Below are 57,671 nucleotides of genomic sequence, written 5' to 3'. Positions count from 1 at the left end.
CCAATCATAGTTTATATGAAACAGAAAAAGAAGCCAATAAAATTTTAATCAGTCTGGATGATTTTTGGAATTATTTCCAAAAGAACAAACTGAAATTAAAAAATATTATTACAGAGGAAAACCATTTTTTTGAGATAGATTACACGAAAAAGAAGAATAATTTTAAACTTTTAAAATTATTTTATCATAATAATTTCTTATGGATTAGCTCTAACGCTGGTCTGTTTAAAGCAAATTTAAAGGGAGATATTTTACAATATTTACCCATTCATACTTATCAGTTTACATTCTTTAAAAATCAATTAATAGAAGTTCATCCATTTAGAGGAATAAAGGTATATCATAATCTAGAAAATTTGGAACATGATTATTTCTCTGAATTTGATTCTGAAACGCCGATGAATATTGTTTCTATGAGTCAGAATTCCAATTCTATTTATGTGGCATCTGCTTTAGATGGATTATTTAAGTACCAAGATGGGAAATTTATTTCTTATGCTAAAGAAGGAATTTTTGATGAATTAAAAATTAAAATTGTAAAATGTATTGGCGAGGACAAACTCTTAGTAGCAACTGAATTTGGCGATGTATACTATTTTAAACTAGAAAATAAATCCCTTAAACTAATACGTAAAATATCATCTAAAAGAATTAATTCCGTCAACATTAGTTTTATAGATGAGGTGAATGGTAAAATTATTATAGGTTCGTTCTTTAGTATAATGATTGTAGATGGAGAAAAATATTATTATTTAAATAAAGATCAGGGTATTGATTATAAATCGTTAAGTTCTCCGTGGGTTAAAGGCAATAAGATTTTTGTAGGAAGTGATAATGGGTACTATTCAATAGATGTAGAGAAATATATTAAGGAGAAAAATAATCTTCCAAAAATAATTATTTCAAGTGTCAAAATCAATAATCAAAATTTTAAAAGAGATAAATTTTTATGGTTTGATTTAGTGGATAAAAATCTAAAATTAAAAAATCAGGAAAATAATATTTTTATTGAATTTGCTCTCATCAATACCAAATATCCTAATAAATATAAATATAGATACAGGTTGCATAAAAAAGATAAATGGAGCGAATATTTTACGGAAGAGTTTATCCATTTTAATGCATTAAAGTATGGAAATTATGATATTGATTTAGAAATTACTGATCTAAATGGCTCTAATAAGCAAATTATTTATTTATTAAGTCTATCCATAGATCCGCCTTTTTATCTCAATGTATATTTCATTTTAGGTAATATATTATGTTTAATTATATTATTATTTAAACTTTATAAGGATAAAATCAAGAATATAAATAAAATAAATACACTTAAAATTAAGCAAATTGAAGAAATTAATGAAGCCGAAAACAAAAGAATCTCTTTAGAAAAGAAAATGTCGGAGGTTAGATTAATGGCTTTACAAGGACAAATGAATCCTCATTTTATCTTTAATATTCTTAATTCAATTCAGTTTTATATTATTGATAATGATATTGATAATGCCTTAGATTGTCTTAATCAGTTTGCAAAATTAATTAGAAAAATGCTTGATTTATCAAGTGAAAATGAAATTACTTTAATGGATGAAATCACATTCTTAAAATTATATATATCTATAGAAAATAAAAGATTTACTAATAAAGTAGAGTTCGAAACAAAAATTGATGAAAGTATTAATTTACATACCGTAAAAATTCCACCAATGCTTTTACAACCAATTATAGAAAATGCTTTTGTACATGGATATAATCCAAAGCAATTAAATAATAAAATTGTATTAAAAATTGAAAAAGGCGACAAATTCCTTCTTATAAATATTGCAGATAATGGAAATGGAATACAAAACGTAAGACAAAATAATTTGCATGTATCAAAAGGGCTTAAAATTATACGCGATCGATTAATGATTTTTAATGGTAAAGAGAAAGATTATTTAAGATTTTATCCAAATAATCCAGGCACAAGGATTACATTAAAGCTAAAATTGAATAGAAATATTGCTGATTTGAATAATTTCACCCATTAATATATCTATTTTACCTGAATAAAACTGTAGTTTACGAAAAGCACCTTATGTAATAACTATTTATAAAAAGAAGTTTATAGATTTGTAAAACAAGAAACGAACTAAACAACAACAACAATATCGCCTGATTACTAACCATTTTTTGGCTACTATAAACTTACTATGATGTGATGCTTACTACATTACAAAAAACAACAAAAGAAGCTTCAAAAATTTTTTGGAGCTTCTTTTATTATTTAATATTTCTTCAACTTGACAAATCGTCTTTAAAATTGTATAAAACCTTAATTATTTCCTAAAAAAATTATTCTTCATAGAATATATTGTGGTTAAAATAATCATAATTACTTAGGTTTTATTTAAACAAAATGTAATTATATTTATTTAATCTTGACAAATTTGCATTAATTTCAGTTTTTAATCCATCTTTTTGATTTAAAATTAAGTTAAATATTGAAATATTTTTAATTTGCACCCGCATTAGTCGAAGAGAATTTTCTTCGTGGAAAATATAAATATGGAAAAAAAGAAATTTGGTAATATTCTAACATTAGGATTTGCATTGTTTGCGATGTTTTTTGGGGCAGGTAATTTACTTTTACCTCCACTTATCGGCGTTCAGGTAGGTTCTAATTTTTTAATTGCAATGATAGCTTTTGGAATTTCAGGAATACTTTTACCATTTACTGGAATTTTATCAATTATACAATCTGGTGACAATTTTAATGATTTAGGTAATCGTGTCAATAAATTTATCGCACCTGTATTAGGAACAATTATCATGATTTGTATTGGTCCTTTGATTGCTATTCCTAGAACTGCTGCAACAACTTTCGAGGTAGGTATTAAACCTTTTTTTCCGGATATGCATGTTGCTTGGGGATCATTAATTTTTTTCGTCATAACACTGCTTTTAGCAATTCGCCCTTCTAAAGTTGTAGACGTTATCGGAAATTATTTAACACCAGTTCTGTTAATTTTATTGGCCTTACTAATAGCTATAGGTATAATAAATCCAACTGCTGCTTTTGAGCCAACTAAACACTCTATGATTGACTCGTTTTCTAAAGGTTTTTTAGAAGGATATCAAACATTAGATGTATTGGCTTCTGTAATATTTGCTGGGATTATTATTTCTGCAGCAAAAGCTAAGGGATACACAGACAAAAAAAGCAAAATGCAAGTTACCATAGTATCTGGTGCGTTATCTTCTCTATGCTTATTATTTGTATATGGAGGTTTAATATATTTAGGAGCTACATCTGGCATTACATCTACAGAAGTTAAAAGATCAGAATTGTTAATTAATATTTCATCAAATATACTAGGCCAATATGGTTTAATTGCAATTGCGGTTTGTATGGCATTTGCTTGTTTAACAACTGCAATATCTTTAACAGCTGCTGTAGGGTCTTTTTTTAGCGAATTATTTAAAAATAAAATAGGATATACACCTATTGTTATTCTTTGTTCTCTGGTCTCATTTGGATTATCAATAAAAGGTGTAGACCAAATTATAAATTTTGCTTATCCACCGTTAGCTTTTATATACCCAATCGTTATTACACTTGTATTATATGTAGTGATATTTGGTAAAATTATAAAGGACAAAGTTCCATATGTAGGAGCATTAATAGCCTCAGCTATTATTGGATTACTAGGATTATTTAAAATTTTAGGAATGCTAAGCGTAGGAATAATAGAAAAACTAAATTACATTCCATTTTTTGAAAATGATATGGGATGGATTGTTCCTTCTATACTTGGATTTTCAATCGGTTATTTCTTACGAAGAAATAAAAATTAGAGATTATTCATAAGAAAGATTTTATAAATATGTAAGCTCTTTTTTTTGAAATAAAGATAGATAATGTATAAAGCTCTATATATTTAAATATAGTAAAGCAAAACATATTTATTATAAAGAGTTTTATATACATAAAAAAAAATGGTTTGTAAACAAACCATTTTTTATAAACCAACCTAAAAATACTATGAATATAAAGGAATTTTCCTTTTTATTAGTACACAAATTTAGGTATATTATTTCTATAATTAATAAATTAAAAACTTTTTTATCTATAAAGCTAAAGTTTTTATTTATAATGATTTAATTCTCTTAAAAAAGAGTAATTATTCAAATTTTATATAGAGTAGAATTCATTAATTTTATCTCTTAATGAAATAGCCTTTTCAGTTTCATTTGTTTCTTCTAAAGCATTTGCATAATCAATTAAGAAAGATTTAATCTCCGAATCTTCAGGCGAAGTAAAATTTTCTAAATATTGAGTAAATCCAATAGGTTCTATAATATTATTTGCAACTTCTACAACCTTTTTCATATTACCTAATTTATAATATAATGTAGCAATAGTATGGTTGATATAGAAACTATTTATAGAAGCTTGTTCTAGATTTTCTTCTGCTTCAAAATAGGGATGATTTAAATATCGTTGATAATAAACAATTGCATTTTCATAATCTTCTAATGCTTCATAACATCTCCCGATGAAAAATTTAATTTCATGGAACTCATTGGCATCAAGTTTATTGAAAAATGTAATTGATTCATTCGGATTTACGTAAAATTTTCGGTAACCAATAATAAAATCTTCTACAAAATCTACATCAGTTTGTTCTAATGCAAATTCTAATAATTTAGAAGATTGTTCTTCCGTTAATTGACCTATAAATGCCTCCCAATAGTTAACTAACGTGTTAAAATCGTAGGCTAAATCTTCTACGAATATTTGTGCAGCAGTACGTAAGAAAGAACTTTGTAATTGATCGATAATATCATGATCTTCATCTGATAATTCAGACGGATTATATAATAAAGATTCAATAAATTCAGAAGCAGTTTCTTCTGTATAATCGTTTTTTAATGATTTTAAAGCTGAGGATACATCAAATTCTGACATAAGATATGTTTTTATATGGAATGCAAATATACATTTCTAAAGTTGAAACTATAGTGAGATTTGTTTTTCTTATTTTAAATGACATGTTTTGGCGTAAGTGAGCTGTAATTTTGTAATCTATTGAGTAAGCTTTATGAGTAAATCAAAAAAATATGCAATTGTTGATATTGAAACGACAGGTAGTTTTGCTGCAAAAAATAGAATAACAGAAATTGCTATAATTATTCACAACGGTGAAGATGTTTTGGATGAATTTCAAACTTTAATTAATCCATTACAAACTATACCAAGTAAAATTCAGTATCTAACGGGAATTACTAATGAAATGGTTGCTGACGCGCCTATATTTTCTGATGTTGCTGACGAAATATATTCATATCTAAAGGATTGTGTGTTTGTAGCACATAATGTTAATTTTGATTATTCATTTATAGCTAATCAATTTCAAGAAGTTGGGATTAATTTTTCTCCTAATAAACTATGTACTGTAAGATTATCTCGCAAAATTTTTCCTGGCTACCATTCGTATAGTTTAGGAAATATTTGTAGTGATTTAAATATATCGATTCATGATCGACATCGTGCATATGGAGATGCATTAGCTACTGCAAAACTTTTCTCACTTTTGTATAAAAACGATACAAATAACTTAATTATTGATTTTGCTAAAAAAACTTCTTCTACTCAGCGCTTGCCAATCCATTTAGATCATAAATCTTATGAAAATTTACCTCAAACTACAGGAATATATTTTTTTAAAGATAAGTACAATAAAATAATATATGTAGGTAAGGCCATAAATATAAAAAAGAGAGTATATCAACATTTTAATGGAAAAAATACTTCAATTAAAAGGCAAGAATTTTTGAAAGAAATTTTTTACATCGATTTTTATGAAACAGGTAATGAGCTGATGGCTTTACTATATGAGTATAAATTCATTAAAAAACATTGGCCAAAATATAATCGAGCATTAAAAAAATATGATCCTAAATTTTGTCTTATAGAGTACCAAGATCAAGAAAAATATATGCATTTAGCGCTGGTAAAACATCATAAAAACATTCATTCTATGAAGAATTTTGAGCGAATACAAGATGCTACAGAATGCTTATTAAACTTGATGAAAGAATACGAAATTAATCCCTTAAAATGTCATTTCTATAATCAAGAGAAATTTGATGAATTTGAAGTAGAAAAGTTAAAATTAAAATTTAAAAGTGAGTCTATAAGGAGCCATAATGATAAAGTATATAAAGCTTTAGATACACTTATTGGAGAATCTAAAACGTATTATGTTTTAGGAAATGGGCGAGATTGTGAAGAATATTCATATATATATATTAAAAATAATAATTTATACAGTTTTGGTTTTTTTCAGAAGAATATTGAATTTAATTCTATTGAAGATGCTATAAATGTTAAAGACCTTACAGAAAGCAGTTATTATATGTTACAATTAATAGAAAATTTTAAAAACTCTTTTAATCAAAAAGTTATACATCTATAATATTTTTAAGCAAAATATAATTCTAAAAAAAGGCGTTATTGTAGAAATAATTTTGTTAAAACGTTAACTTTAATTTAATATTTAAGATTAAATTAATAATTATAAATAGTTTTACTTTTGTCGGACATTTTAAAACTAATAAAGAGTTAAAGTTTCTCCTCATCTGTCTTTCAGAAATGAAATCTTTAGCTCTTTTTTTATGCACTATATTTTCGTTTCTTCATCAGAAACATTTTATAAATTTGTAAAAAAAAAATGGGTGTAGCAGAATTATTACTTAAACGTAAGCAAGAGTTAGCTGAGAAGAATAAAACAGAAGGCGCAGCTTTTAGAGAAGAATATGCAAAAAATGAAAACGTTATGCAAACTGAAAGTGGTTTGTTATACGAAATTTTATCTTTAGGAGATGGTGTTAAACCAACTATGAGCGATACAGTTTTATGTCATTATCATGGAGTAAATATATATGGCGAAGTTTTCGATAGTTCTGTGCTTAGAAAAAAACCAGCAGCTTTTCCTTTGGAAAATGTTATTAAAGGTTGGTCAGAAGGTGTTCTATTAATGCCTGTAGGCAGTAAATTTAAATTCGTTATAAAACCTGAATTAGGTTACAAAAACCGAGAAATTTCTAAAGAGTTAGGACCCCAGTCTACGATGGTATTTGAAATAGAATTAATGGGAATATTATAATATTAAAAAGCCTAGATATATGTCTAGGCTTTTTACATTTTTAATTATTAAATCCTGCTCCAAAAGAGATACTTGTTTTGTACTTATTATGGTTGCTTTTCATTTTTACTTTTATATCAAATACAATTGATTTAGTGGGTACATCTTCTTTATCAGTTGGTGCTAAACTAATTTTTATAGCTTTTTTTAGCCCTTTTGTTATTTCTCCAAACACAGTATATTCGTTATCTAAACGAGGTAAACCGCCATTTTTAAGATATTCTTCACGCTGTAAAGGAGTATATTTTATTCCTTTTTTTTCTTCTAAAGTATCTAATTCTTCCGCTGTAACTTTTTTACCGACAACAAAATATATTTGTGTTAAATATGAAGCTTTATCAACATTTCCTTCATGTCCTGCTCCTAGAGCACCTATTTTATGAAATGCTTTTGAATGAAACTCTGAAGTTAAACGTATTGGTTTTTGCGAAAGATTTTTTTTTTCTCTCTTTAGAATTGTTTCATCTAGTTCTCCTCCTTGTATCACAAAATTCTTAATAACTCTATTAAATTCCGCATTTTTGTATGTCCCTTTTTTAATTTCATTTAAAATTAAATCTCTATGAAAAGTGGTGAAATCGTACAACATAACTTCAAAATTACCCTTATTAGTTTTAAACTTTAAAGTATATGTTTGTGCTTGCAGTTGAACTGTGAATAAGATAAATAGTAAGTAGAATATAATTTTTTTCATCATTCGTGAATTATTTAACGTATAGAAAGATAGAGATAAAATGGCAAAATGTTCCTAATAAAACAAATACATGAAAAATAGCATGATTAAATGGAATTTGTTTTATACTATATAATATTGCACCTATTGTATATGCAATTCCTCCTGCAACTAACCATTCTATGCCATTGGCCGATAAATTGTGTTGTAGATCTGAAAATGAAAAAACAATCATCCAACCCATAAATACATACAATAAAGTAGATAATAATTTAAATTTCCCTGTATATAATAGTTTTAAAAGTATTCCCAGAATGGCAAAAATCCATACAATGCTAAAGATTGTAAAACCATGAGCATATTTTAATGAAACAAGTGTATAAGGTGTATATGTTCCGGCAATTAAAACATAAATAGAAACATGGTCTAAAATTTTTAATATTGAACGTTTATAAGGATCTTTTGCAGAATGATATAATGTAGATGCTAAGTACAATAAAATCATTGAAATTCCGAAAATTACAAAACTAAAAATGATATTAAATTGCCCTGTATTTACCGATTTTATTGTTAAATAAAATAGAGCAATAATACTCAGTATAAATCCTAAACAATGCGTATATATGTTGAATTTCTCCTCTAACGGAGAATAGTTATTTAAAGGTTCCTTATTCATAGCGCAAAAATAGCTAACCTTTGTTATGAAATAAATTTATTGAATAGTTTATAATCAGTTAAATTAATTATTAGCATCTATATAATAAGCTAAATCAAATAAATAATCAAAATTTTCAGCTGTTGTATAAGGATAATAATATATTCTTCCGTGTGAAGTTGATTCGTATTCTGTCAACTTTACAAATATTGCTAAAGCATCGTAATATTTACCTTCTATTTTTACCCTTGTGCGATATCCAATACAAAAACTTCTACATTGATTATCTTTTATGAGATTTAATCCATTTATTTTAAGATTGTTGATTAATGTATTGAAGTTTGGTAATTCAGATAAATTCTCTGGTTCTATAACTGTAGTTTCTCCATTTTTTATATAAAATGAAAACGGGAAGAATTCTTCATATTTTGCTATACATTTTGAACAAAAATCCAAGGAGAAGTTAATGTATTCTTCGATAATATCTTTTTCAGTATACATAAATTGTAATTTTGAATAACAAATACAAGATATAAAATAATATTGTTAAATAAATTCAATAATTAATACATTAAGTGGAATGTATTGATACTGAACTTTTAATTTGTAATAGAGATATTGACTTTTACTAAAAATATAATTAATAATCTTTCTCTAAAATAAAGTAATTCATACCAACTAATTTTAAATCTTGTGAGCCATTTTATTGATAACTTGGCTTATTTTATTCTCATCATGGTAACTAAAGATGTAGATACATGAGTTTCTTTATTTTGTTTTTCATTCATTGTATAAATCTCAGTTCTTATAACACTAATTTTTTTTCCACCTTTTATAACATAAGATTTTGATAATAAGTAATCTCCGATAGCAGGTCTTAAGTAGTTTACTTTTAATTCTACAGTTACAACGTAGCAATCATCGTCATAATGACTTACTGCAGCAAAACCAGAAGAAATATCAACTAAAGAAGCAATCGTGGCACCATTAAACATTCCATGCTTTCTAGTCATTAAAGATTGTTTAGGAATTTTTATAGAGATAAAATCTATCTGAACTTCTTCTAGAGAAGCATTATAGAATTTTAATGTTTCAGATTTATTAAAACTAGTGGTAATAAGGTTATATTTTTCTGTCGTCATTTAATAAATTTCTTTTGTATTTAAAAATAGTAATTAAATATATATTTGAATAGAATTTTACACATTTATATTGAATTACACTAGTATTTTGCCCATATTATGTTATTTTTATCCCTATATTAATTTATCTATGAAATTTCTTTCTGCTATAGAAGCGGTAAAAGTTGTAAAATCTGGTGATAGAGTTTTTGTTCACTCAGCCTCAGCTACACCTACAATTTTAACGGATGCTTTAACTTTAAGAGCTCCAGAATTATCCAATGTTGAGATTTGCCACATTCATACGAATGGTGTTGCAAAATATGCAGACATTAAGTATAAAGATTCGTTTTTTGTAAATTCCTTGTTCGTTGGTGCAAATGTAAGACATACAATTGCACAAGGAAATGGAACTTATACGCCAATATTTTTAAGCGAAATGGGAAAATTAATGGCAAATGGAGATTTAAAAATTGATGTAGTATTTATTCAAGTATCAGCTCCCGATTCGCATGGTAATTATTCCTTAGGCTCTTCAGTCGAAAATATAAAAGAAGCAATAAAAAATGCGCGTGTAGTAATTGCTGTAGTTAATAAATTTGTACCTAGAACATTTGGTGATTCTTTAATTGCAGCTAAATGTATAGATATTTTTGTACAAAATGATGCACCTCTTTATTCATTACCAGTGGGTAACATTACAGATGAAGAAAAAATAATAGGAAACTATATTGCCGAATTAATAGAAGATAAAAGTTGCTTGCAAATGGGAATAGGTTCAATCCCAAATGCAGTTTTAGCTAACCTTAATAACCATAAAGGTTTAGGAATTCATACAGAAATGTTTTCTGATGGTATTATGCCATTAGTAAAATCTGGCGTTATCACTGGAGAATATAAAGGAATTATCAAAAATAAAATCGTTTCAACATTTGCAGATGGATCTCAAGAATTATACGATTTTATCCATGATAATCCTATAGTTGAAATGAAATCTGCCGCATTTACAAATGATCCGCAACAAATTAGAAAAAACAAAAGAATGATTGCTATTAATTCTGCTATAGAAGTAGACTTAACGGGACAAGTATGTGCAGATTCCATAGGTCCAAACATTTATTCTGGGGTTGGAGGACAAATAGATTTTATTACCGGAGCAGCGTTGAGCGAAGGTGGAAAATCTATAGTAGCATTAACATCTATTACTAATAAGGGAATGAATAAAATTGTTCCACATCTAAGGAAAGGAGCAGGAGTTGTAACATCTAGAGCTCAGATAGATTATATAGTAACAGAATACGGAGTAGCAAAATTAAAAGGTAAGAGCATACGTGATCGTGTAGAAGCATTGACTAAAATTGCCCATCCTAATTTTAGAGAAACCATTGCAAAAGAATATTACGATTCGATATAAAAAAAAACCTCTGAATGTTTTCAGAGGTTTTTTTATCAATAATATAATCTAAATCCCATTTTAAGACACAGATCAGCATATTTTTCAAAAAGTTCTTCAACTAACTCTATAACGTCATCTATTTCTCGATATATATCAAATAAATGTTGATCTAAAATTGTGCTTAGAATTGGAACTGAATGTACATATCCAGATAATGCTTTAGCCCCAGTTACATCTAAAAAGTATTGAAAAGTATCGTCTTCTAAATTTAATGATTTTGTATTTGCAAAATGAATAATTTTATCAGTTAATTTCCCTTGAAATAACTCTGCAATTTCTTCTAACGAATAGAAATATCCATCAATTTCTATATTTTCATCTTGTCCATTAAATACAAGATAAATAATTTTATAATCTTTAAAATTCCTATCAGAATATAAAAGATTGGATATACTTTCTTCAAAACCTTCAAAGCTATCACAAGATTTGTACATATTTGTGATTCCTTTATTTAGAGCTAAATGTTCAAAAAAAGGAAATAAATCTGAATTTGAATTTTCATCGATATCTTTTACACCTTCCAGACAAAATATTTTGTAATCATCTTCTTCATTACGATATGTAGATACATCCATTTACTTTAAAATTTCATCAAAGATATGAATTGAAAATTTTATTGGATTTTATTTTAGGAATGAATATTAGGAAGATGTATTATATTTATATTAATTAACAATAATAATATGAAGAAAATAAATTTACTGATTTTATCCATTTTTTGGATGTATAATTTGCAAGCGCAAGGTTGTTTAGAAGCTCCAAATGGACAATATCCTGACAATGTTTTTAAACCTACATGTTCAGATAGAATAGAAATTATAACTGATGCGGGATTTTCAGGAGAATATTCAGTCGTTGAAGTTAAAGCTGGCGCTAGTTACCAATTCTTTGGGTCTTTAACATCAGATTATATCACAATAAGTAACGATGATGGTACGGAAATATTAACCTCAGGATACCATAATATGGAATGGATTGCCGATAAAGATAGGATTGTTAGATTCTATGTTCATACAAATGAGAATTGTGGTAGCGATTACGATTCTCTAAAAATAAGAGCTATAAAATGTAATGGTGTTAATTTAGATGCTTATTGTGAACCAATTTTGAATTGTATGGATGGAGCGACAATTTTAGATGTCAATTTTGGAGAAATATCAAATCAATCAGAATGTGGACTGAATGGGTATAATGATTTTACGGCACAGAAAACCGCTATAACTAAAGGAATTGAAAATAATATTTCGATGAAAATTGGATATGGATGGGTAAATCAATCTGTAACAATGTGGATAGATTATAATCGCAATTTTATATTTGATGAAGATGAATATTTCTATATAGGAAGTGGAACTAATGAAATAATTAATGGGAAAATAACGATTCCGGTTGATATTCCGAATGGCGAATACCAAATGCGATTAAGAGTAGCTACTGTAGATTCTAATTTAGCGACATGGGATAAAGGTTGTGATTCAAGTCAATATTATGGAGAAACTGAAGATTATTCGATTATAATATCTGAAGATTTATCTGTTTCAGATAATAATCAACACAGTACTTTGATTTATCCAAATCCTGTTAATAATATTTTTAAAATTGATAGAATAGAAGGAATTGTAGGAGTTGCATTATATAATATACAGGGACAAAGATTGAAAGATTTATCGGTGAGCTCATCATATAATATTTCAGATTTACCTGCGGGCTTATATATTTTAAAAATTAAATTTGATGATAATAGGTTTGAAACTTTAAAGCTTTTAAAAAAGTAGGTTTGAATTTTTTCCCAATTATTAAATTCTAGTTTTCAAAAATATTTTTGATATTAAAACATAATAAAATTTCTGAAAACTTAAATTATTGCTATATTTTTACAACCAATTTAAATACTATATGGCTACAGGAATATTTGCTATTTTGGATGATATTGCAGCATTAATGGATGATGTCGCAGTTACAAGTAAAGTTGCAGCAAGTAAAACCGCTGGAATACTCGGAGACGATTTGGCAGTAAATGCAGAAAAAGCAACCGGGTTTGTTTCTTCAAGAGAAATTCCCGTTTTATGGGCAATAACTAAGGGGTCATTACTAAATAAATTAATTATTGTTCCTATAGCATTGTTACTAAATGCTTTTTTACCAGATGTTATAAAATATGTTCTAATTTTAGGCGGATTTTATTTAGCATACGAAGGTGTAGAAAAAATTATAGAGTTTATCATTCAACGTTCTAAGAAGAATAAAAATTCTTCTTTAGTACAAGCTTTAGAAGATACTAATGATAGTGAGATAGAGGAGAAGAAAAAAATTAATTCTGCCATCAAAACAGATTTTATTTTATCTATTGAAATTGTTATTATTGCGTTAGGTACTGTACTAAAAGAGTCTATATTAGTACAAAGTATTTCTGTTGCTTTTGTTGCATTGCTTGCATCTTTTGGTGTATATGGTATTGTAGCTTTGATTGTAAGAATGGATGACGCCGGGTTTAAATTAATTGATAAGTCAAATAATAAAGGTATAATTTCTAAGATAGGTCATCTTCTTGTAAAGGCTTTACCAATTATTATTAAAGCAATGGGAGTTATCGGAACGGTCGCTCTAATATTAGTTTCGGGAGGAATTTTTGATCATAATATTGAATATTTTCATCATCTTTTTCCACAATTACCTGAAATGATTAAACAAATAATTCTTGGATTAGTAGCAGGATTTTTAGTATTCCTTTTAATAGAGTTTTTTAATAAATTTAAGCATTTAGTAAAAGCTTAATCAAATAAGACAAATTAAAAAAGCCCGTCGTTTTCGACGGGCTTTTTTAGTTATTTTTTATTGAATTTAGAAATTACCCAAAAAATAACCGCTAGAACGATAAATACTAAAAAGAATGCCCACCACATTCCAGCTTTAAAAATCCCTTCTATAGCAGAACAACTAGTTAGTAATAACATCAATGAAAACATGATTGGTAAATAAATTTTATTATTCATATAATTTATGTTTTAAGGTTATGGTGTTTAAGTTATGAATTTAAAATGAATTATTTATGAATTGAAAAATTATATCATCATAAAATAGAAACAAAAAACTAATCACTATAAATAACTAAAAATTTAATTAATAAACAATAAGGTTAAATATGAAATTTTATATTAAATTAATATCGTCAATTTGATTAGCATTTTAAATGCTTATTACCAACCAATTTTAAATTTTGGATCATGAGAAATCTGAAAATAATTTTATCTCTACTACTATTAATTATAGGTATCAGATTTTCTCTCGCGAATACCATAGATGAAATTAATATAAAAGTTTCAAGGTATAATGATGCAGGCCAGTTTGAAGAAAGTATTAAACTTTTAGAGCAAACAATTAATGATAAATCTTCTACAAAATATCAAATTTACAACGCTTATTTGCAAAAATATATAATATATAAGCGACTTTTTAACTATTCGGAAGCAGTTAATAATTTAAATAAAGCTGAAAAATTTGGGTTATTAAGTGATAAAAAAAATGAAGTAAAAACTAGAATTCAAATAGAAAGATTATTTATAGAGTTTGATCATTTAAAATTTGATCAAGTTGTACAATTATTACCTACAATTAATGAAAATGACTTGATATATGTAGATGATATTACAAAGGGATTTTATTTATCTGTGGTAGGTACGATGTATGAAAAAGAATATGATTATGAAAATGCAGAACTTTATTATGAGAAAGCAATAGATGTAATGAAAGTGCATAATCCTAAGCATCTTCCGAATATTTATAGAAAAAAAATCAGTTTATATACACAATTAAGGGACGATAAAAAAGCTTTAGATGCTTTTAATATTGGTTTAAAATATGCTACTTTTCATAAAATGGATATTTATATTTTAAACTTGTACGAACAAATTACCGATTTTTATTATCAAATTGGAAATTATAAAAAGGCGTACGAACATAGAATAATAGTAAATGAATTAGCTACTAAATATGATGCGTTAAATATAAGTGGAAATTTACTTCTGTTAGAAAAGGAATTAATTCATGAAAGAAAGGATTCAGAAATAATTTATGAAAGGAAAATTGTAATTCTTTTTATCATTATTAGTATAATTTTAGTTGGATTGTTAATCTCTCTATTTTTTGTATTTTCTTTAAATAAGAAAAATAAGAAATTAGTGGAAATTGAAAATATCAATTTAAGAAACGAATTAAAATCTCTATCATTATTAAATAATGAAAATCTAAATAGTAATTTGGAAATTAACTTAGAAAAGTTAACTGCCAGGCAGAAACAAATTATTTACCTCGTAGAGCAGGGTAGGACCAATAAAGAAATTGGAAATGAACTATTTATTTCTGAAAATACAGTTAAATACCATCTAAAAATCATCTACAATCTATTAGGTATAGATAATCGAAATTCTTTAATCAAATAAATTTTTAAATCATTATTTTCTAAATATTTAAGATTCTTTTGAATACAATATTTAGAAAATATGCTATTACTTCCGTTACCTCCACATTATAAAATCCCTGTTTTTAACTATTTTTAAATCTTTAATGAATCAGTAGATTTATAAAATAATTGAACTTAAAAATATGGCAAGAATATATTTGTCTACTTTATTATTAATGTTAAGTGTTTTAGGACTTTCTCAGAATAAAGTATTGAAAGTTAAAATATTGCAAAATGGAGAAGAAGTTCTTCCGTCAAACAATGTATATAACTTAAAAAGGGAAGAATTTACTATAAATTTTACATCAAATAATATAGAAGGATTTTTGGTGGGAGCAACACTAGATCCAAATATATATAAGTCTGCCTTAGAGAATATAAATGCTGAAATCTCTTGGTTTTCGAATACTGGAGTTGCTGATGGGTTATATAATCCTGATAAGAGCATGTTTATTTTGGATGATGCGCCAAGTTACTGGTATTATAGTAGTAAAAAAGATCATCGTTTTGACAAAAATCCTAAAGGAACTCCAACTAATTATATAAGTAATAGAACTATTTCTAGTTTTGAAAATCTAAATACAAATCAAATAATTAATCTTAAAACAATTGGTCAGCCCGTTTATCTATATTTTTATAATGTAGATAGAGATGATAATTACAATATAATTAACGTTGAAAATTATTTTCATGGTCAATTAAACTTTCACTAACCTTTAGAACCGCAATTATATAATTGCGGTTTTATTTTAGGATTATATCTTATTGTGAAATTAATCCGTATTCAATTCCTAATTTTATAGCAGAACTTAGATTAGATGTTTGAAATTTAACGATAAGATTTTTACGATGACTTTCTACAGTATGCGGACTTATAAATAGTTTTTCCGCTATTTGATTTGTAGTTAATCCAGTAGCTGCTTCTAATAATATTTCTTTTTCTCTACGAGTCAGTTTTGGAATAGAATTTATATTATTTCCTTTGTTTTTATCAATAATAATTTGTGATTGTTGGCACAAATATTTGTTACCATTATTTACACTTATTATTCCATTTGTAATCTCTTCTATGGAAGCATTTTTTTGGATGTAACCTGCTGCACCTTCCATTAAACAACTGTTGATCACAGCGAATTCATTATGCACACTTAGCATTATAATTTCTAAGTCTGGATATAATTTTTTGATAGGTTGTATAAGCTCAATAGAATTTGTATCAGATAGATTAATATCTAATAATATAACATCATATGGATTAGAGGCTAGACCTTCCATCATCTCTTTAACAGTTTTAAAACAAGAAACCATTTCTATCTGAGATTCATTTCCTAAAATATTTTTTAATCCTTCTAAAAGCAAAGGATGATCATCTGTTATAGCTATTTTTATCATAATATTATTGTATTGGCAATTGTATTTCTATACTTGTTCCTATATTCTCTTCTGATTGAATGTTAATTTTACCTTTTAAAAATTCTACTCTAGATTGAATGTTAATAAAACCTGCTGATTTTTTGATGTTTATATTTTTGATATTAAACCCTTTCCCGTCATCTTCTACAGTTAAAAAAATCATATTATCGGTTTCTGTTAATTGGATAATAATAAGAGAGGCTGACGAATGTTTAATTGCATTATTTACTAATTCTTGTATAATTCGATAAATTATTAATTCTTGATCTTGCGTTAATGAATTATTATAGTTAAAAAATTGAACATCAATATCTAATAAATCATTTGACATCCGATTTGAGAATTCTTTTAAAGCAACTTCTAAACCATATTTTATTAATAAATCTGGCATTAAATTATGTGCAACACGTCGCAATTCGTCCACAGCGCCATCAATTTGACTTATTGAATTGTTAATTGAGTTCTTATAATTAACATCTGAATTATTATTTAGATGAGTAAGATGTAGCTTTGTGCTAGATAATAAACCTCCAAGACCATCATGTAAATCTCTAGCCAATCTGCTGCGCTCCTTTTCTTGTCCTTCTAACAAAGCAGTTAGAGTTGAAATCTTAGTATTTTGTTTTTCTTTTTCCAATTCCAATGCATGCAATTCGTTAGTTTGTTTTAAAGATTTTATTCTTTGCTTATAGGCATATAACAATAGTCCTAATAATAGGATAAAAACAAATATGGAAGTAATATAGTATCTGTTAATTTTTTCTTTGTAAGCTAATATTCGTTTAAAATTTATAATATCATTATTTTTTTGTTGCATTTCTAAGCGCGAATACTTTAATTGTTGTGCACTTTTCTCTGACTTTAACTCTGAAAATCTTAATTTTTCGCGTTGATATTCTTCTTGTAATTTTAAATTTTTTAGTCGTTCCTCTTGTTGAATGCCTAAAGCTTGCATTAAATCAATTTTCTGTGCTTTTTTATCAGATTCTAACTGTAATGTAAGAATATGTTGCTTTTGTATTTCCTTTTCAAACTGAGATTCTAAGCGTTTAGAAATTTCTAACTTTTCTTGATCGTATAAAGCTTTAAATAGGATTACATATTCTTTATAATATTTTACCGCATCTTGATAATTACCTTTATTTTCAAAAATTTGAGCTAATGATTCATATATATTTAGCTCAATGTTTCGATTAACGACGGATGATTTTTGTAACGCATCTAATGCTGCAAATAAATAAACGATAGCTTGATTCGAATTATTTTTGGACAATTCTATTTCAGATAATAAACCATATGTTGATGCAATTTGATCGGCCTGTCCATATTTTATAGCAATTTCATTAGCCAATTTTGCATAATGCAATCCTTTGTCATGATAATTCTCTGGATAAGAATATAAATATAGGCTTGCAAGATTATTTGCAGCATATGACAAATCCGTAGGAGCAGACATGAGTGATTCATTTTTTCTGAAAATCTCAATGGATTTAAGAAAGTATTTTTCGGCTAAATTTCTGTTTTGTATTAAAGAAGCATTTTTATCAAATAATTTATTATAAAGATTGCCCATTTTCATGTAGGCTGTGAATAGAACTTGAGGTTCATTTAATTGTTCTGCAAAACTTAGTGCAATTTTTGAATATTTTTCATCCAATTCATCTTCTCCTAAATCAGCATATATTACACTTAATTCGTTGTAAGCAGATGATTTACGTTTTAATATACTTGTTGATTTAGGTGATTTATCATACAATTTTATTGCATCTAAAATATATTTTACAGCTTTACTTTGCTCTCCATCTCTACTATATATCCAACCTTGGCTATATGCTACAAATCCTTTTGCTTCAGAATCATTAATATAATCACTATATTTTATAGCTTGTTGTATACTTTTTTTAGATTCAGTTGTGTTCTCTAAAATCCGATTACTCATTGCTTCGATACAATACAATATTGTTACACTTTTGTAATCGCCTCTTTCTTTGCGTTGAGCTATATTATCATTTAAAATTTCTTTTGCCTTATCAAATTTTTTTGCAGAAAATAAAGAAAAAATATAGGCCGTTGTAGCTGTAATTTTTTCAGGATGATCATAATTTTTTGATTCATATTGTTTTTTAAAATTTTCGACTACATTTTGAGCAAATATGATGTTAGCAAACAAAAAAACAATTAAAATCAAAATTGATTTTAGTGGAAAAAAAGTTTTATATAATATATAGAATTTGAATTTCAAGGATGAGTTTTTGATGTATTAGTATAATATTTAATAAAGTATTTAAATATAATGATTTGAAAAGTTTATTTAATTAAAATTTAACATTGATAAATATATAGATTTACTGTTTAATAAAAATCGCTGTTTATAACTATTTTAATAAAATCAACCTGCTTATATAGTAATTTGTTTTATTTGAAATAGATGATTTAATGAAGTGGCAAGATGTTTAATATTAAATTGTTATGTATTAAATATCTATGTTGATAATTTTGTAAAATTGAAATAATTACTAAAAATTTTACTATGGAATTAATTATAGGAAGCATTGCAGGATTGTTAACTTCTGTTGCTGCACTTCCACAAGTTATAAAAGTATTTAAAGAAAAGAAAGTTGAAAACTTATCGTTATTAATGATTTCTATAACTACACTTGGTGTATTTCTTTGGGTTATTTATGGTATGATGAAAAATGAAACACCAATTATTATTTCTAATGGGGTATCTACTTTTTTTAATACAGTATTATTAATATTATATTTTAAATATAAAAATCAAAAAGCTAACTAAAGACCTCTACGTGGTTGATCGCTAATATGTAAAACGTCTTGAGAATGAAGGAAATGTACAGCTTTTGCAGATTCTTTTACTTTAATAGTAGTCCGATCAAACATTTCTTTTTCAAAATTATTTAAAATTATATCTCTAATATTCTCTTCTTTCCAATTAGTAGTTTTGCATTTTATATAAATAGTTCGTGCCAAAGATAATGCGTCTAATAAAGCTTGATTTGCTCCTTGACCTTTGAATGGACTCATAGGATGAGCAGCATCACCAATAAGTGTTATAGGTAAATTACTTTCTTTTAATTCGTTATTTAATATATCTCGATCATAAACTGGATACCCAGTGATTAATGATTCTTCAGTGTGTCGTAATATATCTGGTATTGGAGAATGCCAATTAATACGTTTTATAGCTTCTTTTTTTAACGAATTAGGTCCATTTTTACTTAACTGTATAGCCTCTTTTTCAGACATAGGGAAACTTAATTGCCACATTATTTTGTTTTCTGAATAAGGCATGACATATATACGCTCGATTCCATTTGCTGTTTGAAAAACAGTTGCAAGATCGAGTAAAGGTGAATTTATATCCTCTAATTTATCTAATGAACATATTCCCAATATTACAATACAACCTAAATAACGCAATGGTTTAAGTTCTATTTGAAATAATTGCTGACGAACTCTACTTCGTATTCCGTCTGCACCTACGATAAGATCTGTTTTCAACTGTTTAAATTTCCCATCGATAGAGAAACTTATCCTCATTCTATTTGCTTCATCTTGGTTATATGATATAAATTTATGATTCCAGCAGATTAATTTTTTATCTTCAAGTTGATCAATTAAATGTTGCCTTAAAGATTGTCTAGCGATATGGATATTAGAACGTTTTTCTTTAATATTTTTTTCTTCTGGTAACCATTTTCTTAGTCCCCATTCTCCTAGTATTTCACCAGCAACATTATGTACAACATGGCGAGTAGATATGATTCCATTATCTAATTCTACAATTCCTAATGCTTTTAATGCTTTACTAGCTTGCTGTAACGTAAGCCCATAGCCTTGCGAGCGAGAAGCAAAACTTGAATCTTTTTCAAAAATTGTAAATGGAATTCCTCTATGCAAACATGCAACTGCAAGTGCTATCCCGCCAATTCCTAGCCCAATTATGGATACGTGGGGAAATTGTGAATTATTTGCAGTGAGATAGGTTGAGGTTTTTATAATTCCTGAACCATCACATGCTGGACAAGGATATTGCGAAGGAGTGGGAGTAATAGGTATATTATTTTCAATTGGATTTTGTAAATATGTTGCATAAGCAAACTCAAAATTAGATCTTGCTTTTTTACTTATTTTACGGTTTTTTTTACCTCTTCCTAAACAACTTTCACAAACACTCCAGCTCACCTCTACTATTTATTTTTATTAAAAAACACTCTGTTCAGAGTAACAATAATTCTACTTCCCAAAGTTAAAATAAAAGATATATCTGAACCTAAATATATATGATATAGATTTTGAACTATTAATATTTATGTTATTATTTCGATTTAACAATTAATAGAATGTGTATTTTAATGTATTTTTGGGAAGTAATTGATTGATGGAAAAAATAATTCCTCTTTCAATCCGTAAATTAGTAAATCGATGAATGATCAACATACATTTAAAATTAGTTTAAACTGGTGTTCAAAAGATGAGAGTGGAAATCCGAAGTTAAGAGGTAAAACTAAAAATCATTCTATAAAAGTAGATGGGAAGCAAGAATTACAAATTTCTGCTGCGAAAGCCTTTAAAGGAGATCACTCCTTGTATAATCCAGAAGAACTATTATTGTCAAGTTTATCATCTTGTCACATGATGTCATACTTATATTGCTGTAGCATTCATCATATTGAAGTTATTTCTTACATAGACAATGCTGAAGCTATCCTGGAGCTCAATTCGAATGGTAGTGGCGAAATTTCTAAAGTAATTTTAAATCCACAAGTTGTAATAAAGGATGAGACCATGAAACAACTCGCGATAGATTTACATAAAAAAGCAAATGATTTATGTTTTATTGCAAATTCTTGCAAATTCCCAGTGAAACATACACCTGTTGTTACCGTATACAATTGAAAAATTAATTTAACTATAAACTTAAAATATAAACTATGAAAAAAGTATTCTATCTCTTATTGTCTTTTATCGTTCTACAATCTTGTGTTGTAAGTACTGCTGCTAATGCTGTAAAAACTGTAGCAAAAGTTAGCTATGGAGTTGTTAAAGGTACGGTAAAGGCCGTAAGTTGGACTGTAAGTAAGGCGAAAGGTAAAATCAGTGAAGATAAACTAAACGGTTCTTGGAAATTAGTCGGAATTTACAACGGTAGTTTTAAAGATTATAATAATGATAAACAAGCCAATGTAGCTTATAATTCTAATTGTAATGAAGAAATTGATGTAATGGAGTTTAAATCTAAAAAATCAAAATTTAAAACTATACATTGTGATTCTCAAAAAGTAAATTGGGAAAAATATAAATTAGAATTTGGGAAAAATCCTCTTACAAAAGAAAAAGAAAATTATATTTCATATGGTTCTAAAAAGTATATTTCTGTGATTGATGTAACAAACAAAACAATGGCATTGGAAGGTAATAATTTATACTCTTACAATACATCAGGTACTCAATTGTATTTGTTCGAGAAGAAATAGGATTTTATTTACAAACCTTTAAATTTAGTTTTTAGATATCCTTTGAATTAAAACAATAATTAAATAAATAAAAATATGTTAGCACACCATGTACTTTTTTGGTTAAAAGATGACGCTACAGCAGAAGAAGAGCAGAAATTTCACCAAGCTTTATTGGATTTAGAATCAATCGCACCTTCAGCATTTTTTCATGTTGGAACACCAGCTGCTATTGAAAGAGATGTAATCGATGCATCGTATTCTTTCTCTTTGTTTGCAGCTTTCGAAACAATGGAACAATTTGAAACTTACCAAAAGCATCCAGAACATATTGCGTTCTTAAATGGACCAAACAAATTAGCAAAACGCGTCTTAATTTACGATGCAGATTAAATATACAAACTCCGTCAATTTTACGGAGTTTTTTATGTTCTTAATTTTTTAAATTTTTCCCAATCTTCTCGTTTATCTAAACCTAAAATATCAACGCAATTTAGATAATCCATGATCCCAATTTTATAATAATGTTCTATCAATTTTTGGTTCAATAAAAAGCTAATTTCCGGAATATATTCAAATTGATATTTTTTGATTATTCCATTGTTTAATACCATTATAATAAAGTTTTCAGTTCCGTTGGATAATCCATTTTCATAATAAAATTTAGACGTAGAATATCCATCATACTGTCCTTTTATTGATCTGATATTAATATCTATGTTTTTTATATCACGTATTTTAATCTGTTCTTTTACTGAAGTTCTCACTATTATTTCTTCAAAATCCAGAGAAATTTGTCCTATAAAATTACCTTGAGGTTGTTTGATTTCTTTTAAATTGTTAAGTCTAAATAGAGATCCAATTATAGTTAGTGCAGCACAAACTAAAAATAATATAAAATACATGTATGAATGTTTACTCTCTAATACAAAAACATCAAACCAAATACAAGATATTAATAATAAACAGATGTAATTGATTTTGCGAGTTCTAGAAAAAGTAAATTTCGGTTTAAATAGGCGTAGTGTTATCAAATCTGAGTTTAAGAATTTAAATAATTCCTTAAAATTAAACATTTTATTAATTCAAAATTTTAGAACTATAGATAAAGATAATATTTATAAGTGTTTTGTAAAGTACTTTATCCTAAGATCATTTATTCTTATTTAAATTAATAGTATTTCCGTAGAATTCGCCGTAAATTTGCCCTCGATTTCAGATGAAATCAAAATTAGTAAGCAATGATTATAGAAACGGAGGAAGAGTTAATTGGAATGAAAGCAGTGAGTGAAGCTGTTGCCATTACTCTTAAAGAGATGAAAGATTATGTGAAACCAGGAATGTCTACATTAGAGCTAGACCAATTCGGTGCAACAATTATGGCAAAATTTGGTTGTAAATCTGCGCCATTTGAGACTTACAAATTCCCTGGATATACTTGCTTAAGTGTTAACGAAGAAATTTGTCATGGTATTCCTAGAGCAGACAAAATTTTGTTAGAAGGTGATGTAATTAATATTGATGTTTCGGGTGAGTTAAACGGTTTTTGGGCAGATAATGGAGGTTCTATTGTTGTGGGAGAAGACGTTAATGGATACCAAAAAATTGTTAATGCATCTATTTCAGCTTTACAAAAAGCAATTGCGGCTGTAAAATCAGGAGTGAAAATTGCTGATATTGGTGGAATAATCGAAAAAGAAGCTAAAAAACATCGTTATAGTGTTATTGAAAATTTAACTGGTCACGGCGTGGGAAGATCATTGCATGAAGAACCGTTAGATTTATTAAATTTTAGAGATCCAGACGATAAACGACGTTTTCGTAAGAACTCTGTTATAGCCTTAGAAACATTTATTTCTGAAAATTCGTACGAAGCAGTAGAACAAGCGGATGGATGGACTATGATTGGGAACGAACCCGGAGTTTTTGCACAACATGAGCATACAATTCTTGTAACTTCTGAGGGACCTATGATTCTTACATTAATGAATGGTAACTGGTAAATTTTATATGAAAAAAACAAATACATACGAACCTATCGATCGTGAAATCGTAAAACAAATGAGTATTGATATTCAAGCTTATTTAGTAGAAAATAACTTAGAACGAGTTAAAACGAAGGATTTAATGCCTTTTTTAATTGAAAAAGGATATTTTCCACATGATCGTAAGAAAGGTTATCCTTTAAGACAAATTCTAAATGATTTAGAAAGATCAGAAGAATTGTCTTTGTTACCTCAAGCTTCTCCGGAAAAGCTTGAAGTGGAAAGAGAAAAAGATAAATCTAAGAAGATTTCAACATATTGGTATTTTAATCCAGTAAAATAAAATTTAAAGCACTCTATTTAAAATAGAGTGCTTTTTTTATTGATTGATATTCAATTATTTTTGGAATATAAATTGATTATTGAATTATCTAATTTCAATTGTAACAAAAAATATTTCATTTCTTATCTTATATCAAGATAAAGTGAAAAATTAAAAAATACATTTGTCCAATCAATATTTAATCAATAAAACAATATATATGAAAAAATTAGTATTATCTGCAATGTTACTAGTTGCATCTGTTTCTACATTTGCACAAAATTATACAAATGATAAAGCACATTCAAAATTAGGCTTCTCTGTTCCACATATGACAATTTCAGATGTTGAAGGTGAATTTAAGAATTTTGATGTTCATTTAAACTTTACAAAGGTTGATTTAACAGATGCTAAATTCCATGTGGTTGCTGATGTTAATTCTATAAATACAGGAATTGAAGCACGTGATAATCATTTAAAATCTGCAGATTTTTTTAACGCTTCTAAAAATTCTAAATTAGAGTTTACTTCAAAAACTATTTCAAAAGTTAAAGGAAATAATTATAAATTAATGGGAGATTTATCTTTAAATGGTGTAACAAAACCTGTGGCATTAAATTTAATTTATAATGGAAGCGTAGATAATCAAGGTGTAAAAACTTATGGATTTACAATTAAAGGAAAAATTAAAAGAAGTGATTTTAATATAGGAACAACTTTTCCAGAAGCAGTTGTTGGAGATGTAGTTACATTAACATCAAATTTAGAATTTGCTACACCTAAAAAATAATCTTAATATATTCACATTAAATAAAATACATGCTTTTAATTGAAGTGAATATTTAATAATATAAACAACCTTAAACATATAAAAAAATGGCAAAATGGAATTTAGACGCTTCTCATTCAGAAGTACAATTCAAAGTAAAACACATGGTAATTTCTACTGTAACGGGTAGTTTTGATACTTTTAACGCTTATATTGAAAATGGTTCTGATAACTTTGAAGGTGCTCAATTCGGGTTTACTGCTGATGTAGATTCAATAAACACAAAAAATGCTGATCGTGATGGTCATTTAAAATCAGATGATTTTTTCTCTGCAGATCAATATCCAAAAATATCTTTTGTTTCCTCAGCCGGATTATCAAATGGTAAAATTGTTGGAGATTTAGAAATTAAAGGTATTAAACAACAAATAGAACTTGATGTAGATTTTGGTGGTGTTATAACAGATCCATGGGGAAATCAGCGCGCTGGCTTTGAATTTGAAGGCGTATTAAATCGTAAAGATTTCGGTTTATCATGGTCTAGCACTACAGAAGCTGGTGGGTTAGTGGTTGCTGATAAAATCAAATTATTGATAAATTTAGAATTTATTCAAGCACCATAATTGTTCAATACAAAGAAAGCTTAATTTTTATAAATTAATTAAACCATAGAATTTATTTTATAAAAATAAAAAAAGGAACTTCAGTTGAAGTTCCTTTTTTTTAAACTTTTTATTTTTCCCAAAAATCAGCATTTTTAATGCCTAATTCTTTTGAATTAAATGTTGGATTTTTAATCCCAGCTTTACGTTTCGTTTTATAATCCTTCCAAACTTTAATACCTGTTTTACTCAGAAGTAAAATTGCAATAATGTTAACCCAAGCCATAAGTCCAACACCTATATCACCAATGGCCCAAGCAGTTTCTGCAGTTTTTATAGTACCATAATATGTCCCAGCTAAAAATCCTATTCTTAATATCCAAATGTATAACTTCGTATTTCTATTTTTAAAGATATAAGTAATATTAGTTTCAGCGTAATAATAATATGCCATAATTGTTGTGAATGCAAAAAAGAACAAAGCAAATGCTACAAATCCATTTCCAAATGCTGGAAAATGATGTGCTACTGCTGCTTGAGTAAATCCTGTGTAATCTACATCTTTTAGATTTTGGGTGATGTATGTTCCTGTTGTTTCATCAATCACGTTATACTGTCCAGTAAATAATATAATGAAAGCAGTCGCTGTACAAACAAACAATGTATCGATGTATACTGAAAATGCTTGTACTAAACCTTGTTGAGCTGGATGGCTAACTTCTGCAGCTGCAGCTGCATGTGGAGCGGTACCTTGTCCCGCTTCGTTAGAGTATATACCTCTTTTTATTCCCCAAGCCACTGCTGATCCAAAAATTCCACTATATAGGGATTCCATTTTAAATGCAGAACTTATAATTAGTCGTAATACTTCAGGAACTTGATTTATATTTAAACTAATAATTATTAGAGCCATTAAAATATATGCACCGGCCATAAATGGAACGATAAATTCTGATGCTTGACCTAATCTTTTTACTCCTCCAAATATAATCAAGGATAATAATGCTACTATAATTAGCCCAAAATAATTGATTGGAATACCTGCAATTATTGGTATATCAACAGAAAATGCATTATTCATAGCAGAAGATATACTATTGCTTTGAACTCCAGGCAATAAGAATCCACAGCTTACAATGGTTACTACAGCAAATAAAATAGCATACCATTTAACTCCCAATCCTTTTTCTATATAATAAGCAGGACCACCTCTATATTCACCATCAATTTCTTGTTTATACAATTGACCTAAAGTTGCTTCAATAAATGCAGATGATGCTCCCATAAGAGCTATAAACCACATCCAAAATACTGCTCCAGGGCCTCCCATTGCAATTGCTGTCGCAACTCCAACAATATTTCCTGTACCAACACGACCTGAAATAGCAAGTGAAAATGCTTGAAAAGGAGTAATTCCTTTGTCAGTCTTTTTCCCACTAAATAATAAATTAATCATGTCTTTGATATAAGTAAACTGAAGAAAACCAGTTCGGAATGAGAAATAAATTCCTGTAATTGCACAAAGAGCAATAAGTGCATTAGACCATACGATATTATTGACCGCATTAATAATAGTGTCCATGTGTTTTTGTGTATAATTTGTTACCGCAATTTGGTTAAAAAAAATAAATATTCTTTTAAAAAAATAAATATTTTTTAACATTATAGAAAAAAAGCATACAATTTAGTATGCTTTTAGAAATATAGTTGATTATGAAATAATTCTAAGTTTGGCAAAATTTAATAATAACTTCTTTTCACCTGCGTTCTCAAAATGTATAATTGCTTTCATATCAGATGGGTCACCTTGTAAGTCTTTTACTACACCGCGACCAAATCTATCGTGTACTACATGCTGTCCTATCATAAGACCTAGATGATTAGCACTACTCGTAGATGCACTTTTCGCTTGATCAATCGGTTTGAAATTTTGTTTAGGTTTAATAGGATCTGGTCTATTTGCATTTGGATGTTGTCTTGCAACACTTTTAGCTCTAGGTTCAGAAGGATATGAACGAGACTGAGATGGTGAAGTAGGTGTATCTCCAAATAAATCTGAACTTAGTCCACTGTTATTTCGTTGTGTTGGAATATGTAAGTTCTTCCAACTTAAAAATTGGTCGTCAACTTCTTCTAAAAATCGAGAAGGTTCACAATCAATTATTTTACCCCATCTAAATCTTGAAACAGAATATGTGAAATATGCATTTTTCTCTGCTCTAGTTAGCGCAACATAAAATAAACGACGTTCCTCCTCCAGTTCTGCTCTCGTATTAACCGCCATCATTGATGGAAATAAATTTTCTTCTAAACCAGCAATAAATACAATAGGAAACTCTAATCCTTTTGCAAGGTGAACCGTCATAAGATTTACTTTATTGTCGTCTTCATCTTCATTATCTGCATCAGTTGCTAGGGCAATGTTTTCTAAGAATCCACTAAGAGATGAATCTCCATCTTCTAGTTGTTGTTGTTCTTCTACATAACCTTGTATAGAGTTCATTAACTCTTGTACATTTTCTAAACGAGATATTCCTTCTGGTGTTGAATCTTCTTTTAAAGCATTTAAAAAATTTGTCGCTTTCGCCATTTCCATCGTAACTTCATACACATCATGTGTTTTAAGCATGACTTGAAAACGCTTAATTAAAAGAATAAAATCATTCAATTTAAGAGCTGTACCTTTATTTATCCCAATTGTAGGAGCTAACAATGTAATATTGTCAACTAAATCAAATAAAGTTAGTTTTTGTTGATCCGCTGCAATTAATAATTTTGATATGGTAGTTTGTCCTATACCGCGAGCTGGATAATTTACTACACGCAAGAATGCTTCTTCATCATTTTGATTAATTAATAATCGCATGTAAGCGACCATATCTTTAATCTCCTTACGTTGGTAAAATGACGTTCCGCCAAATACACGGTAACTAATCCCTTTTTTACGCAATGCTTCTTCTAATGCACGAGACTGTGCATTGGTACGATATAATATGGCAAAATCTTTTGGTTGCAAATGTTCGCTAATTTGTCTCTCCCAAATTTGTGAGGCAATGTAGCGTGCCTCATCTGCATCAGAAAGTGCACGATATACAGCAATTTTATCACCTTTGTCATTTGCAGTCCAAACATTTTTTTCTAACTGATCTTGATTATAACTAATAATATTGTTAGCTGCTTGTACTATTGTATCAGAAGAACGATAATTTTGTTCAAGTGGATATAATTTAGCGTCCGGATAATCTTTTTGAAAAGATAAAATATTTCTGATGTTAGCACCTCGGAAAGCATAAATAGATTGTGCATCGTCACCAACAACACAAAGATTTTCATAGCGAGATGCTAGTGCTTTAACGATTAAATATTGAGAATGATTGGTATCTTGGTACTCATCAACCATAATATATTTAAAGCGTTCTTGGTATTTTGATAAAACATCAGGGAAACGTGTTAAAATTTCGTTTGTACGTAATAATAAATCATCAAAATCCATTGCTCCAGATTTAAAACAACGTTCCACATATGCTTGATAAATATCTCCCATGCGAGGCTTCATTGCTTCAGCATCAGCTTCTATCAAAGTTTGATTGTTCATATATGCACGAACAGTAATCAAATTATTTTTATATTGAGATATTCGTCCCAAGACTTGTTTTGGTTTATAAATATCTTTATCTAAATTCATTTCAGTAATAATTTTAGACATTACTGAAACTGCATCTTGTTGATCGTAAATTGTAAAATCTGAAGGGTAACCTAATAGGGGAGCTTCAGTTCTTAAAATACGGGCAAAAACGGAGTGAAAAGTTCCCATCCATAGATTTTTAGCTTCACTATGACCAACAACGCTAGATATCCTTTCTTTCATCTCTTTTGCCGCTTTATTGGTAAACGTTAGAGATAAAATATTAAAAGCATCAACACCTTTATTTAGTAAATGTGCGATACGGTAAGTAAGTACACGTGTTTTTCCTGAGCCTGCACCGGCAATCACCATTACAGGTCCTTCTGTAGCTTCCACCGCTTTACGTTGCGGCTCATTTAAAAGGTCTAAATAATTATCCATCGGGGCAAATTTAAACCTTTCAAGATTAATTTACATAGTAAGCATAAATTTATTTAAAATTGAATATAGATTCTGATTTAAGTATTTTTCCTCTAAAAACCATTTTTAAACTTGGTTTAATCATTTATTAAAAGGTGACAAATAGCTTATTTAGATTCAGTTTTAATTCCTATATTTACGGCAAATTTTCTATAATGACAGATGAATCAGTAAAATTAAGTAATTACGAAACAGTAAAACAGGTTTTTACAAAGTTCTTAGAAGATAATGGACACCGTAAAACACCTGAAAGATATGCTATTTTAGAGGAGATTTATTTTACAGATGACCACTTTGATATCGATATGTTGTATATCAAAATGAAGAATAAAAAATATCGCGTAAGTCGTGCCACTTTATATAATACGATAGAGTTATTAATGGATGCGAAATTGGTACGTAAACACCAATTTGGGGATCAGCAAGCACATTATGAAAAATCATATTTTGATAAAAATCATGACCATATTATATTAACTGATACAGGAGAAGTATTAGAATTTTGTGATCCTAGAATCCAAACTATTAAAGCGACAATTGAAGAAATTTTTGATATAAAAATCGAGAATCATTCATTATATTTTTACGGGAAAAAGAATAAATAAGTTGATGAAATTACATATTTCGATCTTAATGATTTTTGTCTCGTTGATGACTTTAGCTCAACAAACGCCAAAAAAATCAAAACTAAATCTTAAAAACTTTGATGTTGCCGAAAGAAATCCAACAGATTACGAAGGAAATCAGTTATTGCATGGAAATGTAATGTTGGAATATAACGGCGATTTACTTTATTGTGACAGTGCAGTTTATTATCAAAACAAGGATAAAGCAATCGTTTGGTCTAATGTTCGTTTAGTAAGTAAAGACAAGACCATTACTGCAAAAAAAATGGAATATGATGCCACTACAACAATAGTAAAAGCTTGGGATAATGTAAAATTTAAAGATGCAACATCCTCTGTAGATGCAGATTTTATGGAGTATAATCGTACTTCAGAAATTGCGCATGCATTAGGAAATGTTGTAGTTAGAAGTCCAGGCAATAATATAGACAGTAATGAGATTTTTTATAACCGAAAAAGTGAAACTGTAACTGTTCCCGGGAATTATAAAACAATAGATGCTGATGGTACTATTGTAGAAGGAAAGGATGTGGTATATAATGTAGGTAATAAAAGTGCCGTTTTTAATGCTGAAGTGTACATTACATCTAAGGATTATATGATCTATTCGCGTAAGATGACCACGAATGATAAAACAGGTGTAACAACTTTTAGAGATTATTCCAAAATTACATCACGTAAAGATCCCTCGCAATATGTCATTACAAAAGATGGTGATTTTAATAAAAAAACTGGAGAAGCTTGGTTAAGAAATTTCTCTGAAATTTTTTATCAAGGTAAAAAACTAACTGCGAAAAGCATTTATGTAAATGAAAAAACTGGATATGGAAAAGCTACTGATAGTGTTTTCCTAGATGATCCGGAGCAGAAAATGTTTATCAGAGGTGATTTTGCAGAGGCATTCAGAAATCAGGATTCGGCTTATGTTACAAAAAATGCATATGCTGTAAGAGCTTTTGAAAAGGATTCACTTTATATCCACGCAGATACATTGATGGTTGTAAGAAGACCTGATAAAGATTCTACAACTCTTGTTAGAGCATATCATAATGCACGTTTTTATAAGTCGAATATCAATGGTAAAACAGATTCTTTAGTCTATAATAGAACTAATGGAGAAATGGAGTTTCATAAAGATCCTTTATTATTTTCTGGTGAAAATCAAATTTCAGGGAAGTTCATCAAATTATATACAAATCCGAAAACTAATAAGTTAGATTCTATAAATATTTTAGAAAATGCTTTTGCAATATCAAAGGTAGATTCTCTAAAAGAAAATGAATTTAATCAAATCAAAGGAAAAGATATGACTGCAATTTTTTATGAAGATCAGATTGATTTTCTAAGAGTTGTAGGGAATGCAGTAGCGTTAAGTTACATGGATGATGAAGATGAAAAAACGAAAGTAAAAGAACGTTACGGTATTGATATTACTTATTGTGGAATAATAGAAGCAGATGTAGTAAGTAAACAAATGGAATTAATCGCTTGTCGTATAAAAGCTTCTGGGAAAACTTATCCTGAATCTAAATTTCCTGAAGATTTAAGGTATTTACCAGATTTTAAATGGAGATTTAGTGAAAGTCTTAAAAAATGGCAAGATATTTTTCAAACCAAATCAGATTAATCTTTATATTTGATTCCTAACACTACTATTACATTCATGAATAAATTTTCATTAATACTGTTTTCTGCATTGATTTTTACAAGTTGTTATTCTTATAAAACGTATGATCCTGAAGCCGCTTTAGCACAAAAAAATGATGCTACAGAACTTAAACAATTACAGGATAACAATATAAGAAGAGCTAATATCAATAGAAATGAATCGATAGAAGATTCTGACTCAAAAGTAAGAACATCTAGAGATAATATTATAGATAGTCGTACATCAAAAAAAGATGATATAGGAACAAACAACTCTTCAGATAATATATCTACAAAATCTATTATCAAAGAAAAAGGTTATTACCAACTTAATGTTTTTGATAAAACCTATAAAATGGAAGCTGTAAAATGGCAAGGCGATACTATCGTTGGCCATGTGAAAGGAAAACCTAAACAGGAATTAAAATTTCACGAAAAAGATATACAAGACTTAAAAGTTAGACAATTCTCAAAAGGAAGATCAGACGCTTTTACAGTTGCTGCTTATGCTGCTGCAGGAGTAGGTCTTTTCTTGATATTAAAATAATGAAAAATTTAAAAGAAGGTTTTTTTAAATACCAAGCTCAAACTACAAATTTTGCTTCAGGTTTTGAAGTCGATTACGCCAAAGGTTCTTATATCTACGGAAAAGATGGGAAAGCATACTTAGATTTTGTAGCTGGTGTTTCTGTAAATACATTAGGACATAGTCATCCTAAAATAAATGAAGCAATTATTAGTCAGGTCAATAAATATATGCATGTAGCCGTTTATGGTGAGTATGCACAAGATAAACCTGTCGAGTTATGTAAAAAGTTAGTAGAAATGACGCCTGAAGGTTTAGACCAAGTTTATTTGGTTAACTCAGGAACTGAAGCTATAGAAGCTTCTCTTAAATTGGCCAAGAGAGCAACAGGGCGTCAAGAAATTATATCTTTTAAAAATGCTTATCATGGGAACACTCATGGTTCTCTAAGTGTTTCTGGAGATGAAAGAAAAAAAGCTGCCTTTAGACCATTATTACCAGAAGTATATTTTATCGAATTCAATAATGAAGAGGATTTGCAGCGTATAACAACAAAAACAGCTGGTGTTATTGTTGAAACTATTCGTGGCGCTTCTGGTTTCAGAGTTCCTTTAAATGATTTTTTAAAGAAATTAAAAAATCGCTGTGATGAGGTTGGAGCGAAATTAATTTTTGATGAAATTCAGCCAGGTTTTGGTCGTACAGGTAAGTTATTCGCCTTCGAGCATTATGGTGTTACGCCACATATCTTAGCAATGGGAAAAGGTATGGCAAGTGGTTTGCCGGTCGGAGCATTTATGGCTTCAGACGAAATAATGGGAACTTTTAAGCAAAACCCACAATTAGGTCATATTACTACATTTGGAGGGAATCCAGTGATTGCTGCTGCTGCACTAGCTCTATTAGAAGAGTTGGAACAAACTACTCTAATGCAAGATATAGATCGTAAGGAAGCACTATTTCGTGAAAATTTGCAACATCCAAAGATTAAAACAATACATGGTCGTGGACTAATGTTAGCGCCAGAATTGTCCTCTCCTGAGTATGCGTTAAGAGTTACTTCAGAATGTATGAATAGGGGATTAATATTATTCTTTTTAATGTATAGTATTGAAAATTTAAGAATTACGCCACCAATTAATATATCTGACGAGGATATTATAAAAGGTTGTAATATTCTTAAAAGTGTATTGGACGATTTGGATGAATAATTACTTATATATATAAATAAAAAAAGAGAACTATTAATAGTTCTCTTTTTTTATTTAATCTTTTGGTATTGAATCTAATTCGACACCAATATATAATTCTTGATCAGTCACTTTTTCTTTATAATCTTTATTAATTCTTGACTTGAATAAATCAGAAAGATATTTTTCACTATAATCTTTTAAAACACTTTGAAGCGTAAAGTAGTTTTGATTTGCAAATAAATCAGGATTTTCAGAACTTTTGATTGCTGTAAGAATAAACTCATTTATTTTGTAAGATGGAATATTCAACTCGATTTTAAAATAATTGTCACCAAAATAAGATCTGATTTCAGAAATTTTATAGGATTGACTTTCATAATCAATTAAGGCTTTTCTTTTTCTTAGATTTCCAGAAAATACGTCAAACATTCTACCAACGTCTAGTCCAGTTAATCTAATATCACCATCGAGCAAACCAGCTTTTAGAGCAGATGTATCTTTCATTGGTTTTACATCTGGATCTACATTTAGTATACGATATAATCTTGTAACGTCGTCTTCTTTTTTACCAAGATAAACATCCTTTTCGAGGATTCCTGTTAGTTTTCTAGAAATTAATGCTTCACCGAGATTAATAGTCTGCATACCCAAATGTACAACGATTTGATCCTTAGAAAATAGAAGTGGTTTAAGTATTATATTCCTATTTTCGTACCATTCGGATTGAAATATAATGGTGTCATTTACTTGTGCCTGTAGAAAGAATATACCTGCAAAATTGCTTTTTGTGGTATGTTTTGTACGTTTATTTGTAACATAAACACCTTCTGCAATTTCGTTAGAGTTGTCTATAATAATATTACCTTGTACCCATTTTTGCTGTGCAAATAGACTGAAAGAAAAGGTCAAAAAAAATATATATAATAGCTGTTTACTAAAATGCTTAATAAGTATAGACATATGTCTTATATTCTTCGTTTAATAGTTAATGCGAATATAAGTTAAAGAATAGATTAAGATAAAATGTTCAAAAGAATATTCTCTAAAAATTAAGATTTTTTTAAATTTAATAATCGTTTATATTCGAAACTTCTTTGATAAAATACATCTTTTATCATTTCTGTAGTAGATTGTCTAAGCATTAATGAGAGATCTTGTTTTGAGTTTACCCAACGAATAAATTCTTTTATCTTATATTCAGGAAGCCCACAGTCTTTTACATAGAATTCTGTATCAAATAAATCTTCAATACTATCTAGCATTTTAAATTGATTTTCGTAAGCTCTAATTTTTCTTTCATCTTTATTTTTACCGGTAAAATATTCGTATAAGCGCAATGGATTCTTCAAATCTGTTGCTTTAAATTTTGAAACATCTTTTTTGGGATCTAAAAACCGAATATTAGGATCTAAGCCTAAATTGTTATAAAGTTTATTCATTTCATCATCCGATTTTTTAATGTTTTTTTCAACATCTCTATTCATATTATGTAATCGGACTTCACCTAATCGAATAAGATTAGGATCTACAAAAATGGTAAAATCTGGTTGAAATGATTTTTCACCAACTAGGATATTTCTTTTTACGATATATGCTGAAGTTAAAAGTAAATGATCTGAGGTATTTGCTTCTATAGTAAATTCACCTAATTCATTAGTTTGTGTTGTTTTTTGAGTTCTAGTATTAGTGATAACAATTCCGCTTAAGAAATCATCGTTATAGTAATCCTCATCAAAACGAACTTTTCCGGTGATATTTTGTGCATAAATAAAGCTTGAGAATAGCAACACAAAAGATAAAATATATATTTTCATATGGGTAGTAGTGTATTTACCTACATGTCGAATATCGCACCAAAAAAGTGAGTTAAAAAGTATTTATGACTCTTTATGATAAATTTAAGATTGATTTAACTCTTTTAAATAATCTACTGCTACAGATTCTAATTCTAAACCAATGAGTTCGAATTGTCTATTCATCACTTTTGATTTTAAGTTTATTTTTGTATCTGCATATTGTAAAAATTCTTGGACTTTATGATCAGGAATTTTCAAGTAGTTAATAAAGAATTCATCTGGAAAATAGTTAATAACCTCATTCAAGATATTTTGTTTACGTTCAAATAATTGAATTTTACGTTGTTTTTTGTAAAATCCGTTCAAATGTCCAATCATTCTTAACGGATTCATTACATCAGTAGCTTTAAACTTCGAGATATCTTTTTTAGGTTCTAAATCTCGTAAACGTTGATCTAGTCCAATTTGATTATAAATATCTCCTTTCAGATCTCGTCTAATTCGGAGATTATTGTTTAGATTTTTATCTAATTTTCCAATAACAGCTTCACCCAATTCTATGGTTTCAATATCCAAATGCGCTTGTAATACACCTTTGTCAAATAAATTTTTATTAATTACAATTTTTCTAGGTACAACGTATCCTGCTGAGAATTGTAAAGTATCTCCAATAGAAACAGGAATGGAGTAGTGGCCTTCGCTATTTGTAAGTGTTTTCCCATACGAACGTAGATTTTCTACACGAATACCAGATGGAGGTAGATATTCGTCTCCTTGTTCAATAATCACAGAACCAGTGATTATTTTTGTTTGACCAAAAACTAAACTTGTAAAGAAAAACAATAATATAGCGATGACTCCTTTCATTAAAATAATTTTTGCTTCATTTTCATCCAACGATAATTCCTAATAAATTTTTCTTGATCAGCATTGATCATCTTTGGTTGATTATCTTTCCAAGCTTGTATATAACCATTTATATAATATGCGATGTAAGATAATTTCCTTTTCTTAAAAGATAATTTTGTTGCAGCAATGATTGTAATCCATAACCCATATCCTAAAGCATAATATGCAGAACCCTGTTTATATAATGCACTTTTAGAGTATACTGCACCTGTTGGTTTTAGATGTTTAATTTTAAGAGATTCATCTGTTTTAATCTCCCATTTGTAATATCTACATAGTAATTCATCCACTGTATCCCAACCCATATGAGGGCGTAATCCTCCAATCTCTTCATACGTTGATTTGCGATATGCTTTAAAAGCTCCTCGGATATGATCTTTGTCTGTAAGGTTTTCTAAAATCCATTGCCCATTTTTTTCAATATATGCAAATCCACCAATCATACCAATTCTTGGATTGGAATTTAAATGTTTTAATATTGTTTCAAAATAATGAGGTGGAATATCCAAATCTGCATCCAATTTTACGATAAAATCATAATCTTTTTTTACAATTTCATATCCTGCTAGAAAAGCTTGTATAACTTTGCTACCTGGCTGATGTTCTCCTTTAGATACTCGGTTCAATAATTTTATCCATTCGTATTGAGAAGCGTATTTTTCAACAATTAATTGAGTCTTATCAGTAGAATGATCATTTACTACAATTACTTGGTAGGGGAGCACAGTCTGGTTAACAAGACTATCTAATGTTGTACGAATATATTCCTCTTCATTATGAGCGGGAATTACAATCGTATATTTATTTAAATTTAAAATCTGAGATTCGTTCTGCGTAAACGGCATAATATCTGGGTGTAATTTTTCTTAAAATTGGTCTTATACCTATTTTATTAGAGCCATGAGTCCATTTATGACGGTGGATTATTTTCCATCCAGCTTTTTCTAATAACATATCAAATTGCCAGTCCTCAAATTCATGATAATGAACATCGCGAGGATCAATTTTGCTTCTATATGCAGGTGCAAACCATAAACGCATCGGAATTGTAGCTAATAATTTATCGCCAGGTAAATTCCTTAAAACTTCCATAGGATTTACTAAATGCTCCAAAATTTCTAATGCAGTCACAAAGGTAGCATCAATATTTCTTAAATCATGATAATGATAATCCAAATCTTCACCCTTTGTGTTGATTATTTTATAATTATTTTCCTCCATTACCTTCGTAAATGGATTTCTAACTCCTAAATCAAGTATTATATCATTAGGTGCAACAAATTTTTTTAAAAGATCTAATGTTTCATTATATCGCTTTTCCGGATATATTTTATACATAGTTTATTGGTATTTAGGGTTGTAAATGTAAATTATATTTTAGGATATTGAATATTTATTTTAAAACAATAATATCAATCAAATTTTTAAAATATGGCTGAATTAGATAAAATCACATTTGGTTAAATCTTAAATATTTGTAAGTCAAATGTTCTGCGGCAAAGTTGTACAGATTTATTATGCATGAATAACGAGAGTTCATAAACTTTACGGTTTATTTTGAATTTTTCTCTTACATTTGAAATGAAAAATAAAATACTATGTCATACGGATTACTTAAAGGTAAAAAAGGAATCATTTTCGGTGCATTAGATCAAAATTCAATTGCTTGGAAAGCAGCTGAAAGATGTCACGAAGAAGGAGCTGAATTCATTTTAACAAATGCTCCTGTAGCTTTAAGAATGGGTGAATTAAATGCTTTAGCTGAAAAAACAGGATCTGAAGTTGTTGGAGCTGATGCAACATCAATGGAAGATTTAAATAAATTATTTGATGTAGCTATTGCTAAATTTGGTAAAATCGACTTTATTTTACATTCAATCGGAATGAGTGTAAATGTGAGAAAAGGTAAACATTATACAGATTTAAATTACGATTGGTTAACAAAAGGATGGGATATTTCTTCTGTTTCTTTTCACCGAGTAATGAAAACTGCTTGGGATAAAGATGCAATGAATACAGGTGGGTCTATCTTAGCTTTAAGCTATATTGCTGCTCAACGTACTTTCCCTGATTATAATGATATGGCTGATAATAAGGCATATTTAGAGTCAATTGCACGTAGTTTCGGATATTTCTGGGGTAAAGAAAGAGGAGTTCGTGTAAATACAATTTCACAATCTCCAACACCTACAACTGCAGGTAATGGAGTAAAAGGTTTCTCAGGATTTATGGGATTTGCTGATAAAATGTCTCCACTAGGAAATGCTACAGCATTAGATTGTGCAAATTATATCGTAACAATGTTCTCTGATTTAACTTCTAAAGTAACATTACAGAATTTATTCCACGATGGTGGTTACAGTAATACAGGAGTTTCTCAAGAAGTTATTGAAGCAATGGATGCTGCAAATAATATTGAAGGAAAATAATATATTTTAACGATATAAAAAAGCTACCTTAATGGTAGCTTTTTTTATACCTGAAATGTAAGTGATTTAAAATTAAATACTTAAATGAATTAAGGCTAATTTGTTTTTCCCAAATTAATCGTTTCACTTTCTAATTGGATAAATCATTACTATTTTTGTAAAAACAATTTTATGTTAATTATAGATTCGCCTTCTCATGATGCTTATTTTAACATCGCCTTAGAAGAATACCTTTTATACAAGTATCCTACAGAGGACATTTTTCTGCTATATATTAATGCTCCGTCAATTATCGTTGGAAAATTCCAAAATACTTTAGCTGAAATTAACTTAGATTATGTAGAAGAAAAAGGCATTAAAGTAGTAAGACGTATGTCTGGTGGAGGGGCAGTATACCACGATTTAGGAAATTTAAATTTTTCATTTCATACTTTATTAGGTAAAAATGATTTTATGGATTTTTCTACATTTACTGCACCAGTAATTAGAATATTGAACGAACTAGATGTTCCAGCTAAACTAGAAGGAAGGAATGATCTATTAGTAGAAGGGCGTAAGTTTAGTGGAAATGCTAAATTAGCACGGAATGGTAAAATGATACAACATGGTACTATTTTATTTAACTCTGATATGAGTGTTTTGGCTGATGCCTTAAAGGTCAATCCTTTGAAGTTTGTAGACAAAGCTGTTAAGTCTAATCGAGCTCGAGTAATTAACTTAATTGAATATCTTCCTTCAGAAATGAATGCTGAAGATCTGAAAGAATTATTGATAGAGGAGATAGAAGACACTACTGAAGGAGCTTACATGTATACACTAACACAGGAAGATTTCGATGGAATTGCAAAATTAATTAATGAAAAATATAATACGTGGGATTGGAATTTTGGATTTTCACCGAAGTATAATTTCAAAAATGCAAAGAAAATTCCTGCTGGTTTTATTGAAGTACATTTGGATGTTGAACGTGGTGGAACTATAAATAAAGCTAAAATTTTTGGTGACTTCTTCGCATCAGAATCTATCGAAGATTTTGAAGCTTTATTAATTGGTAAAAATCACGATTATAATGAGTTAAATGCTTTATTTGAAACAATTGATTTAACTAATTATTTTGGGAAAGTAACAAAAAATGAAATCTTAGATTTATTTAAATAATAAAAAATATCCACTTATAAGTGGATATTTTTTTTAGAATTTAGAGGCAATAACCAATATATAAATTCATCATTCCGTTCTATTTCCTCAAAATTTAGTTTTTCTAATAAATTCTTTGATCCTATATTATCTAGGTAGCATGAGGCTGTAATATCTTCTAAGTCCTCATTTTCAAAAGCCCAATTTATTAGTGCTTTTACTGCTTCCTCTGCATAACCTTTTCTCCGTTCAGCTTCAATTATTCCATATCCAATATCTGTACTTTTAATTATTCGATTAACACCTTTAAATCCAGCATCTCCAATAATTTCTTTGGTATCTTTTTTAATTATCATCCAAGATTCAAAACCTGTAGGATAATCTAATTTTGATAAATTTTTTATAATACGGGGTAAAGTATCAAGAATTTCAGCATCTGGCCATTTAATTCCTTTTTTTAGACCCAAATTATCTAGTTCAGTAAAATCATTCAATAATATATTTTCACAAATTTTTCTGGTAAATGGAATTAATATAAGTTTGTCTGTAATTAATTGTAATTTTTTCAAAAAAGATTAATTTAATTATTCATTTTCCAAATATATAGATCTTTACAAATAAAAACGCTTCCTTTCGAAAGCGTTTTTATTTTTATTTTTTCATGTTTAATTCTCGGTTCCAATAACGGTGGCCTTTCATTGTATCAATATAATCTTTGATCCAGTTTTCATCATCTGCAATTATTATAGCATCATCTTTTTCAAGATCCAAATCTTTTAGTAATGATGAAGCATGTTTATCAAAGCCTATAACTTTACAATGTTTAAATGCATCTTTGATAAATTCTTTATACTCATTATTGTTTCTTAATTTTTCAACTGAATCACCATCTGGAGTATAAAAAGCATCGTACAAAACAGAAGCATCAGTTAAATAAGAATTTTGAATATTTTCAATGTCACCTTCTTTGTATTTTAAAGGGCCAACTTTACTTGAAATAAGAACAGCCTCAGCACCTTCACTTTCAAGTACATTCTTTAATTGATCAACACTTTCTTTAGATACACCATCATCTACTAAAAATGCAACCTTGCGGGTTTCGATTGTACCTTCTCCTTTTTCAATTTTCATACTAAGTGGCTCCGACTTCTGTATTTCTTGTGGTTTAGTCGGTAAAGGATACTCAGGATGATTTTGTCTAGCAAATTTTAATGTTAGATCATCTAAAGAATCTTTTGGCGTAATATTTAGATTATCTCCAACTTTTTTTGCTAAATTTTTATCTATTTGATTTAATATTGCAACTTGCCTTTCTCTAATTTTTGGGTCGTTAACTTTACTTAGTTCAAATGATAAGGCATTAATTATATGTAATTGTTCAATTTCTGATTGAGATTGAAAAAATAATGTTGCTTGTGAGAAATGATCAGCAAAAGAAGATGATCTAGCTCTTACTTTTTCTCCTTGTAATTTTTCTTTATGAGATTCAAAACCAATTTCTTCTCCTTTTAACATAGCATGATAAGGACATCCTGAAGCTTTACTATTTGGAAAATAACTTACATCACCTTTTAAAATATCAGTTCTACTAAATCCGTCTTTTTGATTGTTATGTTTTTGTTTGATAGATCTATTAATAGGAAGTTCATGGAAGTTTGGACCTCCTAAACGATAGTTTTGAGTATCCATATAAGAAAAAATTCTACCTTGTAATAATGGGTCATTTGTTAAATCTATTCCAGGAACTAATCGGCCAGGATCAAAGGCTACTTGTTCTGTCTCTGCAAAAAAGTTTTCTGGATTTTTATTTAACGTCATTGTTCCCACAATTTGTACAGGAACCAATTCTTCAGGAATTATTTTGGTAGCATCTAAAAGATCGAAAGGATATTTATGTTCATCCTCTTCTGGTATAATTTGAAGTCCTAAATCCCATTGAGGGAAATTACCATTATCAATATTTTCCCATAAATCTTCACGATGAAAATCTGAATTAAACCCAGAAATTTTTTGCGCTTCATCCCATAAGACTGAGTGTACACCAAGTTTAGGCTTCCAATGGAACTTAACGAACGAACCTTTACCTTCTTTGTTTACTAATTTAAAAGTATGAACTCCAAAACCTTCCATCATTCGTAAACTCCTAGGAATTGCACGGTCAGACATTACCCACATAATCATGTGAGCAGATTCTGGCATTAAGGAAATAAAGTCCCAAAATGTATCGTGTGCAGATGCTGCTTGTGGCATTTCATTGTGAGGTTCTGGTTTTACAGCATGTACCAAATCTGGGAAATTCATTGCATCTTGAATAAAAAATACAGGGATATTATTTCCAACTAAGTCATAATTACCATCTTCTGTGTAGAATTTGACTGAAAATCCCCTTACATCTCTTGCTAAATCTGTAGAACCTTTAAAACCAGCGACTGTAGAAAATCGTACAAAAACTGGTGTTTTAGTACCCTTTTGTAAGAATTTAGCAATAGTTAAATCTGATATATCCTCTTTCATTTCAAAAACACCATGAGCGCCACTTCCACGAGCATGTACTACACGTTCTGGAATTCTTTCGCGATCAAAGTGCATCATTTTATCTAAATAAATATGAACTTGTTGTAGAGATGGACCTCTTTCACCAGCTTTTAAGCTATTGTTATTGTCATTGATAGGCATTCCATCATTTGTAGATAGCACTTTATTATCATTATCTACTAAATGATTTTTAATTTGTTCAATTTTCTTATTGTCTTTCATTGTTTTAGGTTTGAAAATTACGCAACAAAATCTAAGCCAATAAGTATAAATAGGAAATTTTATTTTATCTAAAAGTTGTTTTATATACTATATGATGTTATTTTAAAACAATAAAAGAGTATATTTGCCGCCTTTTGAATATCTTCAAACTCTTTATTAATGCTACTTAGCTGCTTTTTTATATTATTCATTATATTAATAATAACCTATTATAAATACATTATTCCATCTATAAAAGGAAGAAAAGGAGAGCGTATAATTGCTCGTAAATTAGCAAAATTAGATGAGCGAAAATATGAAGTATTTAATGATGTTAAATTCAATATCAAAGGTAAGCAATCGCAGATAGATCATATAGTAATTTCTGATTATGGTATTTTTGTAATAGAAACTAAAAATTACCAAGGTACAATTACAGGTTCTGAAAGATCCGAAAACTGGACACAATCATTTCCTAAATCTAAATATAATTTTTATAATCCAATTCGACAAAATTTAGGACACATCTATGCACTTAATTATGTTTTAAAAGACGTTTCAATAGATTATCATTCGATAGTAGCATTTACGGATAAAAGTAAATTAAAAGTAAAAACTTCAACCGACGTGGTACAACCTCAACAATTATTAAAAACGATTAAGAAATATAAGCATCACTCGATAGATAAACATCAGAAAGAGTTAATTAAATCAAGGATTCAGAAATACAATGTCAATTAAAAAGGATCAATTTTGATCCTTTTTTAATTATGCTTTTAAAATTTTATCCGCCGTAATGGGTAAACTACGGATTCTTTTTCCAGTGGCGTTATAAATTGCATTGGCAATGGCAGGTGCAGTACCAATAATTCCTACTTCACCTATTCCTTTCGCGCCATTTGGATTAATATATGGATCGGGTTTATTAATAAATGTTACATCTATTTTTGGTCCATCAGCATTTACTGCAAAATGATAGCCAGCTAAGTCATGTCCAACCAAAGTTCCCAATTTTGAATCTACATGTTGTTCTTCCAATAAAGCCATTCCAATACCACCAAAAGCAGCACCAATAATTTGATTTTCTGCGGCTTTTGGATTAATAATACTTCCACCATCGACTACAGCAACCAATTGATCGATAACAACTTTACCAGTTAATAGATGAACTCTTACTTTGCAAAAATGTGCTGCAGAAACAACGAATGCCCATTTTTCTCTTTCACTATCAGGACCAGATGTAGCTTCTAATTCTAATTTTTCTAATTCCAATTCTTTAAAAAATTGTTCTAAAGTAAGGCTGTAATTATCAATATTTAAAGCTGTATCAGTAACCTGCAAAGAATTAAAATCTAATTTTTCCCATTCTTTATGAATGGTAGAACCATATTTTAACAACGATTTTTTAAAATCTTCTGCTAAAAGATGTACTGCACCTACAATGGATGATAATCCAGTACTTCCACCTTGGTTTTTTGCGGGTGGTAAGTCCGAATGACCTAATTCAACTTTGATACGATTTTTCGGAAATCCAGTAGATTCGTGCATAACATTCACCATCGCCGTTCCTGTACCTGTACCTATATCGGTCATTGCTGTCCGTAAAATTAAATCACCTTGAGGTGTCAGGGTTAAATTAGCACTAGCTTGTTGTCGTCCAGCATGCCACATGCCGACAGCCATTCCATAACCAATTTGCCAATCGCCTTCTTTTTCTGCTTGTGGTTGAGGTTTTCTTTTATTCCAGCCAATTTTCTTAGCTCCAATTTGTATTGCTTCAGCTATAAAATTAGAAGACCATTGCAATCCATTATCAGGATTTTGGTCTAATGCTAAATTCATTTTTCGTAATTTAATGGGATCAATGTTCAGGTGGTAACTCAATTCATCAATTGCACACTCAATTGCAAAATCTCCAGTAGCATCTCCAGGTCCACGTTTCCAAGTGGGTGCCGCTAAATTCAAAGGGACAACTGCTTCTTCAGTTTTAAGATGTCCAAAGTGATAAATTAATCGTGAAACACGCGTAATACGATCATTAAATGGATCATATATCGCGCAATTGTTCTTGGCTTGATGAATTAATCCGGTAAATTTTAAATTTTGATCAACTCCAATTTTGATTTTTTGCCAAGAAGATGGTCGATACCCAACAGAGTAAAACATCTGTGGCCGTGTCAGCATTAATTTTACAGGTCGTTTAACGTGTTTTGCAGCCATTGTCGCCGCTAAAACATGTGGCCAAACTTTTAAGCCAGAACCAAATCCACCTCCAACAAATTCACTGATTACTTCTACATTTTTGGGTGGAAGATCATATAATGCAGAAATGGTTTTTTGAACCGTTAATACGCCTTGATTTTTATCAAAAAGACGTAATCGATCGTTCCCCTTCCAATGGGCTATAGTGGCGTGCATTTCCATAGGATGATGCACTTCCATTTCAATCGTATATTCTTGTTCTATAAATTTAGTTGTAGGGTTCCAATTTTCAATATTTCCATTTTCTTTTCCTGCAGCTTGCAAGGGAACAGTAGGATGTTTTTTGTGAAAATCCACTTCATATTCAGATGCTTGGTATTTTACCTCTACTAATGAAGCAGCATAGGTAGCATCTTCTAGCGTCGTAGCAATTACCATTGCTACTGGTTGTCCTTTAAAATAGATGGTATCAGTATGAAAAATAGGTAATCCAAATTTAGATTCTTTTATCTTTTCTGGAGTAGCCAGTCCAGGGACTGTTTGTTTATTGAAATAGTTAATGATTTCTAAAACGCCATCCACTTGTTGAGCAATTTCTGTTTGAATGGATGAAATTTTACCTGCTGGAATTTTACTGTCCACTAAGACTGCATAACACATCTGGGGTAAATCATATTCTGCTGCATATTTTCCTTTTCCTGTTACTTTCGCAATGCCTTCTACACGACCTTCATTTGAAAATCTTTCAATATTTGTTTCATCAAAAAAAGCCATAGTTAGTTTTGTTTTGAGTTTGGATTTAACGCATTTTCTAATGCCACAAGGACAGCGCCTTTTAACAAGTCAATTTTATAAGCGTTTCCACTTAATGGTTGAATATCTTTCGTGATGAGTAAGGCTGCTTGTTTAAAGTTTTCTCGAGTTGGAGTTTTTCCATTTAAGAATTTTTCAGCTTCAAACCAACGCCAAGGTTTATGGGCAACACCACCAGAAGCTAAGCGAACATTCTTCATCTGATCACCATTTAATTGAAACGCTGCAGCAACCGAAACCAATGCAAAAGCATAAGAAGTTCTGTCACGTAATTTGATATAAGCATAATATTGATGAAGGTTATCTTTTGGAATTTCTAAATGGGTAACAATGGCATCGTTTGGTAAATTATGATCTAACCACGGTGTATTTTCAGGAAGTTTATGAAAATCTTTAAATGGAATTTCAATTTTTTGTTTTGTAATTGAAGTAGCGTACACTTTTGCATCTAAAGCAACTAAAGCAATACAAAGATCGGAAGGATGAGTAGCTACACAATGCGGATTATAACCGATAATTGCGCTCATTCGATTTTCGCCATTCAAAGCACTGCACCCCGACTGTGGTTCTCTTTTGTTGCAAGGTGTTGTCGGGTCATAAAAATAAACACAGCGTGTGCGTTGCATTAAATTACCTGCTGTAGAGGCCATATTTCGAATCTGTTGCGAAGCTCCCGTTAATACAGCTTCTGCAACCAGAGGAATATGCTGTAGAATAAGTGGATTTTCTCCTAAAGTCGCATTCTTAACATTTGCGCCAATTACAATATGCTTTTTTTCTTCTTTAATAACATTCGATAAAGCGTGTTGCAAATCAATCAAAGTTTCAGGTGGTGCAATGTGTTTTTTCATCAAATCCAATTGATTGGTTCCACCTGCAATAAATTGAGCGCTTGAATTTTTTAAACGCAAGGCTTCTGCAATTGTTTTCGGTTGTTCAATTTGAAAGGGTCTCATACTTTTGCAACTTTTTGGATCGATTCAACAATTCCATTGTAAGCACCACAACGGCATAAATTACCACTCATAAATTCTTTGATTTGATTTTCAGATTTGGTTTTTCCTTCGTTTACACACGCAATCGCCGACATAATCTGTCCAGGCGTACAATATCCGCATTGGAAACCATCGTACGAAATAAAAGCTTCTTGCATCGGATGCAATTCTTCACCAGTGGCAATTCCTTCGATGGTAGTGATTTTTTTATCCTTTACCATACTTGCTAAAGTCAAACAACTCAAGGCTGTTTTACCATCGATATGAACGGTACAAGCTCCACATTGTCCATGATCGCATCCTTTTTTTGTGCCGGTGAAATGGAGCTGTTCACGTAAAACATCCAAAAGAGTAGATCGAGTATCGGTAGGAATTGAATAATTTTTATTATTAATATTTAATATAATCGAGTTAATTTTTTTCTTCGGAATAATAAATTGTTTTGCTTCTTCATATAATGCTTTAACAGTTGATGGCAGTAATGAAAAAACTGTTATTAAACTGGAAGTCTTTAGAAAAAACCGTCTACTTACTTTAGATTTGTTTCTCATGCTTATGTGTTAATTGAGTGATATTTATAAAGATAATCAATGCTTTAAGATTATTTTATTCCAATTTTAATTTATAATTAATCTAATTGGGATGATAAGTTTTTTTAATAAAAATGAATTTGATAATTCAACCTTATTAATAAACATAGCTCAACCTTATTTTAACAATAATTTAAGTGACTGAAAAATTAATGAGGTATAGTTGTTGTTTAAGCATTAATATAACCAACAAATCTATTATGGGAAAAAGTATTTCACCAACCGAAAATTTAGCTGGCAATACAGCAATAGAAAAAATTAAAACTATAGCAGAAAATGCAGGAACTTGCTTTTTTAGTACTAATTTAAAAACCAATACCAATAGTCGCCCAATGGCTTTACAAGAAGTGGATGATAATGGTAATCTTTGGTTCTTAAGTGATGTGACTAGTGAGAAAAATAAAGATATTTTACAAGATCCTGATGTTGAGCTTTATTTTATGAACAACTCAAAATACGAATATGTATTTATTAAAGGAAAAGCTTCTGTATCACAAGATAAAGTATTGATTGATAAATATTGGAGTAATTTTGCGAATGCCTGGTTTGATGGAAAAGATGATCCTAATGTTAGTGTTATTAAAGTGACTCCAAATGATGGGTATTATTATGAAACCAAAGAAAATAAATTAGTAGCGATGTCAAAAATGCTATTTGCTGCAGCAACAGGTAGTAAAATTGAAGATGGAGGAGTAGAAGGAAGTTTAGAGTTATAAATAAAAAAGGAAGTCTAAGACTTCCTTTTTTATTTAATTTAAAATTATATTGCTTTAGTTTTTTCTCTTAACCAATTTTTTTCTTCAATAGTCAATTTACTTTCTAATTGATTATAAACACATTCATTGTACTGATTTAACCAATCAATGTGCACTTTGTCTAGTACAGATTTTTCCACTAAATCTGTTGCAATGTAACATATTGTTAATGTTTCAAAATCCATAAAATCTCCATATTGAGAAGATTTTAATTCTTTTGATAATACTAAGTTTTCTATACGAATCCCATATTCACCTTCTTTGTACAACCCCGGTTCAATTGATGTAATCATTCCCGGTTCAATTGCAATATCAGTAGCGGTTCCGTTAAATACGTGAGGACCTTCATGTACGTTTAAGAAAAATCCAACTCCGTGACCTGTTCCGTGACCATAGTTACGTAATGTTTGCCACATTGGTCTACGTGTAATAGCATCAATTTGGTAACCACGCGTTCCCTTTGGAAAAATTGCCATTGAGCCTTCAATCGTTCCCTTTAATACTAATGTATAATCTTCTTTCTCTGCTTGTGTAATATTTCCTAATGAAATAACACGTGTAATATCTGTTGTTCCATTTTCGTATTGGCCACCTGAATCCACTAATAATAATCCGTTTTGTTCTAATAACGAGTTACTTTCGAGTGTAGCAGAGTAATGAGGTAATGCTCCGTGGGCCTTATAACCTGCAATTGTTCCGAATGAGATATCTTTGAAACCTGGTTGCTCTGAACGTAATCCTGCTAAATAATCTGCAATAGAGATTTCAGACAATTCACCAGAAGCTACATTTTCTTCAACCCATTTAAAAAATTTAGTTAAAGCAACACCATCATTTATCATTGCATTGCGTGTATGGGAAACCTCAACCTCGTTTTTAATGGCTTTTAACATCGTCGAAGGATTCATGTCTTCGATGATTTGAACACCTTCTGGGATAGAATCATAAACAGCAAAACATGTACGTTTTGGGTCGACTAAAATTGATGTTCCTTTTTCTAAGGATTTTAATTTATCGTAAACTTCTTCGTAAGGTTTGATCGTTACACCGTAAGAATTGAATTCAGCAACTGCTTCTTCTGATAATTTTCCTGCTGTAATGTATAAGTTTGTTTCGTTCTCGCTGATAAATGCAAAACCTAAAACGACAGGATTACAAGGAACATCTGTTCCACGAACGTTCAATGCCCACGCTAAATCGTCTAAAGACGAGATTAAATGTGCATCCGCACGTTTTGATTTTAATTGGGCTTTGATGGCTGCAATCTTATCTACAGTTGATTGACCCGTTGTAGAAACAGGTAATGTATAAGCTGGATTGACCGGTAAAGTTGGGCGATTTTCCCAATTTGGTCCTAATAAATCAGCGTGTCCATCAATAGAATATCCTAAAGGTGCTAATGTATTTTTGATCGTATTGGCCACTAATAAAGAAGCTAAATTTCCATCAAAAGCCACTTTAGCACCCGTAGGTAAATGTTCGCTTACCCATTGAACATATTCAGGCGCGTGTTGAACTTTTAATTTCACTAATTCAAAACCACTTCCTTCTAACTGCTCTTTTGCTTGTACAAAGTAACGAGAATCTGTCCATAAACCTGCGAATTCTTGCGTAATCATTAATGTACCGGCTGAACCTGTGAATCCTGAAGTCCATTCGATGCATTTATAATGATCGGGTAAATATTCGCTAATATGAGGATCAGATGAAGGTATGATGTAGGCGTCAATGTTTTGCTCTTTCATTAAAGAACGAATCGCTTGAAGCTTTTCTAAATGTGTCATTACAGTATGAATTTATAAAGATAAAGGTATAAACATTGCTGATATTACCCAAAATTTAATTTAGTTTTCTTTTGTACTTATACTAGCATTTTAAAATATATTTATTGATAAAATTCTTCGATTAAGCTTGAATTGATTGTATTTTTGGCCAACTTATTACAATTATGATAGAAGCAATAAAAAATCACTTTAAAATTGATCAACCCATCAATTATAAAAATGAAATATTAGCAGGTTTAACGGTAGCGATGACGATGATTCCAGAATCTTTATCATTCTCTATATTAGCGGGATTGGGTCCTTTGGTAGGATTATATGCTGCTTTTATAATGGGGATTGTAACTGCTATTTTTGGTGGACGTCCCGGAATGGTTTCAGGTGGTGCTGGTGCAACAGTTATTACATTAATTGCACTAAATGTTTCGCATGGTGTAGAATATGTTTTTGCGGCAGTAGCGTTAGCAGGGATATTTCAAATTTTAGTTGGAGTTTTAAAACTTGGTAAATTCGTTCGACTTATTCCTCAGCCAGTGATGTATGGATTTCTAAATGGATTGGCAATTGTAATTTTTATGTCCCAAATAGAACAATTTAAAATAGTAGATAATGGAATAACCTCATGGTTAAATGGAACACCATTATATACATTGGTAGGTTTAACATTACTTACTATACTCATCGTTTACTTCTTCCCTAAAATCACTAAATTAATTCCTGCTTCATTGGTTGCAATTATGGTAGTTTTTGGAATTGTATTGGGTTTTAATATTGATACTAAAACGGTTGGTGATATTGCAGCTATTAAAGGTGATTTACCTTCATTTCATATTCCGATGATTCCTTTTACGTGGGAAACCTTAGAAATTATTCTACCCTATGCTATTATTATGGGGTCGGTAGGTTTAATAGAAACATTATTAACGTTAACTTTGGTAGACGAAATCACCAATTCTAAAGGTCAATCTAATAAAGAAGCAATTGCTCAAGGAACGGCAAATATAGCTAACGGGTTCTTTGGTGGAATGGGAGGTTGTGCTATGATAGCGCAAACATTTGTTAATTTAGAAGCAGGATCTCGTACACGTATTGCACCTGCAATTGGAGCAATTACGATTTTAATTATTATTTTAATTGGAGCGCCAGTAATTGAAAAAATTCCGATGGCAGCTTTAGTAGGAGTGATGATGATGGTTGCAATTTCTACCTTTAAATGGGGATTCTTCAAACTCATTACAAAAATGCCCGTTTCAGACATATTAGTTGTTGTAGTTGTTGCTGGTATTACCGTAGTTGTACATAATTTGGCTTTAGCTGTTTTTGTGGGCGTTATTTTGTGCGCTTTAATCTATGCTTGGGACAATGCTAAACGAATTAGAGCGCGTAAATCTGTAGATGAAAGTGGACGAAAAATTTATGAAATTTATGGACCATTATTTTTTGGTTCTGTTGCAGGTTTTTACGAAAAATTTGATGTAATTGATGATCCAAATGAAATAGTAATTGATATGAAAGAAAGTCGTATTGTTGACATGAGTGCTATAGAAGCTTTGGATTTAATTACTTCAAAGTATGCAATAAGAAATAAGAAAGTCATTTTACGTCATCTAAGTACTGATTCTATACTTTTATTAAACAAAGCAAATGGAGTTATAGAAGTTAATATAGAAGAAGATCCAACTTATAAAGTTATGCCTAAATCATAAATTCTAACTTTTTACAATAGATTACAAAAGCACTTATTTTAATAAGTGCTTTTATTATTTAAAATAATTTACAATTTGGTGTTTACTAAATGTATATTTGTAAATTCAATAATATATAAATGCTTTATGAATAAGAATATTCAACTCAATAAGCTTTCTTTAAATCTAGCAACAAGTTTGTTAGCAATTATTTTGATTGTATTTATTTTATACATTACTCAGACCGTAGTAGTTCCTATACTTTTTTCTGTTATTGTAGCAGTAATGGTTTTTCCGTTAGCTAAAATTTTAGAACGTATAGGATTTAATAGAACATTTTCCACTATTATTAGTTTAATATTAGCTTCTGCTTTTTTTTCTGGCTTAAGTTACGTTATTGTATTACAAGTAGTAGAAATTGCAAAGGACGCTGCAATGATTGTAACAAAGCTAGAGGTTTTATACAAAGAATCTTTAAACTGGGTTACGAAAACATTCAATATTTCACAATCTGAGTTACTTGATAATGCTCTGGTTGAACTTAAAGAGGCATTTTCAACAATAAGTAAATATGCAATGACATTTTTCCAATCTTTTGGAAGTGTACTTACGTCTTTTATATTAATTCCAATATTTGCTTTTTTCTTTCTGTATTACCGTGATTTTTTTAAATCATTTTTTTTGAAAGTGTTTAAATCTACACCTCGGGAAAAGGTAGAAGACACGTTAAATAAAATGTATGAAGCATTGCAAAACTATATGGTAGGCCAATTAACGGTTATGTTTATTGTAGCTATTTTAAATACAATCGGTTTATATATTCTTGGAATAGATCATGCTTGGTTTTTTGGAGTTTTGGCATCACTATTAATGATTTTACCATACGTAGGAATAGCTATAGGATCTATATTTCCTGCAATTTTTGCTTTAGCAACAATGGATTCTCCTTATTATGCATTAGGCGTTGTAGGATGGTTTCAAGTAGTACAATTTTTAGAAGGTAATTTTATTACACCAAATATTGTAGGAAGTAAAGTATCTTTAAATCCAATGGTATCCATGTTAGCGATTATCCTTGGTGGAATGTTATTTGGATTTGCAGGATTTATTCTGGCTTTACCACTTGCAGCTTTATTAAAGGTAATTTTTGATTCTATTCCACAATTAGAAGCTTTTGGATATTTACTAGGAGATCCTGAAATCGAAAATAAAAAAATGGAGGAAGTTGAAAATAAAAACAACTTAGAAGAGGAAGAAGAGAGTTCGGAACTTATAAATTCCGATGATTCAACTACAAACTAAACTCAATACTAAAACTCAATATACTATAAAAATGATACTAGAAGAGAAAGATTACTCTAAATTAATTTCTAACGGCGATAGAAAAAGAAACGTCTTATACAGTTTTTATGCTTTAATAGGTATGCTAATAATAAATTTGCTTGTTGCGGCATATTATTATTTTAAGTTAGTCCGATTTGATGAGGGTTTAATAGATAATTTAGAAACTTTAGAATTAATTTATATTATTATTAATTTACTGCAAGTAGGAGTTTATATTTCTACAATTGTTTTTTTTGTGCTTTGGTTTAAACGTGCCTACGCAAACTTAGACCGAATGGGAGTTTACATCGAAAATAAAGTATACATGGCTTTCTGGGGATTTGTTATTCCACTTGTTAACCTCTCAAAACCATTAAAAATCGCAAAAGAAATGGAGTATAAATATGATTCGTTGGTGGAAGAATTAGATCCCAATCATAAACAAAATCTGAATAGTTATGCTATTATTTTGGCATGGTTTATATTATATTGGGTAACAAATATATATTCAAGAATCACTTATAAAACTGATTTTGAAACAACAACCGAAATGATACAATATCATTTATTAGATATGATAGGATTCGGAATAAACTTAGTTTCCGCAGTTGTAACAGTGTTTTTAATTAAATTAATAGGAAATTCTGAAGCTAAATTAGAAACGTTAGCCGAGTTAGAATTATTAAATAAAGAAAAGCTAGATGAGGTGGCTTAGCATCATCAAATAATTCTTTTTCATTAAAAATTACAGAGGCAACTTAGTAAGTTGCCTTTTTTTATTTTAAATGATCTAATAACATTTCTGCAGTTGCTGGATTTGTTGCTAAAGGAATATTGTGAACATCACATAATCTTAAAAGCATATTTACATCAGGTTCATGAGGATGTTTACCCATTGGGTCACGAAAAAAGAAAACCATATTTGTCTTACCTTCAACGACTCTTGCTGCAATCTGTGCATCTCCTCCAAGAGGGCCAGATAAACATTTCATTACCTTTAGTCCAGCTTGTTCTACAAACTTTCCCGTAGTTCCTGTGGCAATTAAATTTATATTATTGTTGTTTAAAGCTACACGATGTTTCATAAGAAAACTAACCATTTCTGGTTTTTTTCCATCATGCGCTATAATTGCTATTTCCATACTTATCATTTATTATTAAGGGATAAAATATTACTTTTGTACAAATTTAACCAAGTTATTAATTAGAAGTAAAATTTATATCATCAATATACCTTTACTTTAATAAAAATAAAATGCAGTAATGAAATTTCATGTATTAAAAATAAAATCTATTCTACGTCTAACGACCGATTCTGTTCAAATTACATTTGATATTCCGGAACATTTACACGGAGATTTTTCATACGCACCAGGTCAATATATTACTTTAGATATAGATGGAGAGCGCCGAGATTATTCTTTATGTACCTCACCTCTTAATAAGGAGTGGAGTATTGGTGTAAAGGCAATGCCGAATGGGAAAATCTCAACTAAATTAGTTTTTGATCTAAAAGAAGGAAATGAATTAAAAGTTTCTACTCCACACGGTCGTTTTGGAATACCATCAAAGCCTAATGAAAAGAGAACATTAATTGCTTTTACAGCTGGGTCAGGAATAACACCAATCCTAAGTGTTGCTGAATTTACACTACAAACAGAAGAATGGGTCAATTTTAATATATTTTATGTAAATAAAACAGAAAATTCTGTAATGTTTAAGGAAAAATTAGCTGAACTTAAAGCAAAGTATCCTAAAAATATAAATATTTATAACTTCTACACTGCACAAAATCAAGAAAACTTCATTTATAACGGACGTATCGATGAAAAGAAATTTGATTTAATTCTTAATCAAATTCTAGATATTAATGAAGTTGATGAAGCAATGATTTGTGGACCAGAAGAAATGATCATCACATTAGCAAATAAAATACATACTGCTGGTATTGTAGAAAAACACATTCATTTCGAGTTATTCAATCCATCCATTAAACAAGATCAAGTTTTTGAAAAACATGAAGATGAGGTTAAAGAAGTAAGCGTAAAAGTAACTTTAGACGGGGAGGAAAATGAATTTATCTGGAATCGTGAAAAAAACTTAATTGATGCAATGTTAGAGCATAATATTGATGCTCCTTATTCTTGCAAAGGTGGTGTTTGTTCGTCTTGTATGTGTAAGGTGACGGAAGGAGAAGTAAACATTGGAGATAACTTTGTACTTACAGATTCTGATTATAAAGATGGAATGACATTGGCTTGTATTTCCCGTCCGAAAACAAATGTTTTATCAATTGATTTTGACGATATTTAATTAGAATTTAATTATAATTATAAAAAACCATTCTTTACGAGAATGGTTTTTTTTATTTTATTAACTAAAACATTATGAATATCAATTATTTATGGTCTTTGTTTTGATAAAACTCAATTTAGATAATTTAATCGTTAGTCTATTATTAGATTTTCTTATTAAATAATAAGTTTTAAATATATCATTAAGTTTAATTAGTTCGGTAGTAAACGAACTAAATTGTTATATTTGCCAAAATTAAAAAATATGAGTAAAAACCTGTGCCAAAGCAATTCTGTGTTGTTTGAAAATTACACAACTCATTTGGAGAAAACATATAATTTCCCTCCATTAGCCTCAAAAATTCAGGCATATATGGTTTTGTACTCTAATAATGAAGGTTTTACGTTTGAAGATTTTTTAGAAATTTTCAAAGTAAGTAAGAGCTCTTTATCCACTTCAATAAATTGGCTTTTATCGCTTAATCAGATAGAATATTACCATAAAATAGATTCACGAAAGAGATATTTTAGATTAAACTTAAATTATTTACCCGATAAATTAGAGTTTTTACATGATATAGTTACACGAGATCTGTCTTTTACGAAGAGAATCAGCGACTATAAATTAAAAAATCAATTAGTGAATTTATTAAAAGATGAAGGCATCTTAGATGTATATACAGAATATTTAGAAAATTCTGAAAAATTATTAAAGGAAACAATTATTAAGATAAAATCAATTCAACTAGAAAATAAGTAATATGAAGAATATTAACGTTATGTTAGTTGGTGCACTAACAGTTGCACTAAGTTCTTGTGGTAAAAAAGACGGTCAAGATGCTGCACAAGCACAAGGTCCTGCGTCTTATGACGTGGTAGATGTACCAACAAAAGTTGTAACGAGTTATGATGAGTATACTACAAATATAGAAGGTGTAGTAAACAATGAAATTAGAGCCAAAATACAAGGTTATATTACTGAGGTATATGTTGATGAAGGTCAGTTTGTGAAAGCAGGTCAACCTTTATTTAAATTAGAAACAAACGTATTATCTCAGAATGCAGATGCTGCAAAATCAGGAATAAGTGCAGCTTCAGCAAACGTAAGCGCAGCTATAGCTAATGTGAATGCGGCTAAGGCTAATGTACAAGCTGCCCAAGTTGAGGTTAACAAATTAATCCCATTGGTAGAAAAGAATATTATTTCTAATGTACAATTGGAAACTGCAAAGGCTAAATTAGCGCAAGCTAAAGCAGCTCAAGCTCAGGCGCAAGCGGCTCAGGCACAAGCGCAAGCAGGACAATCTCAAGCACAAGCTAACTATAATGGTGCTCAGGCTAATGTAGATTATTCTGTTGTTCGTAGTCCAATATCAGGAGTTTTAGGAGCAATTAACTTTAGACAAGGTACATTAGTTGGTCCTACCGATCCAACGCCAATGTCTATCGTATCTAATACAGATAGAGTATATGCTTATTTTTCAATGAATGAAAAGGAGTATTTAAACTTTATTTCTAAATCTGAAGGAGCTACTTTAAAAGAAAAGTTAAATAATATACCTCCAGTAGAATTAATTTTGGCGAATGGTGAAGTTTATCCTGAAAAAGGAAAAATACAGACAGTAACTGGACAAATCGATCCAGTAACAGGTTCAATTCAATTCCGTGTTCAATTTAATAATGCTGCAAAAGTATTAGCAAACGGAAACTCTGGAAAAATTAGAATTCCTAAAACATTTGTAGATGCAATTGTAGTTCCTGAAGCAGCCACATTTGAACAGCAAGGAATGGTTTATGTTTATAAAGTGAGAAATGATTCTGCTATTGCAACTCCAATTTCAGTAAAAGCACGAGCAGAAAACATGGCTATTATCACGGAAGGTATTAAGAAAGGTGATAAAGTTGTAGCTCAAGGTGTTGGTAAATTACGTGATAAAACTCTAATTGCACCAAAACCAGCTAATTTTGAAAAAATCGTAGAATCTACTAAACCAATTTTCTAAACTTAGAAAT

The 57,671-nt window shown here is 29.4% G+C and carries 56 protein-coding genes (1 of these 56 cut by a window edge); 31 read left to right on the top strand and 25 right to left on the bottom strand.

The annotated features are described in order from the left end of the window. On the top strand, positions 1 to 2,027 hold the 3' portion of the coding sequence (locus IM532_RS01085; protein WP_194181599.1) for a sensor histidine kinase. Its footprint begins 1,024 nt before the window's first position; only the last 2,027 of its 3,051 coding nucleotides appear in the window; its start codon lies off the left edge, out of view; its stop codon occupies positions 2,025 to 2,027. Between the two features lie 517 nt (positions 2,028 to 2,544). After that, a complete protein-coding gene (brnQ, locus tag IM532_RS01080) occupies positions 2,545 to 3,834 on the top strand; it encodes a branched-chain amino acid transport system II carrier protein (RefSeq protein ID WP_194181598.1) in 1,290 nt (429 codons plus the stop codon). 337 nt (positions 3,835 to 4,171) lie between these two features. Here brnQ and IM532_RS01075 read toward each other — a convergent pair whose 3' ends face one another. Beyond that, positions 4,172 to 4,948, bottom strand: a complete 777-nt coding sequence (locus IM532_RS01075) for a hypothetical protein (protein ID WP_194181597.1) — start codon at positions 4,946 to 4,948, stop codon at positions 4,172 to 4,174. Between the two features lie 133 nt (positions 4,949 to 5,081). Between IM532_RS01075 and IM532_RS01070 the strand changes: the two genes are divergently transcribed. Continuing rightward, a complete protein-coding gene (locus IM532_RS01070) occupies positions 5,082 to 6,458 on the top strand; it encodes an exonuclease domain-containing protein (protein ID WP_194181596.1) in 1,377 nt (458 codons plus the stop codon). A 255-nt stretch (positions 6,459 to 6,713) separates the two neighbouring features. Continuing rightward, entirely contained in the window at positions 6,714 to 7,148 is a 435-nt protein-coding gene (locus IM532_RS01065) for an FKBP-type peptidyl-prolyl cis-trans isomerase (RefSeq protein ID WP_194181595.1), read from the top strand. Positions 7,149 to 7,188: 40 nt separating this feature from the next. On the opposite strand, the gene IM532_RS01060 is transcribed toward IM532_RS01065, so the two are convergent. From IM532_RS01060 to IM532_RS01045, 4 genes are all read right to left on the bottom strand, one after another. After that, complete coding sequence (locus IM532_RS01060) at positions 7,189 to 7,881, bottom strand: peptidylprolyl isomerase (protein ID WP_194181594.1); 693 nt, start codon at positions 7,879 to 7,881, stop codon at positions 7,189 to 7,191. Between the two features lie 10 nt (positions 7,882 to 7,891). Further along, positions 7,892 to 8,536 (bottom strand): PAQR family membrane homeostasis protein TrhA, encoded by a 645-nt coding sequence (gene trhA / locus IM532_RS01055; RefSeq protein WP_194181593.1) that lies wholly within the window; start codon positions 8,534 to 8,536, stop codon positions 7,892 to 7,894. Positions 8,537 to 8,599: 63 nt separating this feature from the next. Further along, the gene (locus IM532_RS01050) at positions 8,600 to 9,016 is read right to left on the bottom strand and encodes a hypothetical protein (protein WP_194181592.1); all 417 of its coding nucleotides are present in this window, start codon (positions 9,014 to 9,016) and stop codon (positions 8,600 to 8,602) included. Positions 9,017 to 9,234: 218 nt separating this feature from the next. Next, positions 9,235 to 9,657, bottom strand: a complete 423-nt coding sequence (locus IM532_RS01045) for a PaaI family thioesterase (protein ID WP_194181591.1) — start codon at positions 9,655 to 9,657, stop codon at positions 9,235 to 9,237. Between the two features lie 130 nt (positions 9,658 to 9,787). Here IM532_RS01045 and IM532_RS01040 point away from each other — a divergent pair, with 130 nt between their 5' ends. Continuing rightward, positions 9,788 to 11,050, top strand: coding sequence for an acetyl-CoA hydrolase/transferase family protein (locus IM532_RS01040; protein WP_194181590.1), 1,263 nt, complete (start codon positions 9,788 to 9,790; stop codon positions 11,048 to 11,050). A 35-nt stretch (positions 11,051 to 11,085) separates the two neighbouring features. On the opposite strand, the gene IM532_RS01035 is transcribed toward IM532_RS01040, so the two are convergent. Continuing rightward, positions 11,086 to 11,667 (bottom strand): DUF6642 family protein, encoded by a 582-nt coding sequence (locus IM532_RS01035; RefSeq protein ID WP_194181589.1) that lies wholly within the window; start codon positions 11,665 to 11,667, stop codon positions 11,086 to 11,088. A gap of 108 nt (positions 11,668 to 11,775) precedes the next feature. On the opposite strand from IM532_RS01035, the gene IM532_RS01030 reads away from it, so the two are divergent. Together IM532_RS01030 and IM532_RS01025 are read left to right on the top strand one after the other, a co-directional pair. Beyond that, a complete protein-coding gene (locus IM532_RS01030) occupies positions 11,776 to 12,867 on the top strand; it encodes a T9SS type A sorting domain-containing protein (protein ID WP_194181588.1) in 1,092 nt (363 codons plus the stop codon). 121 nt (positions 12,868 to 12,988) lie between these two features. Further along, positions 12,989 to 13,867 (top strand): DUF808 family protein, encoded by an 879-nt coding sequence (locus IM532_RS01025; protein WP_194181587.1) that lies wholly within the window; start codon positions 12,989 to 12,991, stop codon positions 13,865 to 13,867. A gap of 50 nt (positions 13,868 to 13,917) precedes the next feature. On the opposite strand, the gene IM532_RS01020 is transcribed toward IM532_RS01025, so the two are convergent. Continuing rightward, positions 13,918 to 14,085: a hypothetical protein gene (locus IM532_RS01020; protein WP_194181586.1), complete on the bottom strand. Its 168-nt coding sequence runs from the start codon at positions 14,083 to 14,085 to the stop codon at positions 13,918 to 13,920. Between the two features lie 231 nt (positions 14,086 to 14,316). On the opposite strand from IM532_RS01020, the gene IM532_RS01015 reads away from it, so the two are divergent. Both IM532_RS01015 and IM532_RS01010 read left to right on the top strand, forming a co-directional pair. Then, complete coding sequence (locus IM532_RS01015) at positions 14,317 to 15,531, top strand: response regulator transcription factor (protein WP_194181585.1); 1,215 nt, start codon at positions 14,317 to 14,319, stop codon at positions 15,529 to 15,531. Between the two features lie 163 nt (positions 15,532 to 15,694). Further along, on the top strand, positions 15,695 to 16,264 hold the full coding sequence (locus IM532_RS01010; protein WP_194181584.1) for a hypothetical protein: 570 nt from the start codon (positions 15,695 to 15,697) through the stop codon (positions 16,262 to 16,264). A gap of 49 nt (positions 16,265 to 16,313) precedes the next feature. Here the strand turns inward: IM532_RS01010 and IM532_RS01005 are convergent, their stop codons facing one another. Both IM532_RS01005 and IM532_RS01000 read right to left on the bottom strand, forming a co-directional pair. Then, on the bottom strand, positions 16,314 to 16,943 hold the full coding sequence (locus IM532_RS01005; RefSeq protein WP_194181583.1) for a response regulator transcription factor: 630 nt from the start codon (positions 16,941 to 16,943) through the stop codon (positions 16,314 to 16,316). A 4-nt stretch (positions 16,944 to 16,947) separates the two neighbouring features. After that, on the bottom strand, positions 16,948 to 19,134 hold the full coding sequence (locus tag IM532_RS01000; RefSeq protein WP_228063623.1) for a tetratricopeptide repeat-containing sensor histidine kinase: 2,187 nt from the start codon (positions 19,132 to 19,134) through the stop codon (positions 16,948 to 16,950). 360 nt (positions 19,135 to 19,494) lie between these two features. Between IM532_RS01000 and IM532_RS00995 the strand changes: the two genes are divergently transcribed. After that, on the top strand, positions 19,495 to 19,758 hold the full coding sequence (locus tag IM532_RS00995; RefSeq protein ID WP_194181582.1) for a SemiSWEET transporter: 264 nt from the start codon (positions 19,495 to 19,497) through the stop codon (positions 19,756 to 19,758). Here the strand turns inward: IM532_RS00995 and IM532_RS00990 are convergent. Then, the gene (locus tag IM532_RS00990; RefSeq protein WP_317172964.1) at positions 19,755 to 21,167 is read right to left on the bottom strand and encodes an FAD-dependent oxidoreductase; all 1,413 of its coding nucleotides are present in this window, start codon (positions 21,165 to 21,167) and stop codon (positions 19,755 to 19,757) included. The genes IM532_RS00995 and IM532_RS00990 overlap by 4 nt on opposite strands. A 240-nt stretch (positions 21,168 to 21,407) precedes the next feature. Between IM532_RS00990 and IM532_RS00985 the strand changes: the two genes are divergently transcribed. The 3 genes from IM532_RS00985 to IM532_RS00975 all read left to right on the top strand — a co-directional run bounded on the left by IM532_RS00985 (position 21,408) and on the right by IM532_RS00975 (position 22,831). Further along, positions 21,408 to 21,881 (top strand): OsmC family protein, encoded by a 474-nt coding sequence (locus IM532_RS00985; RefSeq protein WP_194181581.1) that lies wholly within the window; start codon positions 21,408 to 21,410, stop codon positions 21,879 to 21,881. A 35-nt stretch (positions 21,882 to 21,916) separates the two neighbouring features. After that, positions 21,917 to 22,459: a hypothetical protein gene (locus IM532_RS00980; RefSeq protein ID WP_194181580.1), complete on the top strand. Its 543-nt coding sequence runs from the start codon at positions 21,917 to 21,919 to the stop codon at positions 22,457 to 22,459. Between the two features lie 75 nt (positions 22,460 to 22,534). Beyond that, positions 22,535 to 22,831 (top strand): Dabb family protein, encoded by a 297-nt coding sequence (locus tag IM532_RS00975; RefSeq protein WP_194181579.1) that lies wholly within the window; start codon positions 22,535 to 22,537, stop codon positions 22,829 to 22,831. 32 nt (positions 22,832 to 22,863) lie between these two features. Here IM532_RS00975 and IM532_RS00970 read toward each other — a convergent pair whose 3' ends face one another. Further along, positions 22,864 to 23,343 (bottom strand): hypothetical protein, encoded by a 480-nt coding sequence (locus IM532_RS00970; RefSeq protein WP_194181578.1) that lies wholly within the window; start codon positions 23,341 to 23,343, stop codon positions 22,864 to 22,866. Positions 23,344 to 23,679: 336 nt separating this feature from the next. Between IM532_RS00970 and map the strand changes: the two genes are divergently transcribed. The 4 genes from map (at position 23,680) to IM532_RS00950 (ending at position 26,137) form a co-directional block, all read left to right on the top strand. Further along, positions 23,680 to 24,441: a type I methionyl aminopeptidase gene (gene map, locus IM532_RS00965; protein WP_194181577.1), complete on the top strand. Its 762-nt coding sequence runs from the start codon at positions 23,680 to 23,682 to the stop codon at positions 24,439 to 24,441. Between the two features lie 7 nt (positions 24,442 to 24,448). Beyond that, on the top strand, positions 24,449 to 24,766 hold the full coding sequence (locus IM532_RS00960) for a hypothetical protein (protein WP_194181576.1): 318 nt from the start codon (positions 24,449 to 24,451) through the stop codon (positions 24,764 to 24,766). Between the two features lie 199 nt (positions 24,767 to 24,965). Continuing rightward, a complete protein-coding gene (locus IM532_RS00955) occupies positions 24,966 to 25,535 on the top strand; it encodes a YceI family protein (protein WP_194181575.1) in 570 nt (189 codons plus the stop codon). An 86-nt stretch (positions 25,536 to 25,621) separates the two neighbouring features. After that, complete coding sequence (locus IM532_RS00950) at positions 25,622 to 26,137, top strand: YceI family protein (RefSeq protein WP_194181574.1); 516 nt, start codon at positions 25,622 to 25,624, stop codon at positions 26,135 to 26,137. 109 nt (positions 26,138 to 26,246) lie between these two features. Here IM532_RS00950 and IM532_RS00945 read toward each other — a convergent pair whose 3' ends face one another. Together IM532_RS00945 and IM532_RS00940 are read right to left on the bottom strand one after the other, a co-directional pair. Continuing rightward, positions 26,247 to 27,698 carry an alanine/glycine:cation symporter family protein gene (locus IM532_RS00945; protein WP_194181573.1) on the bottom strand — a complete coding sequence of 484 codons (1,452 nt, stop codon included), beginning with the start codon at positions 27,696 to 27,698 and terminating at the stop codon, positions 26,247 to 26,249. Between the two features lie 129 nt (positions 27,699 to 27,827). Continuing rightward, the gene (locus IM532_RS00940; RefSeq protein WP_194181572.1) at positions 27,828 to 30,182 is read right to left on the bottom strand and encodes an ATP-dependent helicase; all 2,355 of its coding nucleotides are present in this window, start codon (positions 30,180 to 30,182) and stop codon (positions 27,828 to 27,830) included. A gap of 194 nt (positions 30,183 to 30,376) precedes the next feature. On the opposite strand from IM532_RS00940, the gene IM532_RS00935 reads away from it, so the two are divergent. The 4 genes from IM532_RS00935 to IM532_RS00920 are packed head-to-tail and all read left to right on the top strand — an operon-like array spanning position 30,377 to position 34,231. Continuing rightward, positions 30,377 to 30,826, top strand: coding sequence for a Fur family transcriptional regulator (locus IM532_RS00935; RefSeq protein ID WP_194181571.1), 450 nt, complete (start codon positions 30,377 to 30,379; stop codon positions 30,824 to 30,826). A 4-nt stretch (positions 30,827 to 30,830) separates the two neighbouring features. Next, a complete protein-coding gene (locus tag IM532_RS00930; protein ID WP_194181570.1) occupies positions 30,831 to 32,474 on the top strand; it encodes an OstA-like protein in 1,644 nt (547 codons plus the stop codon). 36 nt (positions 32,475 to 32,510) lie between these two features. Next, positions 32,511 to 33,041: a hypothetical protein gene (locus IM532_RS00925; protein WP_194181569.1), complete on the top strand. Its 531-nt coding sequence runs from the start codon at positions 32,511 to 32,513 to the stop codon at positions 33,039 to 33,041. Next, on the top strand, positions 33,041 to 34,231 hold the full coding sequence (locus IM532_RS00920) for an aspartate aminotransferase family protein (protein WP_194181568.1): 1,191 nt from the start codon (positions 33,041 to 33,043) through the stop codon (positions 34,229 to 34,231). The genes IM532_RS00925 and IM532_RS00920 overlap by 1 nt, the downstream gene beginning before the upstream one ends. Positions 34,232 to 34,285: 54 nt before the next feature. Here the strand turns inward: IM532_RS00920 and IM532_RS00915 are convergent, their stop codons facing one another. The 5 genes from IM532_RS00915 to IM532_RS00895 form a co-directional block, all read right to left on the bottom strand. Then, positions 34,286 to 35,122, bottom strand: a complete 837-nt coding sequence (locus IM532_RS00915) for a hypothetical protein (RefSeq protein ID WP_194181567.1) — start codon at positions 35,120 to 35,122, stop codon at positions 34,286 to 34,288. A gap of 140 nt (positions 35,123 to 35,262) precedes the next feature. Next, the gene (locus tag IM532_RS00910) at positions 35,263 to 36,027 is read right to left on the bottom strand and encodes a hypothetical protein (RefSeq protein ID WP_194181566.1); all 765 of its coding nucleotides are present in this window, start codon (positions 36,025 to 36,027) and stop codon (positions 35,263 to 35,265) included. 84 nt (positions 36,028 to 36,111) lie between these two features. Further along, positions 36,112 to 36,876: a hypothetical protein gene (locus IM532_RS00905; protein WP_194181565.1), complete on the bottom strand. Its 765-nt coding sequence runs from the start codon at positions 36,874 to 36,876 to the stop codon at positions 36,112 to 36,114. Continuing rightward, positions 36,876 to 37,763 (bottom strand): glycosyltransferase, encoded by an 888-nt coding sequence (locus tag IM532_RS00900; RefSeq protein ID WP_194181564.1) that lies wholly within the window; start codon positions 37,761 to 37,763, stop codon positions 36,876 to 36,878. The genes IM532_RS00905 and IM532_RS00900 overlap by 1 nt, the downstream gene beginning before the upstream one ends. Continuing rightward, entirely contained in the window at positions 37,720 to 38,256 is a 537-nt protein-coding gene (locus tag IM532_RS00895; protein WP_194181563.1) for a methyltransferase, read from the bottom strand. Before IM532_RS00895 ends, IM532_RS00900 begins: the two co-directional genes overlap by 44 nt. Before the next feature lie 260 nt (positions 38,257 to 38,516). On the opposite strand from IM532_RS00895, the gene IM532_RS00890 reads away from it, so the two are divergent. Together IM532_RS00890 and IM532_RS00885 are read left to right on the top strand one after the other, a co-directional pair. Further along, on the top strand, positions 38,517 to 39,347 hold the full coding sequence (locus IM532_RS00890) for an enoyl-ACP reductase FabI (RefSeq protein ID WP_194181562.1): 831 nt from the start codon (positions 38,517 to 38,519) through the stop codon (positions 39,345 to 39,347). 171 nt (positions 39,348 to 39,518) lie between these two features. Then, on the top strand, positions 39,519 to 40,505 hold the full coding sequence (locus IM532_RS00885; protein WP_194181561.1) for a lipoate--protein ligase: 987 nt from the start codon (positions 39,519 to 39,521) through the stop codon (positions 40,503 to 40,505). Positions 40,506 to 40,519: 14 nt separating this feature from the next. Here IM532_RS00885 and IM532_RS00880 read toward each other — a convergent pair whose 3' ends face one another. Together IM532_RS00880 and IM532_RS00875 are read right to left on the bottom strand one after the other, a co-directional pair. After that, on the bottom strand, positions 40,520 to 41,053 hold the full coding sequence (locus IM532_RS00880; protein WP_194181560.1) for a GNAT family N-acetyltransferase: 534 nt from the start codon (positions 41,051 to 41,053) through the stop codon (positions 40,520 to 40,522). An 82-nt stretch (positions 41,054 to 41,135) separates the two neighbouring features. Next, complete coding sequence (locus tag IM532_RS00875; protein ID WP_194181559.1) at positions 41,136 to 43,241, bottom strand: catalase; 2,106 nt, start codon at positions 43,239 to 43,241, stop codon at positions 41,136 to 41,138. Between the two features lie 159 nt (positions 43,242 to 43,400). Between IM532_RS00875 and IM532_RS00870 the strand changes: the two genes are divergently transcribed. After that, entirely contained in the window at positions 43,401 to 43,961 is a 561-nt protein-coding gene (locus IM532_RS00870) for a nuclease-related domain-containing protein (protein WP_194181558.1), read from the top strand. A gap of 27 nt (positions 43,962 to 43,988) precedes the next feature. Here the strand turns inward: IM532_RS00870 and IM532_RS00865 are convergent, their stop codons facing one another. From IM532_RS00865 to IM532_RS00855, 3 genes are read right to left on the bottom strand one after another with little or no spacing between them, the layout of a single operon-like run. After that, the gene (locus IM532_RS00865) at positions 43,989 to 46,196 is read right to left on the bottom strand and encodes a xanthine dehydrogenase family protein molybdopterin-binding subunit (protein ID WP_194181557.1); all 2,208 of its coding nucleotides are present in this window, start codon (positions 46,194 to 46,196) and stop codon (positions 43,989 to 43,991) included. Between the two features lie 2 nt (positions 46,197 to 46,198). Beyond that, positions 46,199 to 47,191 (bottom strand): FAD binding domain-containing protein, encoded by a 993-nt coding sequence (locus tag IM532_RS00860; RefSeq protein ID WP_194181556.1) that lies wholly within the window; start codon positions 47,189 to 47,191, stop codon positions 46,199 to 46,201. Next, positions 47,188 to 47,781, bottom strand: a complete 594-nt coding sequence (locus IM532_RS00855) for a (2Fe-2S)-binding protein (protein WP_194181555.1) — start codon at positions 47,779 to 47,781, stop codon at positions 47,188 to 47,190. Before IM532_RS00855 ends, IM532_RS00860 begins: the two co-directional genes overlap by 4 nt. A 239-nt stretch (positions 47,782 to 48,020) precedes the next feature. Between IM532_RS00855 and IM532_RS00850 the strand changes: the two genes are divergently transcribed. Further along, positions 48,021 to 48,536, top strand: a complete 516-nt coding sequence (locus IM532_RS00850) for a pyridoxamine 5'-phosphate oxidase family protein (protein WP_194181554.1) — start codon at positions 48,021 to 48,023, stop codon at positions 48,534 to 48,536. Between the two features lie 44 nt (positions 48,537 to 48,580). Here IM532_RS00850 and IM532_RS00845 read toward each other — a convergent pair whose 3' ends face one another. Further along, the gene (locus IM532_RS00845) at positions 48,581 to 50,359 is read right to left on the bottom strand and encodes an aminopeptidase P family protein (RefSeq protein ID WP_194181553.1); all 1,779 of its coding nucleotides are present in this window, start codon (positions 50,357 to 50,359) and stop codon (positions 48,581 to 48,583) included. A gap of 164 nt (positions 50,360 to 50,523) precedes the next feature. On the opposite strand from IM532_RS00845, the gene IM532_RS00840 reads away from it, so the two are divergent. The 3 genes from IM532_RS00840 to IM532_RS00830 all read left to right on the top strand — a co-directional run bounded on the left by IM532_RS00840 (position 50,524) and on the right by IM532_RS00830 (position 54,079). Then, positions 50,524 to 52,062 carry a SulP family inorganic anion transporter gene (locus tag IM532_RS00840; RefSeq protein ID WP_194181552.1) on the top strand — a complete coding sequence of 513 codons (1,539 nt, stop codon included), beginning with the start codon at positions 50,524 to 50,526 and terminating at the stop codon, positions 52,060 to 52,062. A 126-nt stretch (positions 52,063 to 52,188) separates the two neighbouring features. Next, positions 52,189 to 53,343: an AI-2E family transporter gene (locus IM532_RS00835; protein ID WP_194181551.1), complete on the top strand. Its 1,155-nt coding sequence runs from the start codon at positions 52,189 to 52,191 to the stop codon at positions 53,341 to 53,343. 31 nt (positions 53,344 to 53,374) lie between these two features. Then, positions 53,375 to 54,079, top strand: coding sequence for a DUF4328 domain-containing protein (locus tag IM532_RS00830; RefSeq protein ID WP_194181550.1), 705 nt, complete (start codon positions 53,375 to 53,377; stop codon positions 54,077 to 54,079). Positions 54,080 to 54,140: 61 nt separating this feature from the next. Here IM532_RS00830 and IM532_RS00825 read toward each other — a convergent pair whose 3' ends face one another. Then, positions 54,141 to 54,506: a methylglyoxal synthase gene (locus IM532_RS00825; RefSeq protein WP_194181549.1), complete on the bottom strand. Its 366-nt coding sequence runs from the start codon at positions 54,504 to 54,506 to the stop codon at positions 54,141 to 54,143. A gap of 121 nt (positions 54,507 to 54,627) precedes the next feature. Between IM532_RS00825 and IM532_RS00820 the strand changes: the two genes are divergently transcribed. From IM532_RS00820 to IM532_RS00810, 3 genes are all read left to right on the top strand, one after another. Then, on the top strand, positions 54,628 to 55,677 hold the full coding sequence (locus IM532_RS00820; protein WP_194181548.1) for a 2Fe-2S iron-sulfur cluster-binding protein: 1,050 nt from the start codon (positions 54,628 to 54,630) through the stop codon (positions 55,675 to 55,677). 246 nt (positions 55,678 to 55,923) lie between these two features. Further along, positions 55,924 to 56,418: a hypothetical protein gene (locus tag IM532_RS00815; protein ID WP_194181547.1), complete on the top strand. Its 495-nt coding sequence runs from the start codon at positions 55,924 to 55,926 to the stop codon at positions 56,416 to 56,418. A 1-nt stretch (position 56,419) separates the two neighbouring features. Then, a complete protein-coding gene (locus IM532_RS00810; RefSeq protein WP_194181546.1) occupies positions 56,420 to 57,661 on the top strand; it encodes an efflux RND transporter periplasmic adaptor subunit in 1,242 nt (413 codons plus the stop codon). Positions 57,662 to 57,671: the final 10 nt, after the last annotated feature.

Origin of the sequence: Faecalibacter rhinopitheci, assembly GCF_015234135.1 — a bacterium.
Lineage (GTDB): Bacteria > Bacteroidota > Bacteroidia > Flavobacteriales > Weeksellaceae > Empedobacter > Empedobacter rhinopitheci.
The sequence above is the reverse complement of the archived record's forward strand: the minus strand, read 5'-3'. Positions and strand labels throughout refer to the sequence as shown.

Excerpts from the sequence above, each read along its gene's own strand:
- brnQ (WP_194181598.1), top strand. The coding sequence starts at position 2,545 with ATGGAAAAAAAGAAATTTGGTAATATTCTAACATTAGGATTTGCATTG.
- IM532_RS01075 (WP_194181597.1), bottom strand. The coding sequence starts at position 4,948 with ATGTCAGAATTTGATGTATCCTCAGCTTTAAAATCATTAAAAAACGAT.
- IM532_RS01070 (WP_194181596.1), top strand. The coding sequence starts at position 5,082 with ATGAGTAAATCAAAAAAATATGCAATTGTTGATATTGAAACGACAGGT.
- IM532_RS01065 (WP_194181595.1), top strand. The coding sequence starts at position 6,714 with ATGGGTGTAGCAGAATTATTACTTAAACGTAAGCAAGAGTTAGCTGAG.
- IM532_RS01060 (WP_194181594.1), bottom strand. The coding sequence starts at position 7,881 with ATGAAAAAAATTATATTCTACTTACTATTTATCTTATTCACAGTTCAA.
- trhA (WP_194181593.1), bottom strand. The coding sequence starts at position 8,536 with ATGAATAAGGAACCTTTAAATAACTATTCTCCGTTAGAGGAGAAATTC.
- IM532_RS01050 (WP_194181592.1), bottom strand. The coding sequence starts at position 9,016 with ATGTATACTGAAAAAGATATTATCGAAGAATACATTAACTTCTCCTTG.
- IM532_RS01045 (WP_194181591.1), bottom strand. The coding sequence starts at position 9,657 with ATGACGACAGAAAAATATAACCTTATTACCACTAGTTTTAATAAATCT.
- IM532_RS01040 (WP_194181590.1), top strand. The coding sequence starts at position 9,788 with ATGAAATTTCTTTCTGCTATAGAAGCGGTAAAAGTTGTAAAATCTGGT.
- IM532_RS01035 (WP_194181589.1), bottom strand. The coding sequence starts at position 11,667 with ATGGATGTATCTACATATCGTAATGAAGAAGATGATTACAAAATATTT.
- IM532_RS01030 (WP_194181588.1), top strand. The coding sequence starts at position 11,776 with ATGAAGAAAATAAATTTACTGATTTTATCCATTTTTTGGATGTATAAT.
- IM532_RS01025 (WP_194181587.1), top strand. The coding sequence starts at position 12,989 with ATGGCTACAGGAATATTTGCTATTTTGGATGATATTGCAGCATTAATG.
- IM532_RS01020 (WP_194181586.1), bottom strand. The coding sequence starts at position 14,085 with ATGAATAATAAAATTTATTTACCAATCATGTTTTCATTGATGTTATTA.
- IM532_RS01015 (WP_194181585.1), top strand. The coding sequence starts at position 14,317 with ATGAGAAATCTGAAAATAATTTTATCTCTACTACTATTAATTATAGGT.
- IM532_RS01010 (WP_194181584.1), top strand. The coding sequence starts at position 15,695 with ATGGCAAGAATATATTTGTCTACTTTATTATTAATGTTAAGTGTTTTA.
- IM532_RS01005 (WP_194181583.1), bottom strand. The coding sequence starts at position 16,943 with ATGATAAAAATAGCTATAACAGATGATCATCCTTTGCTTTTAGAAGGA.
- IM532_RS00995 (WP_194181582.1), top strand. The coding sequence starts at position 19,495 with ATGGAATTAATTATAGGAAGCATTGCAGGATTGTTAACTTCTGTTGCT.
- IM532_RS00985 (WP_194181581.1), top strand. The coding sequence starts at position 21,408 with ATGAATGATCAACATACATTTAAAATTAGTTTAAACTGGTGTTCAAAA.
- IM532_RS00980 (WP_194181580.1), top strand. The coding sequence starts at position 21,917 with ATGAAAAAAGTATTCTATCTCTTATTGTCTTTTATCGTTCTACAATCT.
- IM532_RS00975 (WP_194181579.1), top strand. The coding sequence starts at position 22,535 with ATGTTAGCACACCATGTACTTTTTTGGTTAAAAGATGACGCTACAGCA.
- IM532_RS00970 (WP_194181578.1), bottom strand. The coding sequence starts at position 23,343 with ATGTATTTTATATTATTTTTAGTTTGTGCTGCACTAACTATAATTGGA.
- map (WP_194181577.1), top strand. The coding sequence starts at position 23,680 with ATGATTATAGAAACGGAGGAAGAGTTAATTGGAATGAAAGCAGTGAGT.
- IM532_RS00960 (WP_194181576.1), top strand. The coding sequence starts at position 24,449 with ATGAAAAAAACAAATACATACGAACCTATCGATCGTGAAATCGTAAAA.
- IM532_RS00955 (WP_194181575.1), top strand. The coding sequence starts at position 24,966 with ATGAAAAAATTAGTATTATCTGCAATGTTACTAGTTGCATCTGTTTCT.
- IM532_RS00950 (WP_194181574.1), top strand. The coding sequence starts at position 25,622 with ATGGCAAAATGGAATTTAGACGCTTCTCATTCAGAAGTACAATTCAAA.
- IM532_RS00945 (WP_194181573.1), bottom strand. The coding sequence starts at position 27,698 with ATGGACACTATTATTAATGCGGTCAATAATATCGTATGGTCTAATGCA.
- IM532_RS00940 (WP_194181572.1), bottom strand. The coding sequence starts at position 30,182 with ATGGATAATTATTTAGACCTTTTAAATGAGCCGCAACGTAAAGCGGTG.
- IM532_RS00935 (WP_194181571.1), top strand. The coding sequence starts at position 30,377 with ATGACAGATGAATCAGTAAAATTAAGTAATTACGAAACAGTAAAACAG.
- IM532_RS00930 (WP_194181570.1), top strand. The coding sequence starts at position 30,831 with ATGAAATTACATATTTCGATCTTAATGATTTTTGTCTCGTTGATGACT.
- IM532_RS00925 (WP_194181569.1), top strand. The coding sequence starts at position 32,511 with ATGAATAAATTTTCATTAATACTGTTTTCTGCATTGATTTTTACAAGT.
- IM532_RS00920 (WP_194181568.1), top strand. The coding sequence starts at position 33,041 with ATGAAAAATTTAAAAGAAGGTTTTTTTAAATACCAAGCTCAAACTACA.
- IM532_RS00910 (WP_194181566.1), bottom strand. The coding sequence starts at position 36,027 with ATGAAAATATATATTTTATCTTTTGTGTTGCTATTCTCAAGCTTTATT.
- IM532_RS00905 (WP_194181565.1), bottom strand. The coding sequence starts at position 36,876 with ATGAAAGGAGTCATCGCTATATTATTGTTTTTCTTTACAAGTTTAGTT.
- IM532_RS00900 (WP_194181564.1), bottom strand. The coding sequence starts at position 37,763 with ATGCCGTTTACGCAGAACGAATCTCAGATTTTAAATTTAAATAAATAT.
- IM532_RS00895 (WP_194181563.1), bottom strand. The coding sequence starts at position 38,256 with ATGTATAAAATATATCCGGAAAAGCGATATAATGAAACATTAGATCTT.
- IM532_RS00890 (WP_194181562.1), top strand. The coding sequence starts at position 38,517 with ATGTCATACGGATTACTTAAAGGTAAAAAAGGAATCATTTTCGGTGCA.
- IM532_RS00885 (WP_194181561.1), top strand. The coding sequence starts at position 39,519 with ATGTTAATTATAGATTCGCCTTCTCATGATGCTTATTTTAACATCGCC.
- IM532_RS00875 (WP_194181559.1), bottom strand. The coding sequence starts at position 43,241 with ATGAAAGACAATAAGAAAATTGAACAAATTAAAAATCATTTAGTAGAT.
- IM532_RS00870 (WP_194181558.1), top strand. The coding sequence starts at position 43,401 with ATGCTACTTAGCTGCTTTTTTATATTATTCATTATATTAATAATAACC.
- IM532_RS00865 (WP_194181557.1), bottom strand. The coding sequence starts at position 46,196 with ATGGCTTTTTTTGATGAAACAAATATTGAAAGATTTTCAAATGAAGGT.
- IM532_RS00860 (WP_194181556.1), bottom strand. The coding sequence starts at position 47,191 with ATGAGACCCTTTCAAATTGAACAACCGAAAACAATTGCAGAAGCCTTG.
- IM532_RS00855 (WP_194181555.1), bottom strand. The coding sequence starts at position 47,781 with ATGAGAAACAAATCTAAAGTAAGTAGACGGTTTTTTCTAAAGACTTCC.
- IM532_RS00850 (WP_194181554.1), top strand. The coding sequence starts at position 48,021 with ATGGGAAAAAGTATTTCACCAACCGAAAATTTAGCTGGCAATACAGCA.
- IM532_RS00845 (WP_194181553.1), bottom strand. The coding sequence starts at position 50,359 with ATGACACATTTAGAAAAGCTTCAAGCGATTCGTTCTTTAATGAAAGAG.
- IM532_RS00840 (WP_194181552.1), top strand. The coding sequence starts at position 50,524 with ATGATAGAAGCAATAAAAAATCACTTTAAAATTGATCAACCCATCAAT.
- IM532_RS00835 (WP_194181551.1), top strand. The coding sequence starts at position 52,189 with ATGAATAAGAATATTCAACTCAATAAGCTTTCTTTAAATCTAGCAACA.
- IM532_RS00830 (WP_194181550.1), top strand. The coding sequence starts at position 53,375 with ATGATACTAGAAGAGAAAGATTACTCTAAATTAATTTCTAACGGCGAT.
- IM532_RS00825 (WP_194181549.1), bottom strand. The coding sequence starts at position 54,506 with ATGGAAATAGCAATTATAGCGCATGATGGAAAAAAACCAGAAATGGTT.
- IM532_RS00820 (WP_194181548.1), top strand. The coding sequence starts at position 54,628 with ATGAAATTTCATGTATTAAAAATAAAATCTATTCTACGTCTAACGACC.
- IM532_RS00815 (WP_194181547.1), top strand. The coding sequence starts at position 55,924 with ATGAGTAAAAACCTGTGCCAAAGCAATTCTGTGTTGTTTGAAAATTAC.
- IM532_RS00810 (WP_194181546.1), top strand. The coding sequence starts at position 56,420 with ATGAAGAATATTAACGTTATGTTAGTTGGTGCACTAACAGTTGCACTA.